Source organism: Burkholderia sp. B10, assembly GCF_004368385.1.
GTDB lineage: Bacteria > Pseudomonadota > Gammaproteobacteria > Burkholderiales > Burkholderiaceae > Burkholderia > Burkholderia vietnamiensis.
Genome location: NZ_PQMX01000016.1, coordinates 1 through 55,871, shown reverse-complemented (window position 1 = coordinate 55,871; position 55,871 = coordinate 1). Strand labels below are relative to the sequence as shown.

Genomic DNA, 55,871 nt, shown 5'->3' with positions numbered 1-55,871 from the left:
CACGACGGCCTGGAACACGGTGCCCGGATGCGTGAGCGGGTTGCCGAGCCGGTGTATCGTCAGCCCGTCGTGCTCGTCAAGCACCCACACCTCGAGCGGGTCGCCTGCGTAGAAATGCCAGACCTCGTCCGAACGGATCCGGTGCCACGATGAATACGCACCATCGCACAGCAGGTAGTAGATCGCCGTCGACGCCGCGCGCGGCGCGCCGTCGGGGGCACGCGTGACCGCATCGGCGGCGCGGTAGGTTTCGCGGAAATAGCCGCCCTCGGGATGCGGTTGCAGATTGAACTGGCGAATCAAGTCGGCGGCGCTGATCGGCATGGTGGATGAAGTCGATGAAGGATGGAATCGGGCTGGCAACGCAGGATGGCAATGGGCCACCGCCGCGCCACCTGCCGCCGCCATGCAAACGGCGACGCGAGCGCGCGGGACGCCGCCTGCCGACGAAGCCCGGGCGAACCCGTGCCGATCCTGCCAGAAATTCCCGCGGACACGCAACCGCTGCGCCAACGCCGCTGATCGGCAACGAGCGCAGGCGGCCCGCGGACGAGCATGCCGTCGGTCCGCCGCCCACCGCAGCGCCTCACGGGGCCGCTCGTGCAACGCAGCACACGCTCGCCCGCCCTCCACGAGCGACCCTGCGCGGCCCGCATCGCCGCGTCAGGCGCCCGGAGCGGCGCTCTGCTGCCGCACCAGCAGCACCGGACGATCGGCCGCCCGCAGCAGCGATTCCGCGACACTGCCGAGCAACAGCCGGCGCAGGCCATGCCGCCCGCTCGTGCCCATCACGATCAGATCGGCGTCGGCTTCGGCCGCCGTGCGCATCAGCACCGCGGCGATGTCGTCGCCGTACGCGTCGAGCGCGCGCACGGTGCCCGGCACGCGATGCTGCGCGAGTACCGCTTTCGCGTCGTCGAGCACCTGCGTCGCCGCGTCGGCCGCCGCCGCATCGCCGTCGTGTTCGGCCGCGAAGCCCGCATCGACGTCGACGAGTTGCGGCCGATGTTCGACGACGTACGCACACGTCACGTTGCCGCCCGATGCCGCCGCGATCCGGATCGCCTCGTTCAGCGCGAGACGCGCGCTCGGGCTGCCGTCGAGCCCGACGAAAATCCGTTTGTACATGGTTTTTTCCTCCGAGCAGGCACGCGCGTAGCGCGCCCGTCATCGCGGGCCGGCCCGATGCCGGCTCGCCTGCCGAACAGTCTGCCGTGTGGGCCCGAGCCTCCGCTTGACCCGCGTCAAACGCCGCCGCGACGCCCGTCGCGACGCCTCGCGTCGGTTTTTTGGCTGGCCCCTATTACAAAATACGTGCAAAACGCGCACAATTTCACCTTCAAAATAGACGCCGTCCGCGGCCGGTGCGAGTTTTTTCCGGATTTGCCGCATTGCCCCGTGCCACGGGCAACCCCGACATCTGAATGGCTATCGAATGACCGCCAGTGGAACCCCGCCGCGTGACGCCCGAGGCCCGACGCGTTCGCCAAGCTTTTTACGCCAGCCGCTCGCGGCCGGTGTCGTTGCACTCTTCGCCGGCGCGGCGCTGTCGCTCGGCGTCGCGCTGCTCGTTCGCGAGCAGTGGCAAGGCGCCGTCCATACACGCTTCGAGCGTCGCACCTCGCACGTGAGCGCGATGCTGCGTCACGAGTTGCAATCAAGCGTCGCCGTGCTCGAAGGCGCGCGTGGCGCGTTCGCGCTCGCGCCGCAGATGACGCCCGAGCAATGGCGCCGGTACGTCGACACGCTCGATCTCGACAGCGGCCGCTCGCCGGTCCGGCTGATCGGCTACGCGCCGCTGTCGCCGGCAGCACTCGGCGCCCTCGCCGGCCATGCGCCGATGCCGGACGGTCCGCTCGCGGTCGCCGCACTCAGCGCCCCGGCGTCCAACGCGCCCGACGTGCATTTCGGCTCGTTCGATCAGGCGCCGCTCGCCCGCGCGCTGCGCAACGGCGACGTCGCGCTCGGCATTCATCCCGCCGACAGCGATACGTCCCGCGATGCGCGCACCCTCACCTTGTTTCTGCGCGCCGCGGCCGCGTCCCGGACGGCCGCCACGCCAGCCGACGCCGACGGCGTGCTGTTCGCCGAACTGAACCCGAATCGGCTGGTCGAGCGCGCGCTCGACGCGGAGCGCGGGCTCGATCTGCGCATCAGCGCGGGCGACAATCCGCATCCGATCGCGAGCGCGGAAACGACGACCGACGAGGCCATGGCGTCCCCCGACCTGATGCAGCGCACCGACCAGCTGAATTTCGGCGGCACGCTGCTCACGCTGGCCTATTCCGCGGACGGCCGCCCGAGCGCGACCGGCGCGCAGCGCGCGGCGGGCATCGTGCTCACAGCCGGGCTGATCGCGTCGATCGCGTTCGCGGCGCTGGTCCATGCGCTGCTGCGCGGCCGCGCGGGCGGCGCGGATGCCGGCGCGAACAGCCGCGGCATCCTGAACGAGGCGCGGATGATGGGCATCATCCGTTCGTCGATGGAAGCGATCATCACGATCGACGAGAAGCAGACGATCGTGATCTTCAACCCGATGGCCGAGCAGGTATTCGGCGTGTCGGCAATGGAGGCGATCGGCGCGCCGCTGTCGCGCTTCATCCCCGAGCGGTTCCGCGCCGCGCATGCGAAGCACGTCGACCAGTTCGGCGTGACGGGCGTCTCGGAACGGCAGATGGGTCGTCAGCGCGTGCTGTTCGGGCTGCGCGGCAACGGCGAGGAATTCCCGATCGAGGCGTCGATCTCGCAGATCCGCGACGCGTCGGGCAAGCTCTATACGGTGATGCTGCGCGACATCACCGAGCGGCTGCGCGCGGAGAACGCGGTGAAGCAATCGCGCGAGGAGCTGCGCGAACTGTCGGCGAACCTGCAGAACGTGCGCGAAGAAGAAAAGACGCGCATCGCGCGCGAACTGCACGACGACCTCGGCCAGCAGCTCACCGCATTGAAAATGGATCTGTCGGTCGTCGAGCAGCAGTTGCGCGCGCAGGGCCACACGCAGCCCGACGACGGCGTGCTGTCGCACCTGCACGGGATGCGCCGGCTGATCGACGCGACCGTCGCGTCGGTTCGGCGCATCGCCGCCGACCTGCGTCCCGTGATGCTCGACGACCTCGGCCTCGTGCCGGCGATCGAGTGGCTCGCGAACGATTTCACCAACCGCTACGGGATCGACGTCGAGCGCACCATCGAAACGGGCGGCATCGCGTTCACGAGCACGGGCGCGACCACGCTGTTCCGGATCGTGCAGGAAGCGCTGACGAACGTCGCGCGCCATGCGGATGCGACACGCGTGGCGCTGCGGCTCGACATCGAAGAAGGCTTTTGCGTGCTGCGCGTGGCGGACAACGGCCGCGGCGCGGCGCCGGGCGGTCCCGCGCACGACAAATCGTTCGGGCTGATCGGCATTCGCGAACGCGCGCACATGCTCGGCGGCAGCGTGACGATCGACACCGCGCTCGCGCGCGGCTTCTCGATCACGGTCGCGTTCCCGCTCGGCGCTGTTCAACAGGAAAACACCCTCACATGATCAAGGTGCTCATCGCCGACGACCATACGCTCGTGCGCGACGGTCTGCGGCACATTCTGCAGAACGCCACCGGATTCGAAGTGGCCGGCGAAGCGTGCGACGGCCCGTCGACGATTGCGCTGGTCCGTTCGACGCCCGCGCAGGTTCTGGTGCTCGACCTGTCGATGCCGGGCCGCAACGGCGTCGAGCTGATCAAGCAGATCAAGGACGAAAAACCCGCGCTGCGCGTGCTCGTGCTGACGATGCACGCGGAGCAGCAATACGCGGTGCGCGCGTTTCGTGCGGGAGCGTCGGGCTATCTGACCAAGGAAAGCGCGAGCGCCGAGTTGGTCGGCGCGGTGACCAAGGTCGCGACGGGCGGCGTCTACGTCAGCCTCACGATGGCCGAGCAGTTCGCGCAGAGCCTGAACGAGCCGGCCGAGACGCTGCCGCATCAGCGGCTGTCGGATCGCGAGTTCGACGTGTTCCGCCGGATCGCGGCCGGCCAGACGCTGACCGAGATCGCACAGTCGCTGTGCGTGAGCGCGAAGACGGTCAGCACCTACAAGACGCGGATCCTCGAAAAGATGCAGATGCCGCACGAGGCGGCGCTGGTCCGCTACGCGATGCGGCACAAGCTGCTCGACGAAGCGGACGACGTCTAGAGCGCGCTTTCAGCGCGCCGGCACCGGGCACGCGAGATCGCCTTCCTCGCAGGACAGATAGCCCTTCAGCGTTTCGGTGCGCGTCTTCGTCAGATCGTCGAGGCAGGTCGACACGACCATCGGGTACACACTGCCGCCTTCGGCGTTCGCACTCGAGAAGCTGCACTCGGCGTCGCGGTAGGCGATCCACGCGCGTTGCGCGCTCACGAGCTTGTCGGCGAGCGGCCGGGCATCGCGCAGGCGCGCCGTGACGGCCTGGTACGTGCGGTTCAGTTCCGCGTCGGATTTCTTGTACGCGCGATCGGCACACGCCGTCATCGCGGCCTGATCCGCCGCATCGGCGCAGTTCGTCTGGGCATGGGCAAGGTTCGCCGTCAGCGCGAGCGCGCACAGCAGACCGGTCGGGACACGCATGGATGCTCCTGTTTGTTTTCGTTGAAGTCGTGGAACGTGGTGCCGGGCGTGTTGCTGGTGCCCGCCGCGCCTCGGCGCGCGGCGTCGCGAATCGGCCGGCGACAAGCGCGTTGCGCCGCCGACCGCCGCGTCGATACCGACCGCGATGCTAGCGCACGCGCGACCGGTTGTCAGCGCACGCCGCGGCCGCGCAAATGAAAAAAACCGCACTCAGGGCGAGTGCGGGTTTGTCGATGCAGCCGGCGCGGCGGCCGGCGGCCGCGTGGCGACGAACGGCTCAGTGGCCGAAGTAGACCGACGAGCGATCGGTCGCGACCGGCACGACTGCGCGACGGCCGGACTGCGACGTCGCGACCGAATTCGCGCCGTAACCGCTGACGTCAGCCTGTGCGCCGGTGTCGCGAGCAGCGGCGATCTTCGCCTGCGCAGCCTGGATGTTGTCCGGATAGTTCATCCAGTCGTTCGGGTTGTAGCCGGCCTTTTCGAGCTGGACCAGTTCCGCACGCACTTGCGCACGCGTCAGCGGCTGCTGGTTCGATTGAGCGAACGACACGACCGGTGCGGCGACCAGCGCGGCCAATGCAACTGCTTGGATCAGCGATTTCATGATGCGTTACCTCCAGATTGTTTTGTCGGGCGCTTCGGACTCGGTAGTCGTTGCGCATGAGTGGAAGTCTAGGAGGCGCGACTATCAGGGTAAATACTTAAATCGCAAATTCACTGTTGACGGCATCTGTACAATCTCGGGCGTTTCAGCGGAATCTTCAGATGATTACCCACACATTCGCGCGCAATCGCGGTCGGTAAGCGCGTTCGTCAGACCTCGTGCGCGTTGCTGCCGACATGGCGCCGTGCTCGGTTGCGACGGGCGCTTCGTCATCGCGCTGGCGCACGGACCGGAAGCGATCGAACAGGACTGCTGCTGCGCGGGATCACGCAGCGTCGTCTGCATCCGCATATATCGAAACGAAGCGGCACCTCGTCGCGCGCGAGCGCGACGTGATCAGTGATGGGGCCGCATCAGAAAGGCGCGGCGTGGCCGCGTGAACTGTCGCGACAACGTGATTACGGCAGCATCGCGCCAAAACCGAACGTCCGGTTACTGCGGATTGCCGGTGATACCGACCCAGGCATCGCCCCAGGCGCGACAGCCGATCGCAAGCTCATTGCGAACTGCTGGCGCTCTCCGGCGACGCAGGCGCCGGCGCCGGCCCAGGCGCGACGCCCGATGCCGCACCCGGCCCGGCGCCGCCCGCGTTCCCCGCGCTGCCGGCTGCCGGCGGCGGCAAGACCGGTGCTTGCGACGCGCCGCCCGACATCGCGGCCGCCGATGCGGCCACCTCGGATGCCGGAATCCATTGCTCGACGATGCCGCCGGACGCAGCCTCCGGCGCCGATGCTGCAGAGGCCGCCGAAGCCGCGGCCGCATCGGCGTCGGGTTGCCGCTCGATACGCTGAGTCCTGACGCGCGTCGGCGCCTTCTTCGGCTCGGGTCCGAACCAGCCGTCGAACAGGTCGGTCACGCGCTCCCGCACCGACGCGAACCACCCCGGCGACGGCTCGGTATCGAATTTCAGCTTCGCATCGACGATCCGCGCGCGCTGCGCCCGCTGGAAGAACTCGCCGACGATCGGCAGCGCGCTGTGCGCGCCCTGCCCCCAATAGTCGCTGCGCAGCGTCACGCGACCGTCGTCGAAGCCGACCCAGGCTCCGGCCACGAGTCCCGGCTGCATCAGAATGAACCAGCCGTCCGCGTTGTCCTGCGTGGTGCCGGTCTTGCCGGCGACGTCGCCGCGCACGCCGAAACGCGTGCGGATGCTGCTGCCGGTGCCGCGCGTGACGACGTCGCGCATCACGTCGAGCAGCGTCTTGTCGGTTTCGCCGTCGAGCGCGCGTTCGGGCGGCGCCGGCGCGTATTCGGCCAGCACGTCGCCCTGCCGGTTTTCGATGCGCGTCACCATCTGCGGCTCGGTGTAGAGCCCGCCGTTCGCAATCGTCGCGTACGACGCGACCATCTCTTTCAGCGTCACCGGGCTCGTGCCGAGCGCAAGCGACGGCACGCGCTCGAGCGGGCTTTCGCGCACGCCCATGTCGCGTGCGAGCCGCGCGACGGCCGCCGGGCCGACCTTCTCCATCACCTGGGCGGTGATCCGGTTGCGCGACAGCGCGAGCGCATCGCGCAACGTCATCGGCTTGCCCGACGGTGGCACATCGTCGTTGGGCCGCCAGATCTCGCCGCCCTTCAGCGGAATCTCGACCGGCTGGTCGATGAAGGTGTCGTCGGGCGTCATCCCGCTCGCGAACGCGGCGCCATATACGAACGGCTTGAACGTCGAGCCGGGCTGACGCCGCGCCTGCGCGACGTGATCGAACGGCTCGCTCGTGAAATCGCGGCTGCCGACCCACGCGCGAATCTGCCCGTCGCGCGGATCGATGGCGACGAACCCGGCCTGCACGTCGGTCTTGGCCTTGCACAGCGCGCGCATGAAGCCGCGGTCGGCCGCGAGCTGCTTCATCGCGGCCGCGTCGTTCTTGCCGGCGTCCTGCGCCGCCTTGTATTCGGGCGACTCGCGCATGAAGGTGCGAAACACCTCGTTGTCCGTGCCGCAACCGTCGCTGCCGCTCCACGCATTGTTCGCGATGCCCTGCAGCTGGTTCGCCTGCTGCGTCAGCGCCTGCGTCGCGATCTGCTGAAGCCGCGAATCGATCGTCGTGCGCACGATCAGCCCATCCGAATAGATGTTGTAATCGTTGCGGTCGGCCCAGCCGATCAGCCATTTGCGCAGCTGCTGCGCGAAGTGCGGCGCCGGCCCCGGCGGCTCCTTCTGACGCTCGAAGTCGATGCGCAACGGCCGCCGCTGCAACTGCGCGAACTGCGCCGCCGACAGCTTGCCGTACTTCACCATCTGCGCGAGCACCGTGTTGCGCCGCTGCAGCGCGCGCTCCGGATTGAGCACCGGGTTGTAGTAGCTGTTGCCCTTGAGCATCCCGACCAGCGTCGCGGCGTCGAGCACGTCGAGCTCGTCGGCCGACTTGTCGAAATAGGTGCGCGCGGCCATCTCGACGCCGTACGCGTTGTACAGGAACGGCACCGTGTTCAGGTAGGTCTCGAGGATCTGCTCCTTGCTGTACACGGCCTCGATCTTCAGCGCGGTGATCGCTTCCTTTACCTTGCGCGTGAGCGTCGGCGCGCGGCCGATCTCGTCCGGATAGAGGTTGCGCGCGAGCTGCTGCGTGATCGTCGAGCCGCCCTGGCGATCGCCCGAGAACGTATGGAGCGCCGCCGACGCGGTGCGCTTCCAGTCGAGGCCGTGGTGCTCGTAGAAGCGATGGTCCTCGGTCGCGATCAGCGCGTCGACCATGTGCGGCGAGATCTGCTTGAGCGACACCCATTCGCGGTTCGACGGCTTGAATTCCGCGAGCACCTTGCCGTCGGCGGACAGCACCTGCGCGGGCTGATCGACGCGCGCCTTGCGGATGTCGCCGATGCCCGGCGTAAACGGTATCAGCGCGAGCACGTAGAGCAGGAACAGCACGGGCACGGCGGCGGCGGCGCGCAACGCGCCGCGTCGCGTCGGATGGCGGAGATGGCGCCAGGCGCTGGCCAGTACGCGCTTGACGGGCACGGCGGCAGCGGCCGCGACGGGTTGGGCGCGCGCGGCCCATTTGGCAAGGAGCTCACGCACTGACGACACGTTTCGGCGATTCACGCGGGTGGGGGATCTGCTGGAAAGGCTGCATCGTACCAAAAGTCGGGCGCAATTCCGGGCGGCGCCCGTTTGGCGGGGTTCCGCGGGTGATTTCTTGTCGAAAAAGGCGGGTGTGCGCAGTGGGAAGCTGCGCTATGCGTCGGGGAGACGGCAAGCGGGCGCGGTCGGTGCTGCCTGCGGATTCGGCGGATTCGGCGCTTTCGGCGCTTTCGGCGCTTTCGGCGCTTTCGGCGGGTTTAGCTGGTTTAGCCGGTTCGCCGCATTCAGCGCGCGTGCCGCGCCGATCGGCGGCGCCGTCACGGCGAATTGCTGCGTGGATGCCGCGCGCGACGGCCGTGGCTCGGATGGGCCAAACGCCGGGCCGCCGATAAGGTGGCCCGGCGATTGGTTATGTATCGAGCCAATCCACCATAAACCCGGTCAACCTCCGACCAGCCTCGCCCGATGTGCGTCGCCTTTGGTCGCGCTCAGAACCAAACCGCCACCGCCACCCTACTTCGGCGCGATGTCGCGTCGCACGCGGCGAATGTGCTGCTCGACGTAGAACGCAGCCGCATCGGCGTCGCCCGACACGATCGCCTCGTAGATCAGCCGATGTTCCGACACGTACAGCCGGATCCGGCCGGCATCGTAGATGCCGTCGTCCTTCAGACGCTTCCACAACGGCTGATCCATCGTCTTCGCGACTTCGTCGGCGATCTTCACGATCAACGGGTCGCCGGTCATCAACGCGAGCTGCCGGTGGAACAGCCGGTCGCTGTCGTTCCACAGCGCGCGCTGGTGCGGGTCGTCGATGTCCGCGATAGTTTCCATTTGCGCGAGATAGCCTTCGGCGACGGGATCGGCGCGGCCCTGGGCCGCCGCGAGACGCGCGATCGCCGGCTCGAGGATCAGCCGCACGTCGAGCGTCGACGTCGGGCTGAAGTCGGCATCGGCCGCGTCGCGCGCATCGCCGCGCTGCGCGAGCACGTCGAGCGGCGCCGCCACCACGTAGGTGCCCGAATTGCGCTTCGTGACGACCAGCCCTTCGTTCTGCAATGCGCCGAGCGCTTCGCGCACGGCCGGCCGGCCGACCTGGAACAGCGCCGCGAGTTCGCGCTCCGACGGCAACCGCGAATCGGCCGCGTAACGCCCCGCGCGAATCTCGTCGCGGATCTTCTCCGCGACCTGTTCGTAGATCTGCAACGGCCGGAAACCGGCTTCGGGCGATTCGGGACGTGCGGACATCATCTGCGGCTCCTGCCCTGGGCCGGGCGTGGTCTGGAACGGGTTCGCACTATACCGGAGCGGCATCGGCGCCAACAGGTGCAACGACCCATCTGGACGGATATTAGAACCAAATTCAGCGAAATGCCGACCTTCCAGCTTGCCGGATGCCGCCAAATTGGTATAGATTCGATCCACAATGGCGATTGCCGCTCGCCGCACGGGCCGCCGACTGCAGCACGCGCAGCATGCACCCACCGACTTCACCACCATACCGACCCACACCATGACCGCTGCCAGCCCGATCCCCTCGTTCGACGCCGCCGAAACGGCCGCCCTGCTCGACTACCCGGCGCTGCTCGCCACGCTCGCGCAGACCGTCGCCGACTACGCGGCAGGCGAAATCGTCAGCCCCGAACGCCTGGTCGTGCCGCTGCAGGCAGGCGGCGTGATGCTGTCGATGCCGTCCAGCGCGCGCGATCTGGCAAGCCACAAGCTCGTGAACGTATGCCCGGGCAACGCCGCGCGCGGGCTGCCGACGATCCTCGGCCAGGTGAGCGCGTACGACGCGACGACCGGCGCGCTGCGCTTCGTGCTCGACGGCCCGACCGTCACCGGCCGCCGTACGGCAGCCGTCACCGCGCTCGGGATCCAGGCGCTGCACGGCGCGGCACCGCGCGACATTCTGCTGATCGGCACCGGCAAGCAGGCGGCCAATCACGCCGAGGCGCTCGCGGCGATCTTCCCCGCTGCGCGTCTGCACGTGCGCGGTTCGCGCGCGGGCAGCGCCGCGGCGTTCTGCGCCGCGCATCGCGCGCAGGCGCCGCAGCTCGCGCCGCTCGACGGCGACGCGATTCCCGATGCGATCGACGTCGTCGTCACGCTGACGACGAGCCGCACGCCCGTCTATCGCGAGGCGGCGCGCGAAGGGCGGCTCGTGGTGGGGGTCGGCGCATTCACCGCGGACGCCGCCGAAATCGACGCCGACACGGTACGCGCGAGCCGGCTCGTGGTCGACGATCCGGCGGGCGCGCGCCACGAGGCCGGCGACCTGATCGTCGCGCAGGTCGACTGGCAGCGCGTCGCGTCGCTCGCCGACGTGCTGCGCGGCGCATTCGAGCGCAGCGGGCCGCTGCTGTTCAAGACCGTGGGCTGCGCCGCGTGGGATCTGGCCGCGTGCCGCACGGCACGCGACACGCTGGACGCGCGCCAGCGCGGCTGATTCGACGGCGGCGCGACGCTCCCGGCAGCGCCGCGCCGCCGACCGCACGACCAGCTGGACGACCAGCTGCACGCCCCGCCGCACTGCCGATTCCCCGACGGCGTTGTAGGAAACGCCCTACAACGCGCCGAACTCCCCTACAAAAACTTCCAGTTCGGCCGATTTCCTTTTCGGCGGCGCAACACGATACTGGCCGGATGAATGCCAGCCTGCCACCCGCCGCCGCGCTCAGGGTGTTTCTTGTCGACCACGCGAATGCCGTCCGGCAACGGATCGCGTTGCTCGTCGGCGCGATTCGCGGCGTCGTGGTCGTCGGCGAGGCGGAGGACGGCCAGGATGCGCTGACGCACATCCGCGGCACGCACGCGGACGTCGTGCTCGTCGATCTGCGCCTCGCGGACGGCAGCGGCCTCGATCTGATCGGCGCGCTGTCGAAGGCCGTGCCGCGCATCGTCACGATTGTGCTGACGAATCATTCGGCGCCCGCATTCAGAAAGGCATGCGCGACGGCCGGAGCCGACTACTTCTTCGACAAGACCGTCGAATTCGACGCCGCGTGCCACGTGATCGAATCGCTGGTGCACGCTCGCGCGCACCAGCCCTGACCGAGCCGGAGTGACTCATGCATCAAGCCACCGCCTGCGCCGCCGATCCCGCCATCGCGCCCCGGCCGAACGTTCCGCTTCCCGCGTCCACGCGTCACGACGGCGCGAAGCATTGCGCAGTCCGCTGTTCGGCCTGCGTGATGCGCTCGATGTGCCTGCCGCCGCAACTGACCGCCGCCGAGTACAGCCGGCTCGACGCGATCATCTGCGCGACGCGACAGGTGCGCCAGGGCGACACGCTGTTTCGCACCGACGATCCGTTCCACAGTCTGTACGCGGTGCGCGCAGGCTCGTTCAAGACGGTGATGATGCATCGCGACGGCCGCGAACACGTGACGGGTTTTCAGATCGCAGGGGAAACGCTCGGCATGGAGGGCGTCGGCCATGGACACCATTGCTGTGACGCGATCGCGCTCGAGGACAGCGTCGTGTGCGTGATCCCGTTCGCCGCGCTCGAGGCCGCGTGCCGCGAGCTGAGGTCGATGCAGCATTTCATCTACCAGATGCTGAGCAGCGAGATCGTGCGCGGATCGAGCCAGATGCTGCTGCTCGGCACGATGTCGGCGGAACAGCGCGTTGCGCATTTCCTGCTCGATCTGTCTGCACGCTTCGAGGCGCGCGGCTACTCGGCGTCGGAGTTCAACCTGCGGATGACGCGCGAAGAAATCGGCTGCTATCTCGGGATGAAGCTCGAAACCGTCAGCCGGATGTTCTCGCGCTTCCATCGCGACGCGCTCATCGAAACGCGCGGCAAGCGCGTGCGGATCATCGACGCGCCGGCGCTCGCGCAGGTGTAACCGGTCGCGCGTGCGGCGCCGGCGCGCTCCAGCGCGTGCCGGTGCGGGTCGCACGTCAGTGCGCGGCGGTGCCCGTCTCGGCCGCCGACAATGCGGGCGACAGCGGATCGTCCGCGTGCCCCGCGGACAACACCCGCTCGGCCGCGGCGAACGCACGCCCCATCGCTTCGTTCACGTCGACGCCGCTGCAGGCGGGCACCGGCGCCACCGCACGGCCGTTCATCAGCAATTCGAGCCGTACGTCGTACAGCGCGTCGTCACCCGTCGCGCGCGATTCGATCGCCAGGCGACATTCGTCGACCCGCGCGTGAAAGCGCTCGAGCCGCACCAGTTGCGCGCCCGCTTCAGCTTCGAGCGCGGCCGAACCCGCGAATCCGACGCAGACGATCTGCATGCCCACGCCCATGTTGCTCCCTCCTGACGGGTCACACGCTGGTCGACCACGTTGCCTGTCCTACAAGTCCGCCTGTTGCCGAATCCGGCAATCGATCCACACACGATCGGCGCGCGAGGTTCACACGCTGAATGTCTGCGCCGCCTTCATTTCGATCCACGTCATTCCGGCCCGCAGCCCTTCGATCGCCGCCTCGTGCTCGGTCGGATATGCATGACTGTGCTCGAACGTATGATGAAAGTGCTTCGGCCCGGCACCGTGCTCGACCGTCACGCGGCAGCGGAATCCGCCGGATTCGCATTGCCGCGTCTCGATCTCGACGGACCAGTCGCGTTCATGAATCGTGCCTTGCAGTGTCATGCGCCCTCCTGCAGTGTCAGTCGGCCATCCGGAAGTGGCCGCTGTGCAGCAACACCGGCCGGCCGCCGATTTCGGCGAGCATCCGGGCCGCCATCGCCTCGATCGCCGGCCGGTGTGCTTCGAATGCAACCAGCAAGTCGCGCTCGAGCAGCGAGCGCGCACCGAAATGGTCTTCCAGTGCTTCCGCCGTGATCGCGCACGGCACGCCGTGGCCGTCGACCCGCGCCGAAAACGCGACGACCAGGTCACGCCCGCGATACTCGGGCGGTTCCGGTGGAAAGGCTATCTGCATTTGTGCGCCTGTCATCGTCGGGACGATTCAAGCCATGAGCATAACGGCCCGCGCCACCGTCCGATTGACCCACGTCAACCGGGCCGCAGCGCGCGCCGCCGCCGTGCCCGATCACGCCGCCGCATGGGCTCAGTCGGCGTCCGAAGCGATCGTCGCGCCGCGCGCCTCGAGCAGTTCGCGCAGCACGCTGCGATGGCAGCGGCGCTCGTCCTCGCAGTAGCAGCCGATCGAAAATGCGCTCGTCGCCGACAACGCGGCGAGCAGGTCGAGCACCTTGGAAGCGTCGCCGTGCGCCATCTCGGCGCGGAACCGGCGCGCGAATGCGTGCCACTGCGCGTCGGTCTCGGCGGCCTGCGCGTCGGCCACGAGCTCCGCGCTCGGCGACAGCGTCGGCAGCCACACGTCATAGTAGTCGCGCGACGCGAATTCCGCCTTCGGCACGCCGCGCGGCGGCCGCCGCACCGTGCCGATCCGTGTGCCCTCGCCGGCCGCCCGCGGCGTGCCGAGCCGTACGATTCGAATTGCCATGCCGCTCCTTTGCTACGGATTCGATTCCGTATCGTACTGCCGCGCCCGCGCCGCACAACAAAAAACCGGCTGCCTCCGCGCGGGAGACAGCCGGTTTCGTCAGGACGATCGGGCGTGCCCGGACGCCGCTCGGACGCCCCTCAGACGCCCCTCAGACGCCGCTCTTCAGCACCTTGCCGATCGCATCGGCGACGATGCCGACGTTCGAATCGTTCAGCCCGGCCACGCACATGCGGCCCGAACGCAGAATGTAGACGCCGTGCACGTCGCGCAGCGCGTCGACCTGCGTCTCGGTCAGCCCGGTGTACGTGAACATCCCGCGCTGCTTCACGTAGCGCGTCAGCGCTTCGCCGCTCACGTGGTCGCGCAGGCCGTCGTGGATCGCCTGGCGCATCCGCGCAATCCGGCGGCACATCGCGGCAAGCTCCTCCTCCCACTGCTTGCGCAGCGCCGGCGTGTTCAGCACGGTCGCGACGAGCTTCGCGCCATACGTCTGCGGGTTGCTGTAGTTGGAGCGCACCGCGCCGGCCAGCTGGCCGAGCACGCGCTCGGCCGCGTCCGCATCCTCGCACACGACGCTCAGCGCGCCGACGCGCTCGCCGTACAGCGAAAAGTTCTTCGAGAACGAATTCGCGACGAGCGCCGGCACGCCGCGGCGGGCCAGCTCGCGCACCGCGAACGCATCGGCGTCGAGGCCCGCGCCGAAGCCCTGATACGCCATGTCGACGAACGGCAGCAGCTCGCGCGCCTCGATCACGTCGATCAGCTTCTCCCACTGGCCTTCGTCGAGATCGACGCCGGTCGGGTTGTGGCAGCACGCATGCAGCAGCACGATGCTGCGCGCCGGCAGCGCGTCGATCGCCGCGAGCATCGCGTCGAACTTCAGGCCGCCCGTCGCCGCGTCGTAGTACGGGTAGGTGTTCACCGTGAAGCCGGCGCGCTCGAAGATGAAACGGTGGTTTTCCCAGCTCGGATCGCTGAGCCACACCTGCGCGTCCGGGAAGTAGCGCTTCAGGAAATCGGCGCCGACTTTCAGCGCGCCCGAGCCGCCGAGCGTCTGCACGGTCGCGATGCGGCCGGCCGCCCGCGCCGGGTGATCGGCGCCGAACACCAGCGCCTGCACCGCGTCGCGGTACGCGGCGAGGCCGACCATCGGCAGATACGGCTTCGGGCCGACGTCGCGCTGCAGCGCGGTTTCGGCCTCGCGCACGGCGGCCATTACCGGAATCCGGCCGTCGGCGTCGAAATAGATGCCGATGCTCAGGTTGACCTTCTGGTCGCGCGGATCCTTCTGGAAGTTCTCGTTGAGCGTCAGGATCGGGTCGCCCGGGTACGCGTCGATGTGTTCGAACATGGCTATGTCGGTCTGGTTCGTAGGAGTGATCGGGTGCGGGCCTGCGTCAGCGCGCCGATGCGCCGTCGCCGAGCGCATAGCGGGCATTCTTCTGGCGGAAGCGATACCCGATCGCGAGCACCGCGAGCCAGACCGGGATCAGGTACACCGACAGGCGCAGATCGGGCGTCAGGTACATCACGACCAGAATGCCGGCCATGAACGCCAAGCACAGATAATTCGTGAAAGGATAGCCGAGACTGCGGAACGAAGTCTGCTCCCCGGCGATCCGCTTGGCCTGACGGAATTTCAGGTGGATCAGCGTGATCATCGCCCAGTTGATGATGAGCGCCGACACGACCAGCCCCATCAGCACCTCGAACGCCTTGCCGGGCATGAAGTAGTTGACCAGCACGCAGACGCCGGTGGCGAGCGCCGACGCGCCGAGCGCGGCGAGCGGGATGCCGCGCCGGTTCACCGAGCACAGCACCTTAGGCGCGTTGCCCTGCGTCGCCAGCCCGAACAGCATCCGGCTGTTGCTGTACACGCCGCTGTTGTAGACCGACAGCGCGGCCGTCAGCACGACCACGTTCAGCACGTTGGCGACGAGGTTGCTGCTCAGCGCATGGAAGATCAGCACGAACGGGCTGCCGCCGGTGACGACCTTCTCCCACGGATACAGCGACAGCAGCACGGCCAGCGCGCCGATGTAGAAAATCAGGATGCGATAGATCACCTGGTTGGTCGCGCGCGGAATGCTGTGCTTCGGATCGTCGGCCTCGGCCGCGGTGATGCCGATCAGCTCCAGCCCGCCGAACGAGAACATGATCGCCGCCATCGACATCACGAGGCCCGACACGCCGTTCGGGAAGAAGCCGCCGTGCTGCCACAGGTTCGCGATGCTCGCTTCCGGCCCCGCGTGGCCGCTCACCAGCAGCCAGCCGCCGAAGCCGATCATGCCGACGATCGCCGCGACCTTGATGATCGAGAACCAGAATTCCGTCTCGCCGTACGACTTCACGCTCGCCAGATTCAGCAGGTTGATCGCGACGTAGAACACGAGCGCCGACACCCAGGTCGGCACGCCCGGCCACCAGTACTGCACGTAGATCCCGACGGCCGACAGCTCGGCCATGCTGACGAGGATGTACAGCACCCAGTAGTTCCAGCCGGACAGGAAGCCGGTGAAATGGCCGACGTATTTGTCGGCGAAGTAGCTGAACGAACCAGCGACCGGCTCGTCGACGACCATCTCGCCGAGCTGGCGCATGATGAAGAACGCCACGACACCTGCGACCGCATAGCCGAGCAGCACGGACGGGCCGGCCATCTTGATCGTCTGCGCGATGCCGAGGAACAGCCCCGTGCCGAGCGCGCCGCCGAGCGCGATCAGCTGGATGTGCCGGTTCTTCAGCCCCCGCTTCAGGCCGTCCTTCTCGTTTCCAGAAACCATGTCTTCTCCGTTCTGTCCGCCTCCGCCCGAAGCGGTGCGGCGCGCCTCGGTGTGCCGGGCGCTGTTTTACTGTGCCGGCCACCGTTCGTGGAGGCGCCGGGTTGGGGACTGCGATCTTCGCGCGGCGGCGCCCCTTCGTCCGCAGGCCCGCCGGACCTGCCGCGGAGGGCCGCCATCGCCCGCATGGTCGCGGCCGTACGCGAAAATCCGGCGTCAGTTTAGCGTCGCGACCGCGAAATCGGGTTGCGTAACCCGCTCATGCAAACCCTACATTATGAGATAAGATTGCACGCGGGAGACAGATGAGGAAACAAAAATGCCTGAACCGGTTCTCGATCGCGTCGATCGCCACTTGCTGGCGGTGCTGCAGGAGAACGGCCGTGCGTCGAACCTCGATCTCGCGAAGGCGGTCGGCCTGTCGCCCGCGCAGACGCTCAGGCGCCATCGGCGCCTCGAGGAGATCGGCGCGATCCGCCGTTACGAAACCCGCCTGTGCCCGGACACGCTCGGCTTCGGCGTCACCGCGTTCGTGCACGTCACGATGGAGCGCGGGCATATCCGCGACCTGTCGAAATTCCAGAAGCTCGTGTCCGATCTCGCGCAGATCCAGGAATGCTTTTCGGTGACCGGCGATATCGACTACGTGCTGAAGGTGGTCGCGCGCGATCTGAAAGGCCTGTCGACGTTCCTGCTCGAGACGCTGATGCGGATTCCCGGCGTGAGCGGCGTGCATTCGAGCGTCTGTCTCGATGAAATCAAATGCACGAGCGCGATGCCGGTCGAAACCTGATGCTCTGCCGCGCAGCGCGGGCCGCCTTGCTCAGCGCACGGCTTCGAACGCGCTGATCAGCAGCGCGCCGCCGGCGATCACCGCACATCCGGCCGCGCGACGCGGCGTCAGCCGCTCGCCGAGATACACGCGCGCGATCAGCGCCGCGAACACCACGCTCGTTTCGCGCAAGGCGGACACCGGCCCCATCGGCGCACGCGCCATGGCCCAGATCACGATCGCGTAGGCGAGCGCCGCGAACACGCCGCCGCACGCGGCCTTCGCGGTGTCGGCGAGATTCTGCGCGAGCCGCAGCGGCCCCGCCCGCAGCCGGTAGTACGCGGCCATCAGCGCCCCGGTCAGCACGAACGTCCACGCCGCATAGCCGATCGTGCTGCCGCTTTCCCGCACGCCGATTCCGTCGACGACGCTGTACGCGGCGATCGAAACGCCGGTCGCGAACGCGATCGGCAGCACCTGCTTCATCCGGTGCGCCGCGCCCGCGCGCCGCTCGAGGCCGATCGCCATGATGCCCGCGCAGATCAGGACGAGTCCGCATTGAGCGCCGGCGCTCAGGCGCTCGCCCGCGAACGCCGCGGCCCCGAGCGTGACGAGCAGCGGCGCGGTGCCGCGCGCGACCGGATACGCAACGCTCAGGTCGCCGTGCTCGTACGCGCGCACCAGCAGCAGCGTGTAGACCACGTGAATCGCCGCGGACGCGACGACGCACGCCCAGCTCGCGGCCGCGATCGGCGCGGCGGCCGGCAGGAACAGCAGCGCGAACAACCCGATCGCGATCTGCAGGACGGTGGCCGAGCGCAGCCGGTCGCCGCTGCTGCGCACCAGCGCATTCCACGACGCATGCAGGAAGGCGGCACACAGGACGGCGAACAGGACGGGAATCGGCACGTTGGACACTCGCTGACGGCAGCGACGCGGAATGGGTCGCCGCAGGCCGATCATCGTAAGAATCCGTCCCGGGCTTGTCAAAAAAGGCTTGCGGACCGGCTTCGCCGAATGAGCGACCGGCCGCGCGACGCAGGAGGCGCACGAGGCGGGCCTCGGCGATGCCGACACATGCCGCCGCCGTCATCGCACGCGCCTGAACGCGCGCCGTTCCTTTCCACTGTCTTTCGCATCGGCGCGCGGCGTAATGGAATCGATACCGGCACGCAATGATCGCGAAACCGCTCCGCCCCCATATCTTCATACCAAGCTGTTTCAATGCCGGGGCTCTACCACGAGCGCCGCGCCGAACCGACCCGGTGACGCAGCGGCGCTCCTTCGTCGAACAACCTACCTGGAGTTTCCCGATGTTTCGTCAAGCCTTGCTCGTCACCGCCTGCGCCGGCGCCACACTGGCGCTGTTCGCCTGCGGCGGCAGCGACGGTCCCTCGTCGACGCCCGCGGTGTCGTCGCAGGATGCGCTGCAGACCGCCACGCCGATCAAGCACGTCGTCGTGATCTACGGCGAAAACGTGTCGTTCGACCACTATTTCGGCACTTACCCGAACGCGACGAACCCGGCCGGCGAGCCGGCGTTCACCGCGAAGGCCGGCACGCCGTCGATCAACGGGCTGACGGGCACGCTGCTCACCGCGAACCCGAACTTCACGAACACCGCCAACGGCACCGACGCGGCCAATCCGTTCCGCCTCGATCGCACACAGGCCGCCACGGCCGACCAGAACCACGCGTACACGGCCGAACAGCTGGCCGCGGACAACGGCCTCGCCGACCTGTTCCCGAAATACACCGGCAAGGCGTCGGCGGGCGGCGCCGGCGCGTTCGGCACGAAGGGCCAGGTGATGGGCTACTTCGACGGCAACACCGTCACGGCACTGTGGAACTACGCGCAGCGCTTCTCGATGAGCGACAACGCGTACACGACGGTCTACGGCCCGTCGACGCCGGGCGCGCTGAACCTGATCGCGGGCCAGACCAACGGGATGCAGATCGTCAAGACGTCGAAGCAGCCGTCGACGCTCGCGGCCACGTCGTACTACATCAACGACGGCCAGGGCGGCCTCACGATGATCAACGACGTCGACCCCGGCTACGACGTGTGCTCGAGCACGACCGACCAGGCGATGATGAGCGGCAAGAACATCGGCGACCTGCTGAACGCCGCGAAGATCACGTGGGGCGGCTTCATGGGCGGCTTCAACCTGTCGACGACCAACGGCAACGGCACGACGGGCTGCGCGCGCAGCACGGTCGCGACGGCGGTGAACGCGGCGACGGCCGACTACATCCCGCATCACAACTGGTTCCAGTACTACGCGTCGACGTCGAACCCGCAGCACACGCGGCCGAGCTCGATCGCGGCGATCGGCTCGAGCGTCCAGACGGACGGCAAGACGGCGGAGCCGGCGAACCACCAGTACGACAGCGACGACTTCTTCGCGGCCGTGAAGGCAGGCAACTTCCCGTCGGTCAGCTTCCTGAAGGCGCCGGCTGCACAGGACGCGCACGCCGGCTACTCGGACCCGCTCGACGAGCAGGCGTTCGTGACGAAGGTGGTCAACTTCCTGCAGCAGCAGCCGGACTGGCAGAACACGGCCGTGATCGTCACGTATGACGACTCGGACGGCTGGTACGACCACGTGTACACGCCGCCGACCCATGCGTCGTCCGACGCGGTCGACCAGCTCAACGGCAACGGCAAGTGCGGCTCCGGCGGCACCACCGGCGTGAACGGCAGCACCGTGAACGGCCGCTGCGGCCCCGGTGTGCGCATCCCGCTGGTCGTGATCTCGCCGTACGCGAAGCAGAACTACGTCGACCACACGCTGATCGACCAGGCATCGGTCCTGCGCTTCATCGAGGACAACTGGCTCGGCGGCCAGCGCATCGGCGGCGGCTCGTTCGATGCGGTCGCAGGCGACCTGCGCGGGCTGTTCGACTTCTCGTCGAAGCCGAACACGGCGCCGCTGTATCTCGATCCGACCCAGGGCACCGTGCTGAGCGCGGCGCCGGCGAACTGACCGGTACCGCCTGACCGGCCTCTGTCGGCCGGCGCATCGCGCGCCGGCCGTTTCCATTTCAAGCGCCGCCGCGTGCGGCGCCCGACCGCCTCGACCCACAGCATGACAGCTCGTCCCGCGTACCCGTCCCCCGACACGCCCGGCGCCGCCGCGCCGCGCTCCCCCACCCGCGTGCTGCGCCGCGCGGCCTTCGTGCTCGCCGCGGCCGTGCTCGGCTACGGCGCCTTCGCGGTCGCGTTTCCGGCGCGCACGCCGGCCGCGATCGGCGAGGTCGTCGCGAACTGGACCGGCGCCAATCCGCATCCCGTGGTGCTGCAGCGGCCGCCCGTGCAGCCGCTGTCCGCGGTCGCGCAGCTCGGGCGCGCGCTGTTCTTCGATCCGTCGCTGTCGGCATCGGGCAAGCAGTCGTGCGCGTCGTGCCACAGCCCCGACCGCGCTTACGGGCCGCCGAACGCGCTCGACGTGCAGCCCGGCGGCCTCACGATGACGCAGCAGGGCTACCGCCCGCCGCCGTCGCTGATGTATCTGTACCGGCAGCCGAACTTCAGCATCGGCCCCGATGCGGGCGAAAACGACGCGGCGCCGAGCGTCGCGCAGCAGGCGGCGTCGGCTGCCGGCGTGGTCAAGGCGCAGAAGGTGGCCGGCACGGCGGCCGCGCCGCAACTCGTGCCGCAAGGCGGCATGTTCTGGGACGGCCGCGCCGACACGCTGCAGCAGCAGGCGTTCGGGCCGCTGCTGAACCCGGTCGAGATGGCCAACGCGAGCATCGACGACGTCGCGCGCAAGCTCGCGCAGTCGCCGCATCGCGCGCGCTTCGAGCAGTTGTTCGGCCCGCGCGTGTTCGCGAGCTCGCAGCTCGTCGTATCGGAGGCGATGTTCGCGATTGCGCGATACCAGGTCGAGGACCGGTCGTTCCATCCGTACGACAGCAAGTACGATCGCTGGCTGGAAGGCCGCGCGCGCCTCACGCAGACCGAGCTGCGCGGGCTGCGGCTCTTCAACGATCCGGCCAAGGCCAACTGTGCCGGCTGCCATCTGTCGCAGCCGGGCAAGGACGGCCTGCCGCCGATGTTCACCGACTACCAGTACGAGGCGCTCGGCGTGCCGCGCAACCGCGCGCTCGCGGCGAACCGCAACCCGGCGTTCCACGATCTCGGCGTGTGCGGGCCGTTCCGCGACGACCTGAAGGACCAGACGCAGTACTGCGGGATGTTCCTCACGCCGACGCTGCGCAACGCGGCGACGCGCCAGGTGTTCTTCCACAACGGCGTGTTCCACACGCTCGATCAGGTGATGGCGTTCTACAACGAGCGCAGCATCGCGCCGCAGAAGTTCTATCCGCGCGGCGCGGACGGCAAGGTCGACGAATACGACGACATTCCGCCGCAATACCGCGCGAACGTCGACGTGACCGATGCGCCGTTCGACCGCAAGCCCGGCGACCGGCCCGCGATGACCGAGCAGGACATCAAGGACATCGAGGCGTTCCTCGGCACGCTGACCGACGCGCCGCAGAAGTAAGCCGCGCACGACGCCGACCGCACATGTGGCGTCGGCGGCGTCAGCGGCGCGCGCGGATGCAGAGGAATGCAGGCGAGCGCGACAGCTCCGCATGGAGCCGTTCCGACACGGCCTTCATCTGCGGCAGCGGCGTCGGTTCGACGAAGCGGTCGAGCCGCCAGCCGGCGTCGGCGAGCGGGTTCAGTATCTCGGCCAGCGGCCGGCGCCACGCTTCGACATAGGGTTTCGGTTCGCCGAAACCCGACCAGTGGAAGCCGAACCGGCTCGTTTCGAAGTACGTGCCGTCGCCGCGCGTACGCTCGTCCATCCAGTCGCGCATCGGATGCGCCATCGAGAACACCAGCGTCGCGCCCGGCCGCGCGACGCGCGCAAATTCCCGCAGCGGCACGGCGAGATCGCGCACGTAGTCGAAGGCGAGCGAGCACAGGATCTTGTCGAAGGCGCGCTCGGGCAGCCAGTCGAGCGGCGCCGCGAGATCGCCCTGCGCCACCTCGACCGCGAGCCCGGCGCAGCGCGCTCGCGCGAGCGCGACCATCTCGGGCGTGATGTCGAACGCGTGGACGGTCGCGCCGTGGCGCGCGAGGTGCTCGCTGCAGATGCCGGGGCCGCAGCCGGCGTCCAGCACCGCGAGGCCGGCGACGTCGCCGAGCAGCGCCAGCGACGCCGGGCGTTCGTACAGCGCGTTGTGCGCCTTGGTCGGCGCGATGTCCGCGTAGCGTTGCGCGAAGCTCGCGTATGCGTCGCGCGCGCACGGCTGATTCGGATCGGTCATGCGGAGTCCATCGGCAGGAAACGGAATGCCGATTCTGCCTGAACGGCGCGCGGCCGGCGCATGCGCGGCGATGCGCTGCGTACGCCCCCTAGCGAGCCGCCGTCGCGCCGACGCCCACCGCCGCGACCGCATTCGCCCGGCGTTGCGCGAGCTGCTGCGCGAACCGGTATGCGGTGAGCGAGCCGGCCACGGCCAGCAGCATCGGCACGAGGCTGTCGTGATTCGCGCGCGTGAATTCGAGCAGCAGGACGACGGCCGTGATCGGCATCTGCATCGACGCGGCGAGAAACGCGGTCGCGCCGACCAGCGCGCAGCCGCCGATAGACGCGCCCGGCCACACGGCGCTCCACAACCCGCCCAGCACGACGCCGAGCAGCGCGCCGTTCGCGAGCCCCGGCGTCAGCAGCCCGCCCTCTGCGCCCGCGCGCAGGCTGCCCGCTTCGATCAGCACCTTCAGCACGAGCAGCGTGGCCGCGAGGCCGACCGTCAGCGTGCCGTCGAAACCGAGCGACGCCGGCCCCTTGCCGTTGCCGAGCAGTTGCGGGAAGCGCATCGCGAGCAAGCCGATCACCGCGAAGTTGACGAGCGCGAGCACCGGCAGCCACGCGCCCTTCGGCGCATCGGCGCGCGCGCGGGTCGTGAGCCGCACGAAGCCGTACGCGGCGAAGCCGAACAGCGGCCCGCAGACGATCGACCACGCCACCAGCGGCGTGCTCAGCACGAACGGCGGCACCGTGTACTGATGTTCGTTGCCGAGGCCGAGCCACGCGACGGCCGCGGCGAGCGCCGACGTGACGAGCGCCACCACCAGCGCGCGCAGCTCGAACGTGCCGACGAGCACTTCGAGCACGAACACGGCGCCGCCGAGCGGCACGTTGTAGACGGCCGCGAGGCCGGCGCCGGCCCCGCACGCGACCATCAGCCGACAGTCGGCGGGCGTGAGCCCCGCGCGCTGCGCGAGCCGCCCGGCGAGCAGCGCGCCGATTTCGCGCGGCGCGACCTCGCGGCCGAGCGGCGAGCCGAGCGCGACGGTCACGATCTGCAACAGCGCATGAACCGTGGTGCTGACCAACGGCATGCGCGGATCGGCCGCGCGCACGGCGCGCCGGATGCTGACGAGCGGCCGGCCGTAACGGTACAGCGCCCACCAGCCGCCGCCGGCGACGAGCCCGCACACGATCAGCACGCCGGCCCGCCGCAGCGGCTCGGCGCGCGTCACGCCGGTCAGAAAGCTCTCGGCGCCGATCACATGCGCGAGGTCGTAGCCGTACGCGACGTGCTGGATCGCATGCAGCAGCAGCGCGAGCAGCATCCCGCCGAAGCCGGCTCCGATACCGGTCAGGACCGTGACGATGGCGATCCGCGCGAACGGGCTGGCGGGCGGCGAAACAGGCGTGGGGGCGGACGGCAGATCGGGGCGCATGGGCAGGCGAGTCAGGATCGACGCCGCGGCGCGCACCATGCGCGCCGCTGTCAGGAACGCATCGTAGGGGCCGGCCGATCATGAGGCAAACGTCTTTTTCGAATCAACTCATGCGCTTCATGACTATATCGGGGAAACGAAGCCGCGGCGCGGTGCGCCGCGCCGAACGCGTCACGCCGGATACGTGATGCGCTCGGGCTCCCGCCGCATGATGATTTTCCCGTGGCGAACCGACAGCGTCGCCTTCGCCTGCCGCCGCACCGCTTCGTAGTCGCTGTCGGCGTCGAGCACGACGAGGCTGGCCGGCCGCCCGACCTCGATCCCGTAGCGCTCGCCGAGATGCATCGTCGTCGCGCCGTGGTCGGTGACGAAGTCGAGGCAGCGCTGCAGGTCCTGGTAGCCCATCATGTGGCAGATGTGCAGGCCGGCGTCGAGCACGCGCAGGATATTGCCGTTGCCGAGCGGATACCACGGATCCTTGATCGAATCCTGTCCGAAGCACACGTTCAGCCCGGCGCGATCGAGTTCGGCGACGCGCGTGACGCCGCGCCGCTTCGGAAACGTGTCGAAGCGGCCCTGCAGATGGATGCTCTCGGTCGGGCACGACACGAAGTTCAGCCCCGCGCGCTTGAGCAGCCGGAACAGCTTCGAGCAGTACGCGTTGTCGTAGGAGCCCATCGCGGTGGTGTGGCTGGCCGTCACGCGCGCGCCCATCCCGCGCACGCGCGTCTCTTCCGCGAGCACTTCCAGAAAGCGCGACTGCGGATCGTCGGTCTCGTCGCAGTGGACGTCGACGAGACAGCCGGTGCGCTCGGCCAGCTCCATCAGGAAGCGGATCGAGCTGACGCCCTGCTCGCGCGTGTTCTCGAAATGGGGAATCCCGCCGACCACGTCCGCGCCGAGGTCGATCGCCTGCTCCATCAGCGCGCGGCCGCCGTCGAACGACTCGATGCCCTCCTGCGGAAACGCGACGATCTGCAGATCGATCAGCCCGCGCGCCTCCTCCTTCACTTCGAGCATCGCCTTCAGCGCGGCGAGCGTCGGGTCGGTGACGTCGACGTGGGTGCGCACGTGCTGGATGCCGTGATCGCGCAACATGCCGATCGCCGCATGCGCGCGCGCCTTGGTGTCGTCGTGCGTGATGGTCGCCTTGCGCTCGGACCAGCGCTCGATCCCCTCGAACAGCGTGCCGCTCATGTTCCAGGCCGGCTCGCCGGCCGTGAGCACCGCATCGAGATGAATGTGCGGCTCGACGAGCGGCGCGATCGCGAGCCGGCCGCCCGCGTCGACGTCGTCGGCGTGGCCGGGCGCGAGCGGCGCATGCTGCGCGTCGATGCGGGTAATCGTGTCGGCGTCGATGCCGATCGTGAACAGGCCGTCGCGGCCGCGCAGGCGCGCATTGATGACGTTCATGTGGGTCCAGGCGTGAAGCGGCCGCAGCGGGCCGCGGGTGGGAACGGGTGAGCGAGATGCCGCGTCGCGCTCAATGGAACGTGTGGATCGTCAGGCCGGTCGCCGCGCGCATTTCGTCGTTCGTCACGTCGCGCACGTGCTTGCCGAAGGTCCATACGTGCCGGCCGGGATCGCGCGCGCGATACGTGCGGTCGCCGTAGAACTGATCGGCCGGCGGCTGCAGGATCTCGGCGCCGGCCGCACGCGCGCGCTCGCAGTGCGCGTCGATGTCGGCGTCGTCCGGAAGATGCACGTGGACGTGCTGGGTATTGCGGCCGCCGGTGTCCTCCGGCGACGCGATGCAGTCGGCCCAGGCGCCGCCGACCATGACGAGACCGTCGCCGAACGTCATTTCCGCGTGCGCGATGTCGCCGGCCGGCGTCATGACGACGATCGCGCGCTCGAAGCCGAACGCGTGCTCCAGCCAGTCCAGCGCGCCTTTCGGGTCGCGATAGCACAGCGCGCTGCTGAGGGAAGGTCGGCGGGGCGTGACCATCGGAATCTCCGGATCTCGGTATGGGCCTGTGCATTGTCCATGCGCGCCGCGCGCCGATCAACTGCTCGCACCGGCGAGCCTGCATGTTGTCGATTTGCGACACGCCGCACACCCAGCCGGCGTCTTGCGGAGCGCATCGGTGACGAAAACGCGTATGGTTCCGCGGCTGCAGCGATTTGTGAACTCCGTGTGACACACTTTTGCGTAACTCGCAACAGTGTCTCCGGACGGCCGTCGCGCGAATCGGGCGCGCGCGCCCCTAAACTTGCGCCGAACTTTGGTCATCCATCCACACGCAGGAGCTGTCAGATGAAGAAAACCCTCGTTGCCGCCGCATGCACGACCGCGCTGTTCGCGCCGCTCGCCCATGCACAAAGCTCGGTCACGCTGTACGGCCTGATCGACGCCGGCATCGCCTATACCAACAACGCGGGCGGCGCATCGCTTTGGCGCATGACGAGCGGCACGATCAACGGCAGCCGCTTCGGCCTGAAGGGCTCCGAAGATCTCGGCGGTGGCCTGAAGGCGCTGTTCGTGCTCGAGAACGGCTTCAACGTGAACAACGGCGCGCTCGGCCAGGACAGCAAGCTGTTCGGCCGGCACGCATACGTGGGCCTGAGCGAAGCCGGCTACGGCACGCTGACGCTCGGCCGCCAGTACGACACGATGGTCGACTTCGTCGCGCCGCTGTCGGCGACGTCCGGCGACTTCGGTGACACGGGCTTCGCGCATCCGTTCGACAACGACAACCTGAACCACTCGGTGCGTATCAACAACGCGGTCAAGTACACGAGCGACACGATCGCCGGGTTCAAGGTCGGCGCGCTGTACGGCTTCTCGAACGCGACGAACTTCGGCAGCAACCGCGCCTACAGCTTCGCGGCCAGCTACACGAACGGCCCGCTGAAGGTCGCCGGCGCGTACCTGCAGATGAACGGCACCAAGGGCTCGACCAGCGCGAGCCCGGGCGCGACCGACGTCGCGGAAGCGAAGAGCCTGAGCCAGGGCGGCTGGTCGGTCGGCGCGGACCGCATGCGTTCGTACGGCGGCGGCCTCAGCTACGTGTTCGGCCCGGCGACCGTCGGCTTCGTCTATACGCGCTCGCAGTATGACAACTCGGGTTCGTTCGGCTCGACCGGCCAGGTCGCGTTCAACAACTACGACCTGAACGTGCGCTATGCGGTGACGCCGGCCGTGAGCCTGGGCGCAGCCTACGTCTACACGGACGCGAGCGTGTCGAATCCGGACAGCAAGCACGGCACCGATCCGAAGTGGCACCAGGTCGACCTGCAGGCCGTCTACAAGCTGTCGCGCCGCACCGACCTGTACGCGGAAGCGATGTATCAGCACGCATCGGGCCGCGGCTACCAGGCGTTCATCAACACGTCGGGCGGCGCATCGACCACCGCCAACCAGATCGTCGGCACGATCGGCATGCGCACGCGCTTCTGAGCGTCGATTCGTCTGATCTGAACGCCGCCCGCAACGATGAACCTGCCCTGACCGGCCGGTTCATCCGACGCGGGCGGCGTTCATTCATGCTGCATCCGAGAATGTTGTTCCATCTGAGAAGCTGCCTGCCTGGAATCGGGGTTTTTGCGCCTGCGTGCGCTGAATAGACTGGCATCCATGGATCGAATCGCATTGCGATCATGCATCGCGATCGTCGAACCGGCCTCACCCCGTGTACAGGAGAATCTCGTGAAATCGCTCGTCGTCACCGCCGCCGCTGCCGTGCTGCTCGTCGCTCCGGCCCTGTCGTTTGCCCAGTCGGCCAAGGTGCCCGTCACGCGCGCGCAGGTGCTTCAGGAGCTCTACGATCTCGAATCGGTCGGCTACAACCCGGCACTCGGCGACGCCGGCAACTACCCGGACGATCTCATGGCCGCCCAGCAGCGCCTCGCGGCCAAGCGGCTCGCCGCGCGCGATGCGGCGCAACGCGCGTACGGCCCGGCCGAAGGCGGCGCGACCGAATCGGGCGTGGCGGCGAAGCCTTCGCTGTAACGCGCATCAAACGACGCCGCGCCCGCACGATACGCATCATGCGGGCGCGGCACGGCGCACGGCTTCTACACGACGCCCCGCAAGCGATGCGAGCCGCGCAACCCACACAGGGCAGGCGTTCGCCGCTCGTGCAGCACGCTCAGGCTTCCTGCGGCTCGCTCTCGCGCGCGATCGCCTGCAGCATCTCGACGTCGTGCGCGATCATCCCCGGCACCTGCGCGCGCAGCATCTCGACCCAGGTGCGCACCTTCGCGTCGACGAAACGGCGCGACGGATACAGCGCATACACGTTCATCTTCTGCAGGATGTGGCTCGGCAACACGCGCACGAGCGTGCCGTCCTGCAACGCGTCGATCGCCGAATACAGCGGCAGCATGCCGATGCCGAGGCCGTCGCGGATCGCGAGCGCGAGCGACTCGGCCGTGTTGGTTTGCACCGGCCCGGCGACATGGATCTGCTCGACGCCGTCGGCGCCTTCGAGCACCCACTCGTGCGTCGGGAACGCCGGCGTGCAGAGCGTCAGGCACGCGTGCGCGCCGAGATCGGTCGGATGCTCCGGCGCGCCGTGGCGCGTCACGTATTCGGGCGACGCGCACAGGATGCTGAAGGTCGAGCCGAGCAGGTGCGACACGAGTTCCGAATCGGGCAGCGACGACGCGGTCACGACCGCCATGTCGCTCGTGCCGTCGAACAGGTCGGGCATCCGCTGCGACAGCGACAGTTCGATCGACACGTCCGGATACTGCGCGTGATAGCGCGTGAGCGTGGGCATCACGTAGTGATGGCCGACGCTCGCGAAGCTGTGCATGCGCAGCACGCCCGCCGGGCGCTCATGCGCGCAGCTCGCCTCCTCCTCCGCGCGATCGACGTCGGCGAGAATCTGGCGACAGCGCCGTAAATAGTTTTCGCCGGCCGAGGTCAGCGCAAGGCGGCGGGTCGAGCGATTCATCAGACGAGTGCGCAGCCGCGCTTCGAGCTCGGACACCGCGCGCGACATCGCGCCCGTCGTCGAGTTCAGCGATTGTGCGGCGGCAGTGAAACTGCCTGTCTCGACCACGCGCGTAAACACGCGCATGTTTTGTAGCGTATCCATTCCTGTAAGCCACCTGTAGCAGAGCCGTCATTTTCCTCCAGCGGGTGCGACAGATTGTTGCCACGCCAGCAACTATCGTTTCCCTGCAACTGCGTTAATGCACACGCGCGGCGCTCCTACAATCGGTGCCTCATCAGTCGACTGGTCCTGTTCGGCCGCACGACGGCACCGCACGGACCCCTGCCTTTTCATGAAGCCACAACCTGCGATCGAGCAACCTCCCATCGAACCGCCACGATGGAGCACCTGGCTCGATCCGCTCGGCAAAGCCGCACGCGACTGGGCGACGAGCGACGGGCTGATCTGGCTGCACCTCGCCAAGACCGTGCTCGCCGCGCTGCTCGCGATGGGCATCGCGATGCGGCTCGAGATGTCGCAGCCGCGCACCGCAATGACCACCGTGTTCGTGCTGATGCAGCCGTTGTCGGGGATGGTGTTCGCGAAGAGCTTCTACCGCGTGCTCGGCACGGCGGCCGGCCTGGTGGCCGCGTTGGCGCTCGGCGGCCTGTTCGCGCAGCAGCCCGAGCTGTACATGGCCGGCATCACGCTGTGGATCGGCAGCTGCATCGCGCTCGCGGTGCGCAACCGTCACTTTCGCTGGTACGGCTTCGTGCTCGCCGGCTACACGGCCGCGCTGATCGGCCTGCCCGCGGTGATGACGCCGCAGACGCTGTTCCAGTCGGCGCTCACGCGCGCCGCCGAAGTCGCGCTCGGGATCGCCTGCTCGGGTGCGGTCAGCGCGCTGATCCTGCCGCTCAGTTCCGCGAAGGCGTTGATGCGCTCGCTGGCCGCGCGTCGCGTGAAGTTCGCCTCGTTCGCGGCCAGCGCGCTGTCCGGCGAGCTGGCGCGCGGCGACTTCGAACGGCGCTTCGCCGACTTCGTCGACGAGATCGTCGGCTTCGAGGCGAACCGTGCGTTCGCATCGTTCGAAGACCCGCACATTCGCGCACGCAGCCGCCGGCTCGCGCGGCTGAACAGCGAGTTCATGAACGCCTGCACGCGGCTGCACGCGCTGCACCAGCTCATCAAGCGCCTGCGCGTGAACCAGTCGGACGCCGTGCTCGGTGCGATCGCGCCGCACCTCGACGGCCTCGCGCAGCGGATCGCCGCCTTGCGCGACGAGCGGCAGCGCGGCATCACGACGACGACCGGCGCGCTGCTGGAACTGCGCCGCTTCCACGCGGCGCTGCCGAAGGCCGCACGCGCGTCGCGCCGCGCGATCGAGGATCATGCGGCCGGCGGCCTGCTCGATTTCGATACCGCGATCGAGCTGATGTATCGCTTCATCGGCGAGTATCTCGGCTATGCGGACACCAACGCGTCGCTCGACCGCGACGATCACGCGTTCGAGCGCTCGGTCACGCACTACGCGGTGAAGACGAATTCGTTCTTCGTCGGCTTCGCGTTCCTGCGCACGCTCGTCGCCGTGGGCGCGATGAGCGCGTTCTGGATCGCGTCGGAGTGGCCGAGCGGTTCGCTGGCCGTGATCTCCACGGCCATCGCGTGCGCGTTGAGCTCGACGTCGCCGCGCGCGCCGAAATTCGTCGCACAGATGAGCGTCGGCGCGGCGTTCGCGACGGCCGTCGGCTACGTGTGCCTGTGCTACGTCTATCCGAACATCGACGGCTTTCCGCTGCTGTGCGCGGCGCTCACGCCGGTGCTCGGCCTCGGCGCATTTCTCGCGATGCGACCGGGCCTGTCCGGCTACGGGATCGGGTTTGCGGTGTTCTTCTGTCTGCTGGCCGGGCCGGACAACGCGATTTCGTATACGCCCGAGTTGCTGATCAACAACGGCGTCGCGGTCGTCGTCGCGCTGCTCGCCTGCTCGATCATGTTCGCGGTCGTGTTTCCGACGCACATGCCGTGGCTCACGTCGCGCATCGCGCACGATCTGCGCCGCCAGGTCACGCTCGCCTGCGAAGACACGCGCGAAGGTCTCGCCGCGCGGTTCCAGTCGAGCACGCATGACCTGATGGCGCAGCTGCGCACGCTGCTCGTGAAGCGCACGCGCCAGCATCGGATTGCATTGCGCTGGATGCTGTCGACGCTCGAGGTCGGCCACGCGGTCATCGACCTGCGCGACGAGATGAACGAGTTCTGCGCAACGAAGCCGCCGCAGACGCTGCACTGGACCGCATCGGTCGACGCGGTGCTGCACGAGCTGCCGCGCTTCTTCGACGATCCGACGCCAAGTCACCACGCCCGCACGCTGAAATCGGTGAATCTGGCGATCCGCGCCGCGCAGCATACGCTGCATGCGTGGTACGCGGTGCCCGACGAGCGCCACCGCATGCAGCGCATCATCGGCTGCCTGCACTTCCTCCGCAGCGCGCTGCTGGACAAGGATGCGCCGTTCAATCGTCACTACGGCTGAAGGCGGCGGAAACCGTGTCGGCTGCGACGGCGATCGATGCGCACGCAACCTCACCCTTGTTGCGATTGGAAATAAGCTCTACACCCGCGGTGATTAATCTTTAGGCACCGCGAGCTTATAGTTTGGTCACTGCCGGCGACGCCGGTACTGACCCAGGAGAGCCCCAAATGAAGCCGCTGTATCTCGCCGTCGTTGCCCTGTCGCTCACCGCTGCCGTCGCGCACGCCCAGCCCGCCCCGGCCGACGGTGCACAGCAACCGGCGAACCGCGCCGAAACCGTCGAGGCCGCAGGCCGTGTCGATCGTACGCAATCGAAGCAGGAAGATCCGAACGCCTGCGTGGGCCCCGTCAGCTTCTGCAACGTCTACTTCGGCAGCTGAGCATGACGCCGCGTCGTCATGGCCCGGCCCGCCGCGCGCGCATCGTTCGCATTGCCTGCGCGCGCGCCCGACGAGCCGGCCGATCGCTGCAACCGCATTGCCCGTCACGCCGCTTCGATTGAAGCGGCGTGGTCGTTTCAGGCCCGCCGCCCTGGGCGCCACGTCGCCTCGCCTCGCCTCACCTCGCGCACCGCATCCAGCAGCCGTCCCGCCACACCGTCACCCTGCCGACGCGATGAACCCGCCGTCGGGCGCAGGATGCGGCACGTACCAGCCGAAATACACTTCAGCCTCCACGATCCGACCATCGCGCACGCGTAATCGCTCCGCGTTCCGGAAGCGCTTGCCGCTCGTCGTGTCGGCTTCATAGACGACGAACACGTACTCGTCGTGCACGGCGACGTCGACGAACCGGAAACCGGCGAGCAGCGCGCTGTTCGGCCAGCAACGGGCCAGATACGCGTCGCGGTCGAGCCGGTTGTCGAGCGGGCTGGTGAAATGGAAATCCGGCGCAATCAGCGCTTCGATCGCGTCGCGGTCCTTGTCGACGTACGCGCGGTAGCTCGCGCGTGCAACCTCACCGGGGTCGTCGGGCATCGTCGTTACCTCCGAAGATAGCCGGGGCGAACGCAACGGCCGTGCGTCGCCCCGAAAGCGTCGGGCAGACATCATGCGGCAGCGAGACCGCAGGCCCGCGCCGCCGCGATTGCCGGGTCGCGGGCGCGCGGGCATGATGTGGGCCAGCGTGCCGGCTGAACGCGCAGCGGTTGTCGCCGCACGCGACCGGCATCCTGAGCAATCCGCGTGCCGGCGCGGGCCGTCTACGTCACCGAATCCATGTCACTACGCGCATTCAGAACGCTGGTCGCGATCGCCCGATACCGGACCTTCGCACGCGCCGGCGAAGCGATCGGCCTTACGCAATCGGCGGTGAGCCTGCAGATCAAGGCGCTCGAAAGCGAATACAACGTCAGGCTGTTCGACCGGTCGCGCCGTCAGCCGGTGCTGACCGAAGCCGGCAACATTCTGCTCGCGCAGGCCGAACAGGTGCTCGCGCTGGTCGACCGGATTCCCGATGCGCTCAGCGACGAGAAGAAGCTCGTCGGCCGGCTGCGCATCGGCGCGATCCAGACCGCGCTGTCGGGCCCGCTGCCCGATGCGCTGCTGGCGCTGCGCGCCGCGCATCCGTCGCTGCGCGTGCACGTGTCGGCCGGCATGTCGGCCGAACTCGCGAACCGCGTCGCCGCCGGCGAGCTCGACGCGGTGATCACGACGCGCCCGGTGCGCCCGCACCCGCCCGCGCTCACGTGGACCACCTTGTACGAAGACCGCTTCTGGCTGCTCGCGCCGCCGCACGCGACGCAGCGCGACGCGCGCACGCTGCTCGACGCGCTGCCGTTCATCCGCTTCGACGCGCAGGCTTGGGCCGGCCGAATGATCGCCGCCGAGCTGCGCCGCATCGGCGTGCGCGTGCGCGAGCAAATGGTGCTCGACAGCGCGGAGACGATCGCACGGATGGTCGCGCGCGGCCTCGGCGCGGCGATCGTCGCGCTGCCCGACGCGACGCTCGCGCGGCTGCCGCCCGTCACGCGCCTGCCGTTCGGCGAGCCGCAGATGGGCCGCGAGGTCGTGCTGCTCGAACATCAATCGCGCCCGGCCGAGCGCTTCGCGCGTGCGCTGGCGACCGAAGTCACCGCGTCAGCGATGAGAATTTCTCATTGAACGCCCGATAATTAACCATTATTGCCGCTGGATCGGCGTGCTAACTTGGCGGCATCGTCACTCTTTCGATCGCCCGCCGTCATGTCGCCTGCCCGCTGGATTCCCGCGTCGCCGTGCTTCGCCGCCTGCCTGAGGGCGCGCCGATGATCGGCCCCGTCCTGCTCGCGCTCGCGCCGGTCGCGCTGCTCGTCGCATTCGGCCACGGGCTGCGGCGCACGGGCTTCATCGGCGACGCGTTCTGGCCGCAAGCCGAGCGGCTCTGCTATTACGTGCTGCTGCCCGCGCTGTTCGCGCACGGCCTCGCGAATGCGCGGCTGCAAGCGCTGCCGGTCGTGCCGCTCGCCGCGGCGCTGGTCGGGTCGACCGCGGTCGTCGCGGCGCTGGTGCTGCTGGTTCGCCGGTTCGTGCAGGTCGACGGCGCGGGCTTCACGTCGGTGTTCCAGGGCGCGGTGCGCTTCAACAACTATGTCGGCACGGCGCTCGCCGCCGGGCTGTTCGGCGCGCGCGGGATCGCGCTCGCGGCCGTATGCGTCGCCGCCATCGTGCCGACCGTCAACCTGATGTGCGTGCTGGTGTTCGCGCGCTTCGGCGCGACGCGACTCGGCGCATGGGCGCTCGTGCACCGGATCGTGTCGAATCCGCTGGTCGTCGGCTGCGCGCTCGGGATCGCGATGCAGGCGGGCGGGATCGCGTTTCCGCCAGCGATCGAGCCGGCCGTGCGCGCGCTCGGCGCCGCGTCGATGCCGCTCGGCCTGCTGTGCGTGGGCGCTGCGCTGCGGTTCGACGCAGCGCGCGGCTGGATGCAGCCGATGTGTATCGCGTCTGCGTTCAAGTTCATGGCGATGCCGCTTGCGACGCTCGCGGCCGGCCGCCTGTTCGGGCTCGGCGATGCCGCGCTGACGATCGCGCTGCTGTTCCAGGCGCTGCCGACGTCGTCCTCGTCGTACATCATGGCGCGCCAGCTCGGCGGCGATGCACCGCTGATGGCAGGCATCACCGCGTTCCAGACGATTGCGGCCGCATTCGCGATGCCGGTCGTGCTGGCCGCGTTCGGCGCGCTGCCGATGTAGCGCTGAAAGGTCGGCGGGTGGAGGGCGACGGGTTGTCGCCGTTTCGCCGTATTGCCGTATTGCCGTGTCACCGTATTGCCGTGCCGCGATGCTGCCGTATGCGGTGCTGCGGTATCGAGGCGCTACGGAGCCGCGGGCGCCTGCGGTGCTACGGGCTGCGTCGTCTGTCGCACATCGCCGCGTCAGCCGCCGCGCGTTCGCGCGTGCGCCCGACGTCGGCGCGCGCCAACGCTTCCGACCGCGAACGCTCGCACCGCTTCCGCCAATCGCCAATCGCCGCCCGCCCCACCGATGCAGCCGCACGCGCGCCTGCATACCCCCAGCGGCGCCGATGCGCGCCCGCTTCTTCTCGCAGCCGCGCCGAAAACCGCCTATGGTGAATGGAGCGTGTCGGTGCATGCGTCGCGCACGACCGTCCGACCGTCCGACCGTCCGACGCCCGCACCGGCGGCGCCGGCGCCGCGTTCCGGCGCCACGCCCCGCAATTGCGCGCACGCCCGGCCGTGTGCGCGATTGTGCCGCCCACCGGACCATCAGGAGGTATCCATGAAAGCCGTGCTGCTCGTCAGTTCCGCCCTGCTCGCCATGGCGTCCGTTTCGGCGTCGGCTCAAGGCTCGATCACCAAAATCGAAAACGGCGCGCTCGTCGCCGCGAACGGCATGACCGTCTACGCGTTCGACAAGGACAAACCGAACGCGGGCACCAGCGCGTGCAGCGGTCAGTGCGAAGCGCTCTGGCCGCCGTACAAGGCCAGCGCGACCGATGTGCCGGTCGGCCCCTATACGATCGTCAAGCGCGACGATGGCAGCCCGCAATGGGCATACAAGGGCAAGCCGCTGTATTTCTTCTCGAAGGACATGAAACAGGGCGACCGCAACGGCGACAACTTCAAGAACGCATGGCACGTGGTCGCGCCGTAGGCGCCGTTCGCGCGCGTTCGCCGCGCCCACACGGGCCGCACGCATGAAAAAGCCCGCGCCGATCGTCGCTCGGCGCGGGCCTGCGTTGCTTCGCACACGCGGCGCCGCGCACCGGGCGCGGCAGCCGCGAACGCGTCAGCGGTTCGACGGGAAGCTGAACACCGTCCCTTCCCGCACGCCGGCCGACGGCCAGCGCTGCGTGATCGTCTTGCGCTTCGTGTAGAACCGCACCGCGTCCGGGCCGTAAGCGTGCAGATCGCCGAACAGCGAGCGCTTCCAGCCGCCGAACGAGTGGTACGCGACCGGCACCGGCAGCGGCACGTTGATGCCGACCATGCCGATCTGGATGTTGTCGCTGAAATAGCGCGCGGCCTCGCCGTCGCGCGTGAACAGGCACGTGCCGTTGCCGTATTCGTGCGCGTCGATCAGCGCCATCGCTTCGTCGAGCGAGTTCAGCCGGATCACGCCGAGCACCGGCCCGAAGATCTCGTGCTGATAGATCGGCATGCCCGGCTTCACGTGGTCGAACAGGCACGGGCCGAGGTAGTAGCCGCCGTCGTGGCCGTCCACTTTCACGCCGCGGCCGTCGACCACCAGCGTCGCGCCGGCGGCCACGCCCGCGTCGACGAAGCCCGTGACCTTGTCGAAGTGCTGCTTCGTGACGAGCGGCCCCATGTCGACGCCCGCGCCGTTGCCGGGGCCGACCTTCATTTTTTCGATCTCGGCCTTGAGCCCGGCGACGATGCGGTCGCCCGTTTCATCGCCAATCGCGACGACGAGCGGAATCGCCATGCAGCGCTCGCCGCACGAACCGTAGGCGGCGCCCATCAGCGCGTTCACCGCGTTGTCGATGTCGGCGTCGGGCATCACGACCGCGAAGTTCTTCGCACCGCCCAACGCCTGCACGCGCTTGCCGTTCGCGCAGCCGGTCGAGTAGATGTATTCGGCGATCGGCGTCGAGCCGACGAAGCTCACCGCCTTCACGCGCGCGTCGGTGAGGATCGTGTCGACCGCCTCCTTGTCGCCGTTCACGACGTTCAGCACGCCGGGCGGCAGGCCGGCCTCGAGCGCGAGCTCGGCCATGCGCAGCGTCGACGAAGGCGTGCGCTCCGACGGCTTCAGCACGAACGTGTTGCCGCACGCGACGGCCATCGGCCACATCCACAGCGGCACCATCACCGGGAAGTTGAACGGCGTGATGCCGGCGACCACGCCGAGCGCCTGGAACTCGCTCCACGAGTCGATCGCGGGGCCGACGTTCTTGCTGTGCTCGCCCTTCAGCAGCTCGGGCACGTAGCTCGCATATTCGACGTTCTCGATGCCGCGCTGCAGCTCGCCCATCGCATCGGCGAGCACCTTGCCGTGCTCGGCCGTGATCAGCGCGCACAGTTCGTCCGCATGCTCTTCGAGCAGCGTCTTGAAGCGGCTCATCACGCGCGCGCGCTTCAGCGGCGGCGTGTTGCGCCACGCCGGGAACGCGGCCTGCGCGGACGCGATCGCGGCGTCGACGGTCAGCTGGTCGGCAAGCGCGACGCTCTTGTGCGATTCGCCGGTGGCCGGGTCGAACACCGGCTGCACGCGGCTGCCGCCGTCGACGCGCTTGCCGTCGATCAGATGGCCGAGGGTGGAAGTCACATTGCTGTCGTGTTTCATGGATGGCTCTTTCGTCGATTCGTTGGTCGCGGTCACGTCGGTGACCGCGGTGGTCGCGATGACGCGGCGCTCGCTCAGTCGACTTCGTTCAGCGCGTCGGACAGCGCGTTGACGAGGTTGTCGATCTCGCGCTTCTCGGCGATGAACGGCGGCGCGAGCTGGATCGTGTCGCCGCCGTAGCGCACGTAGAAACCCTTCGCCCAGCAACGCATCGCGATCTCGTACGGACGCCGTGCCGGCTCGCCCGGCAGCGCCGCGATCGTCAGGCCGGCCGCGAGCCCGTAGTTGCGGATGTCGGCGATATGGCGCTGACCCTTCAGCCCGTGCACGGCCGCCTCGAAATGCGGCGCGAGATCGCGCACGCGCGCGACCGCGTCTTCCTTCACGAGCAGGTCGAGCGCCGCCACGCCGGCCGCACACGCGACCGGGTGCGCCGAATAGGTGTAGCCGTGCGGGAACTCGAGCATGTAGTCGGGGCCGCCGGCCGCCATGAACGTGTCGTAGATCTCCATCGTCGCGATCACGCCGCCGAGCGGCTGCGTGCCGTTGGTCACCTGCTTCGCGAAGTTCATGATGTCGGGCGTCACGCCGAACGCATCGGCGCCCGTCATCGCGCCGGAGCGGCCGAAACCCGTGATGACCTCGTCGAAAATCAGCAAGATGTCGTGCGCGGTGCAGATGTCGCGCAGGCGCTTCAGATAGCCCTTCGGCGGGATGACCACGCCAGCCGAACCGGAGAACGGCTCGACGATCACGGCCGCGATGTTCGACGCGTCGTGCAGCGTGATCAGGTCGAGCAGACGGTCGGCGAGGTCGGCGCCGTTATCCGGCATCCCGCGCGAGAACTTGTTTTCGGCAAGCTGCGTGTGCGGCAGGAAATCGGCGTCGATGCCCTGGCCGAACAGCTTGCGGTTCGCGCCGATCCCGCCGACCGAGATGCCGCCGAAGTTCACGCCGTGATAGCCCTTCTCGCGGCCGATCAGGCGCGTCTTCGTGCCCTTGCCCTTCGCGCGCCAGTAGGCGCGAGCCATTTTCAGCGACGTGTCGGCCGCCTCCGAGCCCGAGCCCGTGAAGAACACGTAGTCAAGGCCGGCCGGCGTCAGCTCCTTGATCTTGTTCGCGAGCTCGAACGACTTCGGGTGGCCGAACTGGAACGCCGGTGCGTAGTCGAGCTGCGCGATTTGGCGGCTCACCGCTTCGGTGATTTCCGTGCGGCCGTGACCGAGGCCCGTGCACCACAGGCCCGACAGGCCGTCGAAGATCTTGCGGCCTTCGGCGTCCGTGTAATAGGCGTCCTTGGCGGACACGATCATCCGCGGGTCGGACTTGAACTGACGGTTCGCGGTGAACGGCATCCAGTGCGCGTCGAGCCATGCGGCGTCGGTGCGGAGGTTCGTGTCTTCGTGCTGGCTGGCGGAGATCGTGTCGGTCATGTGGGTCGGCGCGGTGCGCCCCTCGTACGGGTAATGATGTTGCGCATTGTCGGGACGCCGATTAGTCTTTTGAATATCGCAATATCAATGTTCACTTGCGCAACTATGCAAGCAAAGAAACCGAAGAGCCGCGCGCTGCTCGGGCAGCTCAGCGACATGGACCTGCGGCTGCTGCGGGTGTTCAAGGGCGTGGTCCAGTGCGGCGGAATGGCGGCCGCCGAACTCGAGCTGAATATCGGCATCTCGACCATCAGCCGCCACGTGAAGGATCTGGAAACGCGCCTCGGCCTGGTGCTGTGCCGGCGCGGCCGCGCCGGTTTCACGCTGACCGCCGAGGGGCAGACCGTCTACGAGGAGACGCTGCGGCTGCTGGCGTCGATGGAGGCGTTTCGCAGCAGAATCGACGGCATTCACGACAAGATGGGCGGAGAACTGCACATCGCCGTATTCGACAAGACGGCCACCAATCCGCAGGCCCGGCTCGGCGACGCGATCCGCCAGTTCGCGGACGAGGCGCCGGACGTGGCGCTGAACCTGCATGTCGCGTCGATCAACGAGGTCGAGCGCGGGATCATCGACGGCAGCTATCAGGTCGGGATCATTCCCGCGCACCGCAACTCGGGCAGCCTCGTCTATGCGGAACTGTTCGACGAGCGGATGCTGCTGTACTGCGGCCGCCAGCATCCGCTCTACGACGCGCCGCACGGCAAGCTCACGTGGACCTCGATCCGCAACCATGCGTTCGCGGGGCTCGGTTTTCACTCGCCGAACATGGAGCTGAGTCATCGCGCGAAGCTCACGCGCAGCGCGACCGCCTCCGACCAGGAATCGATCGCGACGCTGATCCTGTCCGGGCGCTATCTCGGCTTCCTGCCCGACCATTACGCGGAGAGCTTCGAAAACAAGGGGCTGATGCAGCCGATCGCGCCGCATCGGTTCAATTACCGCTGCCGCTTCGTGAGCCTGCTGCGGCGCTCGCCGCGGCCGTCGCGGGCGGCTTTGCTGTTCCAGTCGTGCCTCGAGGCCGCGCATGCGGCGGGGCATGCGGGCGAAGGATCGGGGGAGCGGGCGTAGGCGGGGCATTGAGGCGGCCGCGTCGGGCAAAGTAGCCGGGATGTCGGCGCATGTGTGGAACCGCCGTTGGCGGTCGGCGGTTGCCCCCGTGCCCGGCGCCGACCGCCGCGCCCCCCATCGGCCGCCCGATCCGCCTCTGCGATAATGCGCACTTCCCGTTTCCGCTCCGCCTCACGCCATGATGCAGCCGTCCGCCCCGCTCTCCACCGACCTGCCGCCGATTTCCTGCCTGCCCGGCGATGCGCTGCCGTGGCTGCCGATGAGCGCCGACCTGCCGGGGCTCGCGATCAAGTACCTGCACATCAACGCGGCAGAGGACACGCTCACCGCCCTGCTGAAGATGCCGGCCGGGGGCACGCTGCCGCGTCATCGCCACGACGGCGACGTGTTCGTGCACACGCTGCAGGGCGCATGGCGCTACCGCGAATACGACTGGATCGCGCACGCCGGCTCGACGGTGCTCGAACCGGCCGGGTCGGTCCATACGCCGGAAACGCTCGGCGCGCCCGGCGACGACGTGATCACGCTGAACGTGATGCGCGGCGACCTCGTGCTGCTCGACGACGACGGCCGCGAGACCGCCCGCGAGAATTGCCGCGTCGCGCTGCTGCGCCAGCGCAAGCACGCGCGTACCGCACCGCACGACGCGACGGCCTTCGTCACCCGCTAAGACCGGCAACAGCGGCGCGCCGCGAGGCCGACCGGGCGGGCGGCGGACGGCCCCGCTCGTCCGAGTCTGCCACCCGCCCGCCGCCCATCATCGAAAACGCCGAAAGAACCGCCGAATATCGTCGGCCAGCAGGTCCGGTTCTTCCATCGCCGCGAAATGGCCGCCGCTCGGCATGTCGGTCCACTGCACGACCTCGAACACCCGTTCGACCCAGCTGCGCGGCGGCCGGCTGATCTCCTTCGGAAAGCGGGCGAACGCGATCGGCACCGTCACGCGCTGCCCGGCCGCGAAGCGCATCGGCTGCAGCCGGTTCTCCCAATACATCTGCATCGACGAGCCGATGCACGCGCTGAACCAGTAGAGCGAAATGCCGGTCAGCAGCGTGTCGTGCGAAAACCGCCGCGCGACGTCGCCGTCGCAATCGCTCCACGCGCGAAACTTCTCGGCGATCCACGCGGCGAGCCCGGCCGGCGAGTCGTTGAGCGCGGCGGCGAGCGTCTGCGGCCGCGTCATGTGCACATGCGCATAGCCGCCTTCCAGCGCGGCCCATTCGGCGCGCTCCTTGACGAACGCCCGTTCTTCGTCGGTCAGCGGTGCGGCCGCGTCGATCGCAGGCTCGTAACTGCCCGGCAGGTAGTTGAGGTGGATGCCGTCGACCACGTCCGCATGTCGCGCGCCGAGCGCGATCGACACGCCCGCGCCGAGATCGCCGCCCTGCGCGCCGAAGCGGCGATAGCCGAGGCCGGCCATCAATGCGGCCCAGCAGTCGGCGACCTGAAATGCCGCGACGCCGGGCGACGCCGGCGGCGGCGAGAACAGGAAGCCCGGCAGCGACGGCGCGACGACGTCGAACGCGTCGTGCGGGTCGCCGCCGAACGCGGCGGGGTCGCACAGGCGCTCGATCAGCGCGTCGAATTCGAACACCGACCCTGGCCAGCCGTGCGTGATCACGAGCGGATACGGGTTCGGCCCCGCGCCGCGCCGATGGATGAAATGCACGCGCTGCCCGCCGACGTCCGCGACGAACTGCGGCAAGCGGTTCAGCGCCTGCTCGGCCGCGCGCCAGTCGAATCGTTCGGCCCAGTACGCGGTCAGGTCGCGCAGCCACGCGCCGTCGACGCCCTGCTGCCAAGGCTCGGCAGGCGTCAGCAGCGGCACGCGCGTGTCGCGCAGGCGCCGGCGCAGGTCGGCGAGCGCATGATCCGGAATCTCGATGTTGAACGGGACGGCGTGCATCGTGTCTCCTCGCGAAGGATATCGACGCGATTCTGCGCGATTTTTATAACGCGCGCAGACGGCGCCGCGACGCGTCAGCCGGCTTCGCCCACGTCTGCGCGCGCGTCGCGCCGGATCGCCTGCGGCGGCACGCCGAAGCCGCGCACGAACGCATCGCGCAGATGCCGCCGGTCGCGAAAGCCGTTCTCCTTGGCGATCACGTCGAGCGAATGCCGGCTCTGCTCGATCATCAGCCGGGCGGCCTCGAGCCGCAGCCGCTCGATCGCCTTCGCCGGCGACTGCCCGGTTTCGAGCGTGAACACGCGGCTGAACTGCCGCGGGCTCAGGTGCACGGCGTCGGCCAGCGCCTCGACGGTCAGCGCACGGCCGAGGTTCTGCCGCGCATAGTTGAGCGCGTTCTGAATCCGGTCCGACTTCGGCGCGAGATCGAGCATTTCGGAATGCTGCGACTGCCCGCCCGCGCGGCGCTGCTGCATCACGAGCTTGTGCGCGACCGAGCGCGCGGCCTCTGCGCCCAGATCCTTCTCCACCATCGCGAGCGCGAGATCGAGGCCCGCGGTCATCCCGGCCGACGTCCACACCGGCCCGTCGACGATGTAGATGCGGTCCTCCTCGACCCGAACGTCCGGAAAACGCTTCTGCATGTCGCAGCCGAACGCCCAGTGCGTGGTCGCGCGGCGCTGTGCGAGCAGCCCGGCCTCGGCGAGCACGAACGCGCCCGTGCAGATGCCGGCGATCCGCCGCGCGCGCGGGTTGGCACGGCGCAGGAACGCGACGACCGCGGCCGGCGCGGGCGACGCCAACGGATCGTTGACGCCCGCGACGATCCACGTGTCGACGTCGGTGCGCCGGCCGCGCAACGGCCGCGTGGCGACCCGCAGCCCGAGCGACGAGCGCACCTCGCCGCCGTCGACCGAATAGTTGTCCATCGCGTAGAACGGCTCGCCCGCGGTCAGGTTCGCGTACTCGAACACCGATTGCGCGGCGAGCGCCATGATCTGGAAGCCGTCGCTGAGCAGAAAGCCGATGCGGTGCATGCATATCTCCGGAGGCGGGCGGGCGGGCGTCGCGATCGCGATTGACCGGCCCGATGTCCGAAATCATACCCATCTACGTCATTTGTGTCGCGGCGATTCGACGCCAGAATGCAGCCATGCACTCAACCTTTGTCCCAACACGGAGCGACATCATGACTGAAGCACATCGCGGTACGGCCGTCATCACGGGCGCATCGTCCGGCATCGGCGCAATCTACGCGGACCGCCTCGCGCGCCGCGGCTACGACCTGATCCTGGTCGCCCGCAATCGCGACCGGCTGGCCGCGCTCGCCGAGCGCATCACGAACGACACGCGGCGCAGCGTCGAGATCGTCGCCGCGGACCTCAACGATCGCGCGTCGCTCGCCGCCGTCGAGGCGAAGCTGAAGGAGGACGCGAGCATCACGCTGCTCGTCAACAACGCGGGCGTCGGCACGCACGCGGCGCTGCTGGACAGCGACGTCGACGCGATGACGCGGATGATCGACCTGAACGTCACCGCGCTCACGCGGCTGACCTATGCGGCCGTGCCCGGCTTCGTCGCACGCGGGCGCGGCGCGGTGATCAACATCTCGTCGATCGTCGCGTTGTCGCCGGAAACGCTCAACGGCGTGTACGGCGGCACCAAGGCGTTCGTGCTCGCGTTCAGCCAGTCGCTGCATCACGAACTCGCGGAGCGCGGCGTGCAGGTGCAGGCCGTGCTGCCCGGCGCGACCGCGACCGAATTCTGGCAGACCGGCGGCCTGCCGCTCGAGCACTTGCCGAAGGAGATCGTGATGTCGGCGTCCGAGCTCGTCGACGCGGCGCTGGTCGGCTTCGATCGCGGCGAGCTCGTGACGATTCCGTCGCTGCATGCGGCCGACGAATGGGAAGCATACGACGCCGCGCGTCGCACGATGGCGCCGCATCTGTCGGCGAACGCGCCGGCGGCGCGTTATGTGGTTGCGCGGTAGCGCGGCGGCGCTCGCCCCTAAATCACCCCCGTCGCCCCGCGTCGCCCTTCACCCCCACCAGCAGCGCGACGCCGCTCAGCGCGAGCAGCGCGGCCAGCAGGTACACGGCGAGATCCATGCTGCCGGTGCGGGTGCGGATGATCCCGATCACCCACGGGCTGACGATGCCGCTCGTGATCCCGATGCTGCTGATCAGCGCGATCCCGGCCGCCGCCGCGTTGCCCGACAGGTAGCGGGTCGGCACCGCCCAGAAGATCGGCAGCGCGGCGAAGATCAGCGTCGCCGCGATCGACAGGCATGCGAGCATCGCCGCAAAGCTGTGCAGATGCAGCGTGAGCGCCGCGAGCGCAAGCGCGCCGCCGAGCGTGCAGCACGCGAAGTGCCGGCGGCGCTCGCCGGTGCGGTCCGAGCGGCGCGCGATCAGGATCAGTCCGACGGCGCCGACGGCGTTCGGCACGACCGTGTAGAGGCTCACGGCCACGACGTCGGTCACGCCGAAGTCGCGAATCATCAGCGGCATCCAGAAGTTGAGCGTGAGCGACGCGCAGGTGAGCGAGAAGTAGACGAACGCGAACAGGTAGACGCGCGGATTCGCGAGCGCGGCCGCCACGCTGCGCCGGTCGTGCGCGCCGTGCGCGCGGGCATCGCCGCAGACGGCCGCGACGCGCGCCTTTTCGTCGGGCGTGAGCCACGCGGCGTCCTGCGGGCGATCGACCAGATACGTGAACGCGAAGCAGGCGAGCACGATCGCCGGCGCGCCCTCGATCGCGAACATCCACTGCCAGCCGTGCAGCCCGAGCACGCCGCTCATGTCGCGCATGATCCAGCCCGACAGCAGGCCGCCGAGCACGCCGGCGACCGCGACGCCGGCAAAGAACACGGAGATCGCCGCCGCGCGCCGGTTCGACGGGAACCAGTAGGTCAGATACAGCACGATGCCGGGGAAGAAGCCGGCCTCGAACACGCCGAGCAGGAAGCGCAGCACATAGAAATGCGACGGCTGCGACACGAACATCATGCCGGTCGACGCGAGCCCCCACAGCAGCATGATGCGCATGAAGGTGCGGCGCGCGCCGAAGCGTGCGAGCAGCAGGTTGCTCGGCACCTCGCAGAACACGTAGCCGACGTAGAACACCGCGGCGCCGAGCCCGTACATCGCGTCGCTGAAGCCGAGGTCGTGCTTCATCTGCAGCTGCGCGAAGCCGATGTTGATGCGGTCGAGGAACGACACGACGTAGCAGAGGAACAGGAACGGCACGATGCGCCACGCGATCTTGCGGAACAGCAGCGCATCGCCCGCTGCGGGCGCGCCGGCGGATTCGAAGGCGGGAGCGGAAGCGGAAGCCGAGGCGCTCGCGTGCGCGAGCGTCGCTTCGGCGGGAAGCGGTTGGGGCATGTCTGTCTCCAAACGGGCCGCGCGATGCGAGCGCGCGGCAGTCTCCGAGGGCGTGCGTGCGCCCTGCTTTCTTGTGAGATCGGAACGCGGCGCGCCGATGCGCGCCGTCAGAACGACGGCCGGACGTCCGCGCGGACGCCGCGCCGCCGTGCCACCCTCAGTCCTGCAGCGCGGCCCACATTTCCTTGTCGCGCTGCGCGGTCCAGATGCGCGGATGCGTGATGCCGCTCGCCTCGTCGAACGCGCGCGACACGTCGAACGGCAGGCAGTGCTCGTAGATGAACACGTGGCCGAACTTCGGGTCCATCGCTTCGCGCGTGAGCGCCATCGACGCCTTCAGGTCGAGCTTGCGCTCGACGGCCTTGCGGCCCTGCTCGAGCAGCGTCGTCACGAAGTCCTTCGTGTAGTCGAGGCCCTTGTTCACGTCGGCCGGGGTCAGCAGCGCGGGGCCGCGACCCGGCACGAGCTTGTCCGCGCCGAGCGCGCGCAATGCCTCGAGCGTGGCCGGCCACTGTTCGAGCTGCGCGTCGCCGCAATAGCACGCGGCGTCGTATTCGACCAGATCGCCGGAGAACAGCACCTTCTGCGACGGCAGCCAGACGATCGTGTCGCCCTTCGTATGGCCCGAGCCGACGTGCATGATCTTCACTTCGAGCTTGCCGAGGAACAGCGTGATCTCGCGCTCGAACACGAGCGTCGGCCAGGTCAGGCCGGGCACCGTCTCGACGCCCGCGAACAGCCGCGGGAAGCGCTCGATCTCCGACTTCATGTCCGCTTCGCCGCGCTCGACGATCATCTCGTAGGTGCCGCGGCTCGCGATCACGTGCTGCGCGCCTTCGGCGAAATACGCGGACGCGCCGAGCACGCGCACCGCGTGGTAATGCGACAGCACGACGTGCTTGATCGGCTTGTCGGTCACGCTGCGGATCTTCGCGATCAGGTCTTGCGCCATCGCGGGCGTCGCGGTCGTGTCGACGATCAGCACGCTGTCGTCGCCGACGATCACGCCCGAGTTCGGGTCGCCTTCGGCGGTGTATGCGTACGCGTTCTCGGACAGCTGCGTCCAGGTGATCTTCTTCTCTTCGAGATCGGCTTGGGAGGCGAATGCTTTGGCCATGTTGCGTTCCGTGGCTGCGAGCCATGTGTTGAAGGGAGTGAGCCGATGATCGTCCTGCGTCGACCATTTGTCAATGACAAACGCGCTTGCTATTGTTTAATACGGGTAAACCTGCGGACGGGCGCGACAAGGGGCGTCGGATACCATGCGGGGTTTCGTCATCGGAAGAATCAACGCGTGCAGAACCATGAAGTCAGCGCGGACGACGCGCCGCCGAAGGCGCAGCGCGGCATCCAGAGCGTCGAGGTCGGCGGCCGGCTGCTCGACGCGCTCGCGCGCCGGCGCAAGCCGCTCGGGCTGTCGGAGCTGGCGGCGGCAGCCGGCCTGTCGAGCGCGCAGGCGCACACCTATCTAGTCAGCCTGACGCGGCTGGCGCTCGTGAAGCGCGACGCGCTGACCGGCAACTACGAGCCCGGCCCGCTGTCGCTGCGACTCGGGCTGATGTCGATCGAGCGCCAGCCGGCCTATCGGGCCGCGCTGCCGCATGCGGCCAGGCTCGCCGAAACGGTGGGCTTGAGCGTCGCGCTGTCGGTGCCGGGCGTGCTCGGGCCGACGATCGTGCGCATCGAGCACGGCGGCTATCCGCTGCACATGAACCTGCACGTCGGCTCGGTGATGTCGCTCGACGCGACGGCCACCGGCCGCGTGTTTCGCGCGTTCGGCGATCCTGCGCAGCTCGACGCGATGACGGCGAGCCACGCCGCCGGTGCAGATGCGCATGAATACACACACGCCGACGCACATGCCCGGGCCGACGCGCACCCGTCGCGCGCCGAACTCGACGCGATCCGCGCACGCGGCATCGAGCGCAGCGTCGATCGGCCCAGCCCTGGGGTCAGCGCGATGTGCGTGCCGGTGCTCGACGCACACGGACGGCTGCAGCTGGCATTGACGGTGATCGGCCCGAGCGGCTCGATCGATGTCGGCTGGGACGGCCCGATCGCGACCGCCCTGCGCGACGCGGCACGGCAAGCCACTGCGTCGCTCGACGCCGCGCCCGACGTGCGGCCGGGCACGCCGGCCGTGCCGCGCATCCCGCCCGCCCTCGGCGACGATGCGAAAGCACAGCGCGGCATCAACGCACTCGACAGCACGGGCGAGTTGCTGCTCGCACTCGTATCGGCCGGCCGCGGGCTGCCGTTGCGCGACCTCGCGGCGGCGGCCGGCATGCCGGCGGCCAAGGCGTTTCCGCATCTGGTGAGCCTGCAGAAGATCGGCCTGCTGAGCCGCGACGACGCCGGCTGCTTCGACGGCGGTCCGCTCGGCCTGGCGCTGGGGCTGATCGCGATGCAGCGCGTGTCGCCGACGCGCGATGCGGAGCCCGAGATCGTCGCGCTCGCGGCCGCGACCGACATGAGCGTGGCCGCGGCGACGCTCGGGCCGCTCGGCCCGACCGTGATTCGCCTGGAGGAATCGGCGCGGCCGCAGCACGTGAGCCTGCAGGTCGGCACCGTGATGTCGCTGGTGAATACCGCGATCGGACGCGTGTTCGCGTCCGGCATGTCCGACGACGTGCTCGCCGGCCTGCTGGCCGACGAGCCGGTGCGCCTGGCAGGCGGCGCGACGCAAGTGGACGACGGGTTCCGTGCGCGGCTGGCGACGATCCGCGCGGACCAGCTCGATTTCGCGTTCGACGCGCCGGTGCCCGGCATCGGGACGATCGCCGCGCCGGTGTTCGATCACACGGGCAGCATTCGGCTGGTGATCGCGATCATCGGCTCGTCGCGCGGTTTCCCGCGCGGGACGGACAGCGAACTCGCTCATACGCTGCTCGCGGCCGCGCGCCGGCTGTCGTGGCGATTCGGGTGGATCGGCGGGTGATTGCCTGCGGTTGCTTGCCGTCCCTCGGCGGTGCTCGCCGGCGTGTTGCCCGCGTCGCAATGCCGTGACGGCGCGGCCGCGACGCTACTGGCCGTCACCTCTCGGCGAAGGCGTGCAGGTCCGTTGTTGTGCAGTCGCAACGATAACCGTCAGGAATTCTCATATAACGAAATCGCATTTCACAAGGTGGCGATGTTTCTCTATCATTAGGGTTATCCCTAATCACCACCCAAATGGGGTTTCGTCATGCAAACGTCTAATGTCTCGAACCGCTCTGCCGAATCCGCTGGCTGGCTCGCACGTATTGGTGATCTGATCGCGGAAGCCTGGGCACTGCACCTCGAAAACTGCGAAATCATCGCGCAAGCACACGCACGACTGCCGCGCTAAGCGCGCGTCGAGCCGACCGGCCCGCTTGGTCTTACGAGCCGTCGGTTCAGTGCCGATAGACGTAACGACGTCCGGGCGTCTCGCGGAAACACCGAAGGCGCACCCGACAGCGCCGGCCGCCGCGTCGCGGAAGATTCATCCGCTTTCAATCGCCGTCGGCGCCCCGGATCGGCAGCCGCTGCACCCGGTTCGAATGCCGCGTGTAGCGGGCCCCGGCGGGGCGATGGTAGCCGCCTTTCCCATTTCGACCGTAGTACGCCCGAGCCGGCCGCGCCCGCGTCGTCACACCTGAATCGACGGCACGTCTTTCATGCACCGCAGCGCGAACATCGAGCGACTGTGGCGAATGCTCGAAATCCGGTACAGCTTCTCGCGCAGGAAGCGCTCGTAGCCGGCCGTGCCGTCCACCGCGACCTTGATCCAGTAGTCGTACTCGCCCGACACCAGATACGCCTCGAGCACCTCCGGCAGCGCCGCGAGTTCCGCGCCGAAGCGGCCCAGCGCATCGTCCTCGTGGCGATCGAGCGTGACTTCGAGGATCACGATGTCCGCATAGCCGAGCATGCGCTGGTTGACCAGCGCGACGTAGCCGTCGATGTAGCCGTCGAGTTCGAGCTGCCGCGTGCGGTTCCAGCAGGCGGTCGTCGACATGCCGATCTGTTCGGCCAGTTCGGCGTTCGACAGACGCGCGTTCTTTTGCAGTGCAGCGAGGATCTTGCGGTCCTGGTTGTCGAGGGTTTTTGGCGTGCGTTCGCGGGTGGCCATGGCAAAGGGAATCTTCTACTGGGGATCTTCATTCTAGCCGAACGACGTTCCGATTTGAGCGGCCATTGGCTGGAAAACAGGAAGCCTTTTAACCGCCGCGCTTGATACATTTTCTCCATGCCTGTCGACCGGCGCGCCCGCTGCGACAACCCCCTCGCGACGGATGTCCGACCGCAATCACGAGTTGCGGCGCCGGTCACGCAGGCATGCGAAACCCGCCTCCCGTACGCCTATCCGGTTGTCCGGGCCGGCGCCCGACCCCCTGTTCCGCGGTCCCTGTCATGTCGTTCCGGCTTTATCTGTCGTTCGTCGCTGCATCGGCCGTCCTCATCTATGCACCCGGCCCCGTCAACCTCCTCACGATGAACCAGGCATTGCGCACCGGCTGGCGCCGCGCTCTGCCCTGCGTATGGGGCGGCACGCTCGCCGTGCTGCTGCAGCTCGCACTGACCGCGCTGTGTCTGAACTCGCTGGTCCACCTCGATACGCACGCGCTCGCCGTGCTGCGCTGGGCCGGCGCCGCCTACCTCGTATGGCTCGGCTGCAAGCAATGGCTGAGCCGCGCGCCGGCCGACGCCGCGGCGGCCGCGGCACCCGCGACCGGCAGCGCCGCGCGCGACGCCGAATCGGGACGCGCGCTGTTCTGGCGCGGCGTCGCGACATCCGGGCTGAACCCGAAGACGCTGTTGTTCTTCCCGTCGTTCTTTCCGCAATTCCTCGTCCCGAATGCGGACTGGAGCTTGAACGGGCAATTCCTGCTGCTCGCGACGACCTTCGCGTTGCTGTTCGTCGGCGGCATGGCGTCGATGGCGCTGCTGTCGCACCGGCTCAGCCGCGCATTGCAGCGACCCGCGCGGATGCACGCGATGAACCGCGTGACGGGCGGGCTGCTGGTCGGGATGGGCGCGATCATGGCCGGTTGGAACTGAGGGCCGCGGGCGGGCGCGTCGGTGATTGCGCCCGTGTGACGCGCGGTAGCCCGGAATTTGCGGCGCGGGAGTGGCCGGGCCGCGTAAGTCCGGCGCATAGAGCAGACCGCGTGGGCAGTATCGCGTCGACTCGCCGCATCGGATGACTCGGTTCGGCACTTTGGGACATTCGGCACCGGGACGTAGGCCGTCGACGATCATTAGCATCATATTTTTGAACCGCTATAATTTTCTGCGCCTTGCTAGACCCATTCCCGGAGCATTTCGATGCGAATCCGAAGCACTTATTTGAAAGTGAATAACCTCGAGCGGGCCGCAACATTCTGGGAAAATCTATTAGAGCAGCCGCCGAACCGCAAGACGGAGAGATGGGCGAGTTTTCGCTAGGTGAAATCCGATTCGGGTTATTACTGAACGATTTCGGTGATGAGTTCGCCGGTAGCGGATGCGTACCGGTGTTCGAGTTCGATATATCTGACTTGCACACATTTGTGGAACGCGCGAAGGCTCTTGGAGCAAAAGTCGTTCTCGATGCGCTAAACATTGAGACCATGCAGAGCGTTGTTCTCAGCGACTCCGAGGGCCACGAATTCGAGCTGTGCAGTTGCCACGAATAGTTTGCTGTCCTCCGCAGGAACCGGTCGGCTTGCTTCCTGCAACGGACGTCGACCGACTAACCACAAGGATGGAACCCCGTGAAACACGCAGGTCTAGCAGCGCTCGGGCAGCTTGAAAGTACCCTTCGCGACTTGCGTGAGTTTCCGGACTTACGTGAACGTTCAACCGGTGTTTTTTACAGAAAATCTCGATCTTTTCTGCACTTCCACGAAGATGCGACGGGGCTTTACGCCGACCTTCGAGTCGGCCAAGAATTTGAACGATTCCCTGTGAATTCAGCAATCGATAGGGATGTTTTAATGGCAGCAGTTCATCGCGCGTTGGAATTATAGGTTCCTATCTTAAGCTATGTAACACACAAGACCCATTTGGACCGGTCAAAGTTTTGAATCACGCTTAAGAGAAACTGCATCATGAAGTGTCGGCGGTCGGAAGCTTCGACTGTCCGAATCGGATCGATCACGGCCCTCGATGAAGTGACGGAAAGAGCAATCTCAGGCCTTGTCTGACGCTGACTGAGAGATCAGGTCTCGACTTACGCAACTCTGTCGCATACATCGCGATCGCAGCGCGTAGGTCGCATCCGCGCGGCCACACCACATCAGCCTTCGCGCGTAGATCGCGTCGCATAGGCCGTATCGCGTGGGTCGCACCGCGCTGCCCACCGCCATCGCCCGCCAAGAACACTCCCCCGCTCCACGCGCCCAGTACAATCGCGCGATGTCCGAACTCCTCACCTACGGCGGCCTGTTCGCCGTGTCGATGATCGCGGCGACGCTGTTGCCGCTCCAGTCCGAAGCCGTACTCGCCGGCCTGCTGCTCGCCGCTCGCGAGCCCGCGTGGGCGCTGGTGCTCGTCGCGAGCGTCGGCAACGTCGCGGGCTCGGTGATCAACTGGGCGCTCGGCCGCGGCATCGAACACTTCCGCGAGCGCCGCTGGTTCCCGATCAAACCGGCCGCGCTCGCGCGCGCCGAGCGCTGGTACGCGCGCTATGGCCGCTGGTCGCTGCTGCTCAGCTGGGCGCCGGTGATCGGCGATCCGCTGACGATGATCGCCGGCGTGCTGCGCGAGCCGCTGTGGTCCTTCACGGCGATCGTCACGATCGCGAAAGTCGCGCGGTATCTGGTCATCGCATGGCTCGTGACGCGCTGACGGCGTCCGCCCCGGCATGCCGGCGCGCGCGCGCACTGCGCACCCGGCCGGTTTCGCATCGCTAAAGAATCCGCCGAAGCTGCCGTACTCCTTACAGTCTGCGGTGACGCGTGCGTTCCGCTCCTCTCACCCACTCAGGATTCCCATGAGATTGACCCACTTGGGCCGGGCGAGCGTCGGCGCGCGTCTGGCCGCGCTGGCGTGTGTACTCGTCGCACTGCTGTTCACTGCGTTCGCATGGGCGCTCGCCCACTTCGCCAGCGAGCAGCTGGCCGATGAAGCGCATGCACGCATCGCCGACAAGGAGCAGTCGATCCGCGCGATGGTCGAGATGTTCGACAAGGCGCTGTCGGCCGAAGCCAACCGCGCGATGTCGCTGTTCGCGAGCTTCCTGCCGGCCGATTTCTCGCTCGACCCGACGCGCACCGTCGACATCGGCGGCGTCGCCGCGCCCGTGCTGTCGGCCGGCGGCCAGCCGCTCGATCTCGACTACGCGATCCCCGACCAGTTTCTGCAGAAAAGCGGCGCGATCGCGACGATCTTCGCGCGCGACGGCGACGACTTCGTGCGAATCACGACGTCGCTGAAGAAGCAGGACGGCACGCGCGCGGTCGGCACGCGCCTCGACCGCGCCGGCCCGGCGTACGGCCCGCTCGTCGCCGGACGCAGCTACACGGGCCTCGCCAAGCTGTTCGGCCGGCCGTACATCACGCAATACAAGCCGGTCACGGACGCGACCGGCCGCGTGATCGGCGCACTGTTCGTCGGCCTCGACGTCGGCGCGGAGCTGCAGGTCGTCGAGAACGGCATCCGCGCGTTGAAGATCGGCGACAACGGCTATTACTTCGTCGTCGATGCGTCGCCGGGCGCGACGCGCGGCACGCTGGTCGTCCATCCCGACGCGGCTGGGCAGCGCGCCGACGACACGCGCGCACCGTACGCGCAGATGCTCGCCGCAGGCCAGGGCCAGCTCGCGTACACGTCGCTCGACCCGGCCGCGCACGACGCGCAGCCCACCGCGAAATTCGTGTCGTTCACGACGATCCCGCAATGGCAATGGCTGGTCGGCGGCATCGCGCTCGACGACGAGCTGCTGGCCGGCATGCGCACGCTGCGCAATCGCTTCCTGATGATCGCGGCCGTGCTGGTGGCGGCGTTCGCGGGGCTGTTCGTGCTGGTCGTGCGGCGCGTCGTGAGCCGGCCGCTCGATGCGGCGGCCCGCGCGTCGGAACGCTATGCGGCCGGCGATCTCAGCGTGCGGATCCGCGATGGCGCGACCGCGCGCGGCGTCGCCGGCAACGACGAAATCGGCCGGCTGGTGCAGGCGGTGGACGGTATCGGCGACGGCCTCGCCCGGATCGTCGCGCAGGTGCGCGGCAGCGCTTCGGACATCGCGAGCGGGACGGTCGGCATCGCGGCCGGCAGCAGCGACATCGCTGCGCGGATCGCGACGCAGGCGAGCAGCGTCGAGCAAACGGCCGCAAGCATGGAGCAGATCACGACCGCCGTGCAGCAGAACGCCGAGCACGCGGCGCAGGCCGATGCGCTGGTGGCGCACGCGTCGGCGGCGGCCACCGACGGCGACGCGGCCGTGCAGCGCGTGGTCGCGACGATGGACGACATCGGCCGCACGACGCGCCGGATCGCCGAAATCACGACCACGATCGAAGGCATCGCGTTCCAGACCAACATCCTCGCGCTGAACGCGGCGGTCGAGGCCGCACGGGCCGGCGAGCACGGCCGGGGCTTCGCGGTGGTCGCGGCCGAAGTGCGCGCGCTCGCGCAACGCAGCGCCGCCGCAGTGAAGGAGATCGAGGGGTTGAGCGCCGAATCGGCGACCACGGTCGAACAGGGTTACCGGATCGCGGACGCCGCGCGCGGCACGATGCGCGACATCGTCCAGCGCGTCGAGCAGGTCAGCACGCTGATCGGCGAAATCAGCACCGCGTCGCGCGAGCAGTCGACCGGCATCGAGCAGGTGAATCTGGCGATCACGCAGATCGGCGACGCGACGCAGCAGAATGCGACGCTGATCTCGGCGGCCGAGCGCGCGGCGGTCGCGTTGCGCGACCAGGCCGCGCAACTGTCGGAAGCCGTCAGCGTGTTCCGGCTGGCGCGCAGCGCGTGACGTGCTACGCCGCCGCCGCGCGACCGGCCCGTTACTTCGTTACTTCTTGTCGCCGGCCAGGTCGATCGCCTTGTCCGATCCGACTGCGTTGCGCAGCTGGAACTTCTGGATCTTGCCGGTCGAGGTCTTCGGCAGCTCGCCGAAGCGCACGACCTTCGGCACCTTGAAGCCCGCGAGCAGCTGGCGGCAATGCGCGAAGATTTCGTCCTCGGTCGCGCTCATCCCGTTGCGCAGCTCGACGAACGCGCACGGCACCTCGCCCCACTTCGGATCGGGCATCGCGACCACCGCCGCGACTTCGACGGCCGGATGCCGGTACAGCGCGTCCTCGACCTCGATGCTCGAGATGTTCTCGCCGCCCGAAATGATGATGTCCTTGCGGCGATCCTTGATCCGGATATAGCCGTCGGGCGTCAGCACGCCGAGATCGCCCGTATGGAACCAGCCGCCCTGGAACGCCTCGTCCGTCGCGTGCGGGTTCTTCAGGTAGCCCTTCATGCAGATGTTGCCGCGGAACATGATCTCGCCGAGCGTCTCGCCGTCGGCCGGCACCGGCTCCATCGTGTCCGGATCGAGCACCGTCGCGCCCGCTTCCAGGTGGTAGCGCACGCCCTGGCGCGCATTGAGCCGCGCGCGCTCGTCGTCGGGCAAGTCGTCCCAGTGCGCCTGCTTCGCGCAGACCGTCGCCGGGCCGTACACCTCGGTCAGCCCGTACACGTGCAGCAGGTCGAAGCCGATTTCCTTCATCTTGGCGATCACGGCCGGCGCCGGCGCGGCGCCCGCGACCATCGCATGCACCTTGTGGTCGATCCCGGCGCGCAGCTCGGCCGGCGCGTTCGCGATCGCGCTCTGCACGATCGGCGCGCCGCAGTAATGGGTGATGCGCTCGTTGCGGATCAGGTCGAACACGGTCTTCGCGTCGAACCTGCGCAGGCAGACGTTGACGCCCGCGCGCGCGGCGATCGCCCACGGGAAGCACCAGCCGTTGCAGTGGAACATCGGCAGCGTCCACAGATACACGGCGTGCTTCGGCATGTCCCATTCGAGGATGTTGCTGATCGCCGCCAGATAGGCACCGCGATGGTGATAGACGACGCCCTTCGGGTCGCCGGTCGTGCCGGACGTGTAGTTCAGCGCGATGGCCTCCCACTCGTCGGCGGGCGGCGTCCAGGCGTAGTCGGGGTCGCCGCTCGCGACGAACGCTTCATAGTCGGTCGCGCCGGCGAAACGGGCGGGATCGGCGGGCATCGCGTCGGCGACGCTGACGATCTTCAGCCCCGGCACTTCCAGCGCCGCGCGATGCGCGAGCTCCGCATATTCGGTGTCGACGATCAGCACCTTCGCTTCGCCGTGCCGCAGCATGAACAGCATCGACGCGATGTCGAGCCGCGTATTGATCGTGTTGAGCACGGCGCCCGCCATCGGCACGCCGAAGTGCGCTTCCACCATCGCGGGAATGTTCGGCAGCAGCGCGGCGACCGTCTCGCCGCGCCCGACGCCGGCCCGGGCCAGCGCGCTCGCGAGCTGCTTGGCCCGCGTGTAGGTCTCGGCCCACGTGCGCCGCACGTCGCCATGCACGATCGCGAGCCGCGCGCCGTAGACTTCCGCCGCGCGGACCAGGAAATCGATCGGCGTGAGCGGCACGTAGTTGGCTTCGCGGCGGCCGAGTCCGGCCTCGAACATCTGGGTCATGATCCTGTCTCCGTCTTCTTTCGGCCGGCGCGCATGCACGGCGGCCTGCTTTGATGTGGTTCAATTGCCGATAGCCTAACGGGCGCTATTGTGAGCCGTCTGTCATCGAAACGACAGAGTCCCTTTCGAGCGTTTCGCGTTATCCCTATCCTCGCAAACCCGCACCCATGCACGACCATCTCGTTGCGCCGCCCGAGACGGCCGCGCCCCACGCCGAGCCGCCGGACGACCAGTCGGCCGACTTGACCCTCACGGCCGTTGCGACCGTTACTCCGGCCGGACCGGGCGCATTTGACGCACCCGACTCGGCCGTGGCGGCCGCCGCCCCCATCGCCC

The 55,871-nt window shown here is 68.4% G+C and carries 50 protein-coding genes (1 of these 50 running past the window's edge); 23 read left to right on the top strand and 27 right to left on the bottom strand.

Annotation, left to right across the window (positions count from 1 at the left end; all coding sequences use genetic code 11):
- Together C3Y15_RS11040 and C3Y15_RS11035 are read right to left on the bottom strand one after the other, a co-directional pair.
- Window positions 1–324 carry the 5' portion of a cupin domain-containing protein gene (locus tag C3Y15_RS11040; protein ID WP_014724916.1) on the bottom strand. The gene continues 183 nt to the left of window position 1, outside the view, so only the first 324 of its 507 coding nucleotides appear in the window; the start codon lies at window positions 322–324; the stop codon falls past the left edge of the window.
- Window positions 325–663: 339 nt separating this feature from the next.
- The gene (locus tag C3Y15_RS11035) at window positions 664–1,128 is read right to left on the bottom strand and encodes a universal stress protein (RefSeq protein ID WP_011882181.1); all 465 of its coding nucleotides are present in this window, start codon (window positions 1,126–1,128) and stop codon (window positions 664–666) included.
- 307 nt (window positions 1,129–1,435) lie between these two features.
- Between C3Y15_RS11035 and C3Y15_RS11030 the strand changes: the two genes are divergently transcribed.
- Together C3Y15_RS11030 and C3Y15_RS11025 are read left to right on the top strand one after the other, a co-directional pair.
- The gene (locus tag C3Y15_RS11030) at window positions 1,436–3,529 is read left to right on the top strand and encodes a PAS domain-containing sensor histidine kinase (RefSeq protein WP_046426567.1); all 2,094 of its coding nucleotides are present in this window, start codon (window positions 1,436–1,438) and stop codon (window positions 3,527–3,529) included.
- A complete protein-coding gene (locus C3Y15_RS11025) occupies window positions 3,526–4,173 on the top strand; it encodes a response regulator transcription factor (RefSeq protein ID WP_011882179.1) in 648 nt (215 codons plus the stop codon). Before C3Y15_RS11030 ends, C3Y15_RS11025 begins: the two co-directional genes overlap by 4 nt.
- Window positions 4,174–4,182: 9 nt before the next feature.
- On the opposite strand, the gene C3Y15_RS11020 is transcribed toward C3Y15_RS11025, so the two are convergent.
- The 4 genes from C3Y15_RS11020 to C3Y15_RS11000 all read right to left on the bottom strand — a co-directional run bounded on the left by C3Y15_RS11020 (window position 4,183) and on the right by C3Y15_RS11000 (window position 9,527).
- A complete protein-coding gene (locus C3Y15_RS11020; protein WP_059454243.1) occupies window positions 4,183–4,587 on the bottom strand; it encodes a lysozyme inhibitor LprI family protein in 405 nt (134 codons plus the stop codon).
- Window positions 4,588–4,864: 277 nt separating this feature from the next.
- Window positions 4,865–5,194 (bottom strand): DUF4148 domain-containing protein, encoded by a 330-nt coding sequence (locus tag C3Y15_RS11015; RefSeq protein WP_069246493.1) that lies wholly within the window; start codon window positions 5,192–5,194, stop codon window positions 4,865–4,867.
- Window positions 5,195–5,750: 556 nt separating this feature from the next.
- Window positions 5,751–8,282, bottom strand: a complete 2,532-nt coding sequence (locus C3Y15_RS11010; protein WP_165487638.1) for a transglycosylase domain-containing protein — start codon at window positions 8,280–8,282, stop codon at window positions 5,751–5,753.
- A gap of 507 nt (window positions 8,283–8,789) precedes the next feature.
- Window positions 8,790–9,527, bottom strand: a complete 738-nt coding sequence (locus tag C3Y15_RS11000) for a GntR family transcriptional regulator (protein ID WP_014724920.1) — start codon at window positions 9,525–9,527, stop codon at window positions 8,790–8,792.
- A 262-nt stretch (window positions 9,528–9,789) separates the two neighbouring features.
- On the opposite strand from C3Y15_RS11000, the gene lhpI reads away from it, so the two are divergent.
- The 3 genes from lhpI (at window position 9,790) to C3Y15_RS10985 (ending at window position 12,127) form a co-directional block, all read left to right on the top strand.
- Entirely contained in the window at window positions 9,790–10,725 is a 936-nt protein-coding gene (gene lhpI / locus C3Y15_RS10995) for a bifunctional Delta(1)-pyrroline-2-carboxylate/Delta(1)-piperideine-2-carboxylate reductase (RefSeq protein ID WP_059461060.1), read from the top strand.
- Between the two features lie 197 nt (window positions 10,726–10,922).
- Window positions 10,923–11,330 carry a response regulator transcription factor gene (locus C3Y15_RS10990; RefSeq protein ID WP_014724922.1) on the top strand — a complete coding sequence of 136 codons (408 nt, stop codon included), beginning with the start codon at window positions 10,923–10,925 and terminating at the stop codon, window positions 11,328–11,330.
- 17 nt (window positions 11,331–11,347) lie between these two features.
- Window positions 11,348–12,127, top strand: a complete 780-nt coding sequence (locus tag C3Y15_RS10985; protein ID WP_011882172.1) for a helix-turn-helix domain-containing protein — start codon at window positions 11,348–11,350, stop codon at window positions 12,125–12,127.
- 55 nt (window positions 12,128–12,182) lie between these two features.
- On the opposite strand, the gene C3Y15_RS10980 is transcribed toward C3Y15_RS10985, so the two are convergent.
- The 6 genes from C3Y15_RS10980 to C3Y15_RS10955 form a co-directional block, all read right to left on the bottom strand.
- On the bottom strand, window positions 12,183–12,533 hold the full coding sequence (locus C3Y15_RS10980; protein ID WP_011882171.1) for a hypothetical protein: 351 nt from the start codon (window positions 12,531–12,533) through the stop codon (window positions 12,183–12,185).
- Between the two features lie 108 nt (window positions 12,534–12,641).
- Window positions 12,642–12,881 carry a hypothetical protein gene (locus tag C3Y15_RS10975; protein WP_059454249.1) on the bottom strand — a complete coding sequence of 80 codons (240 nt, stop codon included), beginning with the start codon at window positions 12,879–12,881 and terminating at the stop codon, window positions 12,642–12,644.
- 16 nt (window positions 12,882–12,897) lie between these two features.
- A complete protein-coding gene (locus tag C3Y15_RS10970; protein ID WP_011882169.1) occupies window positions 12,898–13,188 on the bottom strand; it encodes a DUF1488 domain-containing protein in 291 nt (96 codons plus the stop codon).
- A 114-nt stretch (window positions 13,189–13,302) separates the two neighbouring features.
- Window positions 13,303–13,701, bottom strand: coding sequence for a DUF488 family protein (locus C3Y15_RS10965; protein ID WP_014724925.1), 399 nt, complete (start codon window positions 13,699–13,701; stop codon window positions 13,303–13,305).
- Window positions 13,702–13,852: 151 nt separating this feature from the next.
- Entirely contained in the window at window positions 13,853–15,055 is a 1,203-nt protein-coding gene (locus C3Y15_RS10960) for an amino acid aminotransferase (protein ID WP_011882167.1), read from the bottom strand.
- A 46-nt stretch (window positions 15,056–15,101) separates the two neighbouring features.
- Window positions 15,102–16,487 carry an amino acid permease gene (locus C3Y15_RS10955; protein ID WP_011882166.1) on the bottom strand — a complete coding sequence of 462 codons (1,386 nt, stop codon included), beginning with the start codon at window positions 16,485–16,487 and terminating at the stop codon, window positions 15,102–15,104.
- A gap of 316 nt (window positions 16,488–16,803) precedes the next feature.
- On the opposite strand from C3Y15_RS10955, the gene C3Y15_RS10950 reads away from it, so the two are divergent.
- A complete protein-coding gene (locus C3Y15_RS10950; protein ID WP_011882165.1) occupies window positions 16,804–17,277 on the top strand; it encodes an Lrp/AsnC family transcriptional regulator in 474 nt (157 codons plus the stop codon).
- A gap of 30 nt (window positions 17,278–17,307) precedes the next feature.
- On the opposite strand, the gene C3Y15_RS10945 is transcribed toward C3Y15_RS10950, so the two are convergent.
- Window positions 17,308–18,165, bottom strand: a complete 858-nt coding sequence (locus C3Y15_RS10945) for an EamA family transporter (RefSeq protein WP_034193558.1) — start codon at window positions 18,163–18,165, stop codon at window positions 17,308–17,310.
- Window positions 18,166–18,569: 404 nt separating this feature from the next.
- Between C3Y15_RS10945 and C3Y15_RS10935 the strand changes: the two genes are divergently transcribed.
- Together C3Y15_RS10935 and C3Y15_RS10930 are read left to right on the top strand one after the other, a co-directional pair.
- A complete protein-coding gene (locus C3Y15_RS10935) occupies window positions 18,570–20,243 on the top strand; it encodes an alkaline phosphatase family protein (protein WP_011882163.1) in 1,674 nt (557 codons plus the stop codon).
- 102 nt (window positions 20,244–20,345) lie between these two features.
- Entirely contained in the window at window positions 20,346–21,764 is a 1,419-nt protein-coding gene (locus C3Y15_RS10930; protein WP_011882162.1) for a cytochrome c peroxidase, read from the top strand.
- A 40-nt stretch (window positions 21,765–21,804) separates the two neighbouring features.
- Here C3Y15_RS10930 and C3Y15_RS10925 read toward each other — a convergent pair whose 3' ends face one another.
- From C3Y15_RS10925 to C3Y15_RS10910, 4 genes are all read right to left on the bottom strand, one after another.
- Window positions 21,805–22,536 carry a class I SAM-dependent methyltransferase gene (locus tag C3Y15_RS10925; protein ID WP_069240189.1) on the bottom strand — a complete coding sequence of 244 codons (732 nt, stop codon included), beginning with the start codon at window positions 22,534–22,536 and terminating at the stop codon, window positions 21,805–21,807.
- Between the two features lie 88 nt (window positions 22,537–22,624).
- Window positions 22,625–23,959 (bottom strand): chloride channel protein, encoded by a 1,335-nt coding sequence (locus C3Y15_RS10920; protein WP_041494290.1) that lies wholly within the window; start codon window positions 23,957–23,959, stop codon window positions 22,625–22,627.
- 171 nt (window positions 23,960–24,130) lie between these two features.
- On the bottom strand, window positions 24,131–25,372 hold the full coding sequence (gene codA, locus C3Y15_RS10915; RefSeq protein ID WP_014724931.1) for a cytosine deaminase: 1,242 nt from the start codon (window positions 25,370–25,372) through the stop codon (window positions 24,131–24,133).
- Window positions 25,373–25,442: 70 nt separating this feature from the next.
- Entirely contained in the window at window positions 25,443–25,907 is a 465-nt protein-coding gene (locus C3Y15_RS10910) for a VOC family protein (RefSeq protein ID WP_014724932.1), read from the bottom strand.
- 309 nt (window positions 25,908–26,216) lie between these two features.
- Between C3Y15_RS10910 and C3Y15_RS10905 the strand changes: the two genes are divergently transcribed.
- Window positions 26,217–27,359 carry a porin gene (locus C3Y15_RS10905; RefSeq protein WP_011882157.1) on the top strand — a complete coding sequence of 381 codons (1,143 nt, stop codon included), beginning with the start codon at window positions 26,217–26,219 and terminating at the stop codon, window positions 27,357–27,359.
- Window positions 27,360–27,608: 249 nt separating this feature from the next.
- Window positions 27,609–27,911, top strand: coding sequence for a DUF4148 domain-containing protein (locus tag C3Y15_RS10900; protein WP_034193520.1), 303 nt, complete (start codon window positions 27,609–27,611; stop codon window positions 27,909–27,911).
- A gap of 139 nt (window positions 27,912–28,050) precedes the next feature.
- Here the strand turns inward: C3Y15_RS10900 and C3Y15_RS10895 are convergent, their stop codons facing one another.
- Complete coding sequence (locus C3Y15_RS10895) at window positions 28,051–29,004, bottom strand: LysR family transcriptional regulator (RefSeq protein ID WP_011882155.1); 954 nt, start codon at window positions 29,002–29,004, stop codon at window positions 28,051–28,053.
- 190 nt (window positions 29,005–29,194) lie between these two features.
- Between C3Y15_RS10895 and C3Y15_RS10890 the strand changes: the two genes are divergently transcribed.
- Both C3Y15_RS10890 and C3Y15_RS10885 read left to right on the top strand, forming a co-directional pair.
- Complete coding sequence (locus tag C3Y15_RS10890; RefSeq protein WP_011882154.1) at window positions 29,195–31,378, top strand: FUSC family protein; 2,184 nt, start codon at window positions 29,195–29,197, stop codon at window positions 31,376–31,378.
- 167 nt (window positions 31,379–31,545) lie between these two features.
- Window positions 31,546–31,758: a hypothetical protein gene (locus C3Y15_RS10885; protein WP_011882153.1), complete on the top strand. Its 213-nt coding sequence runs from the start codon at window positions 31,546–31,548 to the stop codon at window positions 31,756–31,758.
- A 219-nt stretch (window positions 31,759–31,977) separates the two neighbouring features.
- Here C3Y15_RS10885 and C3Y15_RS10880 read toward each other — a convergent pair whose 3' ends face one another.
- The gene (locus C3Y15_RS10880; protein ID WP_069240181.1) at window positions 31,978–32,355 is read right to left on the bottom strand and encodes a nuclear transport factor 2 family protein; all 378 of its coding nucleotides are present in this window, start codon (window positions 32,353–32,355) and stop codon (window positions 31,978–31,980) included.
- A 240-nt stretch (window positions 32,356–32,595) separates the two neighbouring features.
- On the opposite strand from C3Y15_RS10880, the gene C3Y15_RS10875 reads away from it, so the two are divergent.
- The 3 genes from C3Y15_RS10875 to C3Y15_RS10865 all read left to right on the top strand — a co-directional run bounded on the left by C3Y15_RS10875 (window position 32,596) and on the right by C3Y15_RS10865 (window position 35,471).
- Window positions 32,596–33,480: a LysR substrate-binding domain-containing protein gene (locus tag C3Y15_RS10875; protein ID WP_069246601.1), complete on the top strand. Its 885-nt coding sequence runs from the start codon at window positions 32,596–32,598 to the stop codon at window positions 33,478–33,480.
- Window positions 33,481–33,623: 143 nt separating this feature from the next.
- Window positions 33,624–34,550 carry an AEC family transporter gene (locus C3Y15_RS10870; protein ID WP_011882150.1) on the top strand — a complete coding sequence of 309 codons (927 nt, stop codon included), beginning with the start codon at window positions 33,624–33,626 and terminating at the stop codon, window positions 34,548–34,550.
- A 546-nt stretch (window positions 34,551–35,096) separates the two neighbouring features.
- A complete protein-coding gene (locus C3Y15_RS10865; protein WP_014724939.1) occupies window positions 35,097–35,471 on the top strand; it encodes a hypothetical protein in 375 nt (124 codons plus the stop codon).
- Window positions 35,472–35,606: 135 nt separating this feature from the next.
- On the opposite strand, the gene C3Y15_RS10860 is transcribed toward C3Y15_RS10865, so the two are convergent.
- Window positions 35,607–37,124 carry a CoA-acylating methylmalonate-semialdehyde dehydrogenase gene (locus tag C3Y15_RS10860; RefSeq protein ID WP_034193517.1) on the bottom strand — a complete coding sequence of 506 codons (1,518 nt, stop codon included), beginning with the start codon at window positions 37,122–37,124 and terminating at the stop codon, window positions 35,607–35,609.
- Between the two features lie 74 nt (window positions 37,125–37,198).
- The gene (locus tag C3Y15_RS10855; protein ID WP_069246494.1) at window positions 37,199–38,557 is read right to left on the bottom strand and encodes an aspartate aminotransferase family protein; all 1,359 of its coding nucleotides are present in this window, start codon (window positions 38,555–38,557) and stop codon (window positions 37,199–37,201) included.
- Between the two features lie 105 nt (window positions 38,558–38,662).
- On the opposite strand from C3Y15_RS10855, the gene C3Y15_RS10850 reads away from it, so the two are divergent.
- Window positions 38,663–39,631: a LysR family transcriptional regulator gene (locus C3Y15_RS10850; RefSeq protein ID WP_011882146.1), complete on the top strand. Its 969-nt coding sequence runs from the start codon at window positions 38,663–38,665 to the stop codon at window positions 39,629–39,631.
- A gap of 178 nt (window positions 39,632–39,809) precedes the next feature.
- Complete coding sequence (locus tag C3Y15_RS10845; protein ID WP_011882145.1) at window positions 39,810–40,301, top strand: 2,4'-dihydroxyacetophenone dioxygenase family protein; 492 nt, start codon at window positions 39,810–39,812, stop codon at window positions 40,299–40,301.
- 87 nt (window positions 40,302–40,388) lie between these two features.
- Here the strand turns inward: C3Y15_RS10845 and C3Y15_RS10840 are convergent, their stop codons facing one another.
- Together C3Y15_RS10840 and C3Y15_RS10835 are read right to left on the bottom strand one after the other, a co-directional pair.
- Window positions 40,389–41,537, bottom strand: coding sequence for an epoxide hydrolase family protein (locus C3Y15_RS10840; RefSeq protein WP_069240177.1), 1,149 nt, complete (start codon window positions 41,535–41,537; stop codon window positions 40,389–40,391).
- A gap of 74 nt (window positions 41,538–41,611) precedes the next feature.
- Window positions 41,612–42,574, bottom strand: coding sequence for a GlxA family transcriptional regulator (locus tag C3Y15_RS10835; RefSeq protein WP_059463836.1), 963 nt, complete (start codon window positions 42,572–42,574; stop codon window positions 41,612–41,614).
- 152 nt (window positions 42,575–42,726) lie between these two features.
- Here C3Y15_RS10835 and C3Y15_RS10830 point away from each other — a divergent pair, with 152 nt between their 5' ends.
- Window positions 42,727–43,527 carry an SDR family oxidoreductase gene (locus tag C3Y15_RS10830; protein ID WP_034193514.1) on the top strand — a complete coding sequence of 267 codons (801 nt, stop codon included), beginning with the start codon at window positions 42,727–42,729 and terminating at the stop codon, window positions 43,525–43,527.
- Between the two features lie 22 nt (window positions 43,528–43,549).
- On the opposite strand, the gene C3Y15_RS10825 is transcribed toward C3Y15_RS10830, so the two are convergent.
- Window positions 43,550–44,923: an MFS transporter gene (locus tag C3Y15_RS10825; protein WP_014724945.1), complete on the bottom strand. Its 1,374-nt coding sequence runs from the start codon at window positions 44,921–44,923 to the stop codon at window positions 43,550–43,552.
- A gap of 157 nt (window positions 44,924–45,080) precedes the next feature.
- Window positions 45,081–46,040: an MBL fold metallo-hydrolase gene (locus C3Y15_RS10820; protein WP_046426636.1), complete on the bottom strand. Its 960-nt coding sequence runs from the start codon at window positions 46,038–46,040 to the stop codon at window positions 45,081–45,083.
- 177 nt (window positions 46,041–46,217) lie between these two features.
- On the opposite strand from C3Y15_RS10820, the gene C3Y15_RS10815 reads away from it, so the two are divergent.
- Window positions 46,218–47,861: an IclR family transcriptional regulator C-terminal domain-containing protein gene (locus C3Y15_RS10815; RefSeq protein ID WP_069246495.1), complete on the top strand. Its 1,644-nt coding sequence runs from the start codon at window positions 46,218–46,220 to the stop codon at window positions 47,859–47,861.
- A gap of 672 nt (window positions 47,862–48,533) precedes the next feature.
- Here C3Y15_RS10815 and C3Y15_RS10810 read toward each other — a convergent pair.
- Window positions 48,534–49,016, bottom strand: a complete 483-nt coding sequence (locus tag C3Y15_RS10810; RefSeq protein ID WP_011882138.1) for an Lrp/AsnC family transcriptional regulator — start codon at window positions 49,014–49,016, stop codon at window positions 48,534–48,536.
- 281 nt (window positions 49,017–49,297) lie between these two features.
- On the opposite strand from C3Y15_RS10810, the gene C3Y15_RS10805 reads away from it, so the two are divergent.
- The 4 genes from C3Y15_RS10805 to C3Y15_RS10785 all read left to right on the top strand — a co-directional run bounded on the left by C3Y15_RS10805 (window position 49,298) and on the right by C3Y15_RS10785 (window position 53,843).
- Window positions 49,298–49,945 carry a LysE family translocator gene (locus C3Y15_RS10805; RefSeq protein ID WP_059474318.1) on the top strand — a complete coding sequence of 216 codons (648 nt, stop codon included), beginning with the start codon at window positions 49,298–49,300 and terminating at the stop codon, window positions 49,943–49,945.
- A 695-nt stretch (window positions 49,946–50,640) separates the two neighbouring features.
- On the top strand, window positions 50,641–50,895 hold the full coding sequence (locus C3Y15_RS10795) for a hypothetical protein (protein WP_072465343.1): 255 nt from the start codon (window positions 50,641–50,643) through the stop codon (window positions 50,893–50,895).
- A gap of 388 nt (window positions 50,896–51,283) precedes the next feature.
- Window positions 51,284–51,715, top strand: coding sequence for a YqaA family protein (locus tag C3Y15_RS10790; protein ID WP_011882135.1), 432 nt, complete (start codon window positions 51,284–51,286; stop codon window positions 51,713–51,715).
- Between the two features lie 145 nt (window positions 51,716–51,860).
- The gene (locus tag C3Y15_RS10785; protein WP_045578036.1) at window positions 51,861–53,843 is read left to right on the top strand and encodes a methyl-accepting chemotaxis protein; all 1,983 of its coding nucleotides are present in this window, start codon (window positions 51,861–51,863) and stop codon (window positions 53,841–53,843) included.
- 39 nt (window positions 53,844–53,882) lie between these two features.
- Here the strand turns inward: C3Y15_RS10785 and C3Y15_RS10780 are convergent, their stop codons facing one another.
- Window positions 53,883–55,535 (bottom strand): acyl-CoA synthetase, encoded by a 1,653-nt coding sequence (locus C3Y15_RS10780; protein WP_034193507.1) that lies wholly within the window; start codon window positions 55,533–55,535, stop codon window positions 53,883–53,885.
- Window positions 55,536–55,871: the final 336 nt, after the last annotated feature.

What these genes read in the sequence shown, in the direction of transcription:
- C3Y15_RS11035 (WP_011882181.1), bottom strand. Translation starts at nt 1,128, where the DNA reads ATGTACAAACGGATTTTCGTCGGGCTCGACGGCAGCCCGAGCGCGCGT.
- C3Y15_RS11030 (WP_046426567.1), top strand. Translation starts at nt 1,436, where the DNA reads ATGACCGCCAGTGGAACCCCGCCGCGTGACGCCCGAGGCCCGACGCGT.
- C3Y15_RS11025 (WP_011882179.1), top strand. Translation starts at nt 3,526, where the DNA reads ATGATCAAGGTGCTCATCGCCGACGACCATACGCTCGTGCGCGACGGT.
- C3Y15_RS11020 (WP_059454243.1), bottom strand. Translation starts at nt 4,587, where the DNA reads ATGCGTGTCCCGACCGGTCTGCTGTGCGCGCTCGCGCTGACGGCGAAC.
- C3Y15_RS11015 (WP_069246493.1), bottom strand. Translation starts at nt 5,194, where the DNA reads ATGAAATCGCTGATCCAAGCAGTTGCATTGGCCGCGCTGGTCGCCGCA.
- C3Y15_RS11000 (WP_014724920.1), bottom strand. Translation starts at nt 9,527, where the DNA reads ATGATGTCCGCACGTCCCGAATCGCCCGAAGCCGGTTTCCGGCCGTTG.
- lhpI (WP_059461060.1), top strand. Translation starts at nt 9,790, where the DNA reads ATGACCGCTGCCAGCCCGATCCCCTCGTTCGACGCCGCCGAAACGGCC.
- C3Y15_RS10990 (WP_014724922.1), top strand. Translation starts at nt 10,923, where the DNA reads ATGAATGCCAGCCTGCCACCCGCCGCCGCGCTCAGGGTGTTTCTTGTC.
- C3Y15_RS10985 (WP_011882172.1), top strand. Translation starts at nt 11,348, where the DNA reads ATGCATCAAGCCACCGCCTGCGCCGCCGATCCCGCCATCGCGCCCCGG.
- C3Y15_RS10980 (WP_011882171.1), bottom strand. Translation starts at nt 12,533, where the DNA reads ATGGGCGTGGGCATGCAGATCGTCTGCGTCGGATTCGCGGGTTCGGCC.
- C3Y15_RS10975 (WP_059454249.1), bottom strand. Translation starts at nt 12,881, where the DNA reads ATGACACTGCAAGGCACGATTCATGAACGCGACTGGTCCGTCGAGATC.
- C3Y15_RS10970 (WP_011882169.1), bottom strand. Translation starts at nt 13,188, where the DNA reads ATGACAGGCGCACAAATGCAGATAGCCTTTCCACCGGAACCGCCCGAG.
- C3Y15_RS10965 (WP_014724925.1), bottom strand. Translation starts at nt 13,701, where the DNA reads ATGGCAATTCGAATCGTACGGCTCGGCACGCCGCGGGCGGCCGGCGAG.
- C3Y15_RS10960 (WP_011882167.1), bottom strand. Translation starts at nt 15,055, where the DNA reads ATGTTCGAACACATCGACGCGTACCCGGGCGACCCGATCCTGACGCTC.
- C3Y15_RS10955 (WP_011882166.1), bottom strand. Translation starts at nt 16,487, where the DNA reads ATGGTTTCTGGAAACGAGAAGGACGGCCTGAAGCGGGGGCTGAAGAAC.
- C3Y15_RS10950 (WP_011882165.1), top strand. Translation starts at nt 16,804, where the DNA reads ATGCCTGAACCGGTTCTCGATCGCGTCGATCGCCACTTGCTGGCGGTG.
- C3Y15_RS10935 (WP_011882163.1), top strand. Translation starts at nt 18,570, where the DNA reads ATGTTTCGTCAAGCCTTGCTCGTCACCGCCTGCGCCGGCGCCACACTG.
- C3Y15_RS10930 (WP_011882162.1), top strand. Translation starts at nt 20,346, where the DNA reads ATGACAGCTCGTCCCGCGTACCCGTCCCCCGACACGCCCGGCGCCGCC.
- C3Y15_RS10925 (WP_069240189.1), bottom strand. Translation starts at nt 22,536, where the DNA reads ATGACCGATCCGAATCAGCCGTGCGCGCGCGACGCATACGCGAGCTTC.
- C3Y15_RS10920 (WP_041494290.1), bottom strand. Translation starts at nt 23,959, where the DNA reads ATGCGCCCCGATCTGCCGTCCGCCCCCACGCCTGTTTCGCCGCCCGCC.
- codA (WP_014724931.1), bottom strand. Translation starts at nt 25,372, where the DNA reads ATGAACGTCATCAATGCGCGCCTGCGCGGCCGCGACGGCCTGTTCACG.
- C3Y15_RS10910 (WP_014724932.1), bottom strand. Translation starts at nt 25,907, where the DNA reads ATGGTCACGCCCCGCCGACCTTCCCTCAGCAGCGCGCTGTGCTATCGC.
- C3Y15_RS10905 (WP_011882157.1), top strand. Translation starts at nt 26,217, where the DNA reads ATGAAGAAAACCCTCGTTGCCGCCGCATGCACGACCGCGCTGTTCGCG.
- C3Y15_RS10895 (WP_011882155.1), bottom strand. Translation starts at nt 29,004, where the DNA reads ATGGATACGCTACAAAACATGCGCGTGTTTACGCGCGTGGTCGAGACA.
- C3Y15_RS10890 (WP_011882154.1), top strand. Translation starts at nt 29,195, where the DNA reads ATGAAGCCACAACCTGCGATCGAGCAACCTCCCATCGAACCGCCACGA.
- C3Y15_RS10885 (WP_011882153.1), top strand. Translation starts at nt 31,546, where the DNA reads ATGAAGCCGCTGTATCTCGCCGTCGTTGCCCTGTCGCTCACCGCTGCC.
- C3Y15_RS10880 (WP_069240181.1), bottom strand. Translation starts at nt 32,355, where the DNA reads ATGCCCGACGACCCCGGTGAGGTTGCACGCGCGAGCTACCGCGCGTAC.
- C3Y15_RS10875 (WP_069246601.1), top strand. Translation starts at nt 32,596, where the DNA reads ATGTCACTACGCGCATTCAGAACGCTGGTCGCGATCGCCCGATACCGG.
- C3Y15_RS10870 (WP_011882150.1), top strand. Translation starts at nt 33,624, where the DNA reads ATGATCGGCCCCGTCCTGCTCGCGCTCGCGCCGGTCGCGCTGCTCGTC.
- C3Y15_RS10865 (WP_014724939.1), top strand. Translation starts at nt 35,097, where the DNA reads ATGAAAGCCGTGCTGCTCGTCAGTTCCGCCCTGCTCGCCATGGCGTCC.
- C3Y15_RS10860 (WP_034193517.1), bottom strand. Translation starts at nt 37,124, where the DNA reads ATGAAACACGACAGCAATGTGACTTCCACCCTCGGCCATCTGATCGAC.
- C3Y15_RS10855 (WP_069246494.1), bottom strand. Translation starts at nt 38,557, where the DNA reads ATGACCGACACGATCTCCGCCAGCCAGCACGAAGACACGAACCTCCGC.
- C3Y15_RS10850 (WP_011882146.1), top strand. Translation starts at nt 38,663, where the DNA reads ATGCAAGCAAAGAAACCGAAGAGCCGCGCGCTGCTCGGGCAGCTCAGC.
- C3Y15_RS10845 (WP_011882145.1), top strand. Translation starts at nt 39,810, where the DNA reads ATGATGCAGCCGTCCGCCCCGCTCTCCACCGACCTGCCGCCGATTTCC.
- C3Y15_RS10840 (WP_069240177.1), bottom strand. Translation starts at nt 41,537, where the DNA reads ATGCACGCCGTCCCGTTCAACATCGAGATTCCGGATCATGCGCTCGCC.
- C3Y15_RS10835 (WP_059463836.1), bottom strand. Translation starts at nt 42,574, where the DNA reads ATGCACCGCATCGGCTTTCTGCTCAGCGACGGCTTCCAGATCATGGCG.
- C3Y15_RS10830 (WP_034193514.1), top strand. Translation starts at nt 42,727, where the DNA reads ATGACTGAAGCACATCGCGGTACGGCCGTCATCACGGGCGCATCGTCC.
- C3Y15_RS10825 (WP_014724945.1), bottom strand. Translation starts at nt 44,923, where the DNA reads ATGCCCCAACCGCTTCCCGCCGAAGCGACGCTCGCGCACGCGAGCGCC.
- C3Y15_RS10820 (WP_046426636.1), bottom strand. Translation starts at nt 46,040, where the DNA reads ATGGCCAAAGCATTCGCCTCCCAAGCCGATCTCGAAGAGAAGAAGATC.
- C3Y15_RS10810 (WP_011882138.1), bottom strand. Translation starts at nt 49,016, where the DNA reads ATGGCCACCCGCGAACGCACGCCAAAAACCCTCGACAACCAGGACCGC.
- C3Y15_RS10805 (WP_059474318.1), top strand. Translation starts at nt 49,298, where the DNA reads ATGTCGTTCCGGCTTTATCTGTCGTTCGTCGCTGCATCGGCCGTCCTC.
- C3Y15_RS10790 (WP_011882135.1), top strand. Translation starts at nt 51,284, where the DNA reads ATGTCCGAACTCCTCACCTACGGCGGCCTGTTCGCCGTGTCGATGATC.
- C3Y15_RS10785 (WP_045578036.1), top strand. Translation starts at nt 51,861, where the DNA reads ATGAGATTGACCCACTTGGGCCGGGCGAGCGTCGGCGCGCGTCTGGCC.
- C3Y15_RS10780 (WP_034193507.1), bottom strand. Translation starts at nt 55,535, where the DNA reads ATGACCCAGATGTTCGAGGCCGGACTCGGCCGCCGCGAAGCCAACTAC.